This window comes from Candidatus Berkiella aquae, from assembly GCF_001431295.2.
Taxonomy (GTDB): domain Bacteria; phylum Pseudomonadota; class Gammaproteobacteria; order Berkiellales; family Berkiellaceae; genus Berkiella; species Berkiella aquae.
In genome coordinates this window covers 1,960,136-2,017,806 of the sequence record NZ_LKAJ02000001.1, presented here as the reverse complement: position 1 = coordinate 2,017,806, position 57,671 = coordinate 1,960,136, and the positions used below count along the sequence as shown (strand labels likewise).

Below are 57,671 nucleotides of genomic sequence, written 5' to 3'. Positions count from 1 at the left end.
TGAGTTTCGATTTGCTCACCGCTTTGCAGTGCTGTCAGAAGTGACAAAATACTCTGTTGGGTGGTCGGTTTAAACGTGCTCAATGAGGATAATGGTAGAGGCTCTAATGTTAAAGCTTTTATTTTATTTTCGAGTAATTCAGAAGTAATTGTAAAATCTGTAGGCCCTTGCTTCATTGATAACCTCAACGCAATATATTAGAACATACCATGTAGGATATTTCCCTACATGGTATGTTACATAACAAATTACGTCAACTAATTATTAACAAATTCGAACTTTGCAATTAAATTATTAATGTATTGAATAGGATGATTATTCAAAGCCTTGAAATCCTAAACTGAATCAATGCAAATACCTGCATTGAATTGAAATAAGTTCAAAAGGACACCCAAATTTACAAAATGACTGTCCTTTATTTTGCTTTATTGTAAAAATCATTATTTGCAGATTTCACCGAAGTATTTTAACCATTCAAAATGATTGTGATTCAAATTACCGGTTAAAGGACTGCCTTGTTTCATACCAATTTTAAACTGAACTGAGTTGGCAGTTTGTAATTTAAGAACAACATTTGTTGGAATAAAAGCCCCTCTGGTGACTTTGAGAGTGCTCGTTCCTTTTTCTACTTTTAATACTTCTGGTTTGCGATTATCGATATACAGTAATAAATAATTACCGATTTGATTTTTTGTATTGATATTCACAAAGAACTCACCGCGATGATCAGTGTTTCGAATCACATCTAAGTTAATCTTTTCACCATTTGCACAAATAACAGGAATATCTTTCATTGTACAAGGATGGGCTTTTTCAATGACAGGATTTGCATGCGAAATTGAAGTGGTTATCAGCATTAAAAAGAAAATGACGTTTTTAAAATAATCAAACACTTGTACCTCCATGGAATTTTTCAACACCATATATTTGATTTTAGTTTTCTAAAACAATCAATGCAACTAAAACACTGTTATTAAATTTTTAACTCAACATAATCTAATCATTAAAGAAGTGGCTGTCCTGAAGTAAACAAAACGGGGGTAATTACTGACATTGCATTGATATTTAACAAACTGCATTAAGGAAAATTTTAGCGACAAGTCATTCTATCTGCTCAATAACATTGAAATCCAAAGCAGCATCAGTGAAAATGCCCCTTTTCGAATTCAGTGGTTTTGCTTAATCAACGACATGGCTATTCTCGAATTTACAGTTAAAGGATATCGATCGCTGCAAGATTTTCATTTGCCCTTAAATCATATCAATGTGATAACAGGGCCTAATGGCTGTGGCAAAAGTAACCTATACAACTCAATATGTTTACTGGGAAAGTCTTCTGAAGGTCATTTAGCAAAAACATTAGCCCTGGAAGGAGGAATGCCTTCCATTTTGTGGGCAGGGGAAAGAAAAAATGTGACCAGAACGAAGAAGCCAGTCAGGATGATTTTATCCGTAAGAACTGATGTTTTTTCTTATGAGTTATCCTTAGGATTGCCTTCATCTTCGCTCTCCTTATTCAGTTTAGATCCAGAAATAAAAGAAGAATACGTTTGGCATGGTGAAGAACGACGTCGTGCCAACACCTTTTTTGAGCGTCAAACCAATGCAACGTGGGTGATGAATCAAGCAGGAGAGCGAGAAGCTTATCCTGTTATGTTAACACGTACTGAATCCATTTTGTCTCAACTTCATGAGCCCCATTTATATCCAGAATTATCGATGATGAGAGAGTCCATGCGAAATTGGCGCTTTTATCATCATTTTCGTACGGATAGCTATTCGCCGCTAAGATTTCCGCAAGTTGGCGTTCATACGCCAGTCATGAGCAACGATGGAATAGATTATGCGGCAGCACTACAAACCATCATTGAAATCGGTGATGAAAAATCGTTACATGCAGCGATTAATGATGCTTTTCCAGGCAGTAGGCTTATCATCAAAAATGATCGCTCAAGATTTGAAGTGTTATTACAACAGCCTGGTATTAAGCGACCATTAGAAGCACGCGAATTGTCTGATGGGACACTACGCTATTTGTGTTTAATTGCTGCCTTGTTAAGCCCAAGACCGCCTGAATTTTTAGCAATTAATGAGCCTGAAATGAGTTTGCATCCTGATTTGATTGAACCCTTAGCCAATTTGATTTATATGGCAAGTAAGAATTCACAAATTTGGGTTACAACACATTCACAGCCATTGGCAGAATATTTAGCGTTGCTTTCAAAAGAAAGGCCTATTGTTTTAAATAAAATAGAGGGATATACCCAGCGACTTCAAGGGGAAGCGCAAAATAACACTTTTTGACTGCAGGCACACTGTTTACTGCGTGCTGCATATACGCAAGTTGTTTTTTTGCTCTTAAGAACAAATGGGATGTGCACCTAATAAAAATAAGGAATTTTCCGATGTGTGGTACCACGGAATCTTGACGTTCTAATGAGAATCAAGTAAATTTCTGTGTCAGTTGTATGAAAAACATAAGTTAGGTTATGTCCATATTTTCATTTAAAAATCATCGAAATGAAAAGAGCGCTACTTTTACGCGCGACATCTCCTATTTCCATTCGACTTTACATTTTGCCGTTCAAAAATTCGCTGGCTATAGCTGAATCTCTATCATTTATAAGTTTTGAATTTAAATTGCTTTCAAGGGGGCAATTTATCGTTTCATCGTAAATGATAGGAAGACGTTTCAATGCCACGCAAAAATCATAATATTGCAAATCTTTCATTAGAAGAGATTATAAAAACAGCAGGTAGCCGAGCTAGAATTGCAGCATCATCAGGTTACCCATTGAATGAAGAAAAACTACTTGCTTCTGCAAGTGTTTTTGCAGAACACGCTCAGGCTTATATTGATGCCTATAAAAGAAGCCATACACTTAATTTTGGTAAGAAAAATATAGAAGACATCATCAAAAAGAGAGCTTATACCTGTGCGAGAGCGCAGTCTAATAGAGCGATGGTTACCAATGATAAAACATTAATGGAAAAAGCTAAAAAACTATTTCCAAATCATGCTGAGTTGTATGTGAAATACTATAAAGAAGCGCAAATTAATATGATCAATAAGAAAACTGCGCAAGTATTAAAAATTGATGGGAAAGCTGAAAAAATGTTAGAGCTATTCTCAAGCAAATCTCAGATCATGGTTAAAAGGTTTGACAAGGTAATCAGAAATTAGGATGTGGGTATTATATTCTTTTCCTCTTGTGCTCTAATCGACAAGGGGAAAGAACTTATTGTTGTTTACCATTAGGACACAAACCAATGCTATCTGAGAATCAAAATGAGCAAAAAAATTTTCCAAGTCGTCTTGATCTTGGGATACTCGTTCTCATCGCATTAGTTTATATATTAGGTACTTTTATGGAATTCTAAGCCTTCATGTTGGCTATTGCTAACAAGAGGCAGGGTTCCGTCGTGTAAGTGCTTTCGGAACCCCTATCTGACTACTCAGAATATGGTTTTGTGCCATCTGACATCATTGTCATTTTTCTTCTTGATGGAATGATATCATCGTTGATTTTTGATGGTGTTCGTTGGAAGAGGGTGGTGCTTACCAAATAGCGCGCAGCATCCTGCATATCCTAATATCATACGGTTTCTAGGACCTCTCGCACTGCGACTTCTCCAATTCCCTGGGTATTTAAATGAGGCGCTATATTGCCAAACTAATCAAAGTGATGCAAGCATGCAGTTACACTAATTTGAGTTATTGTAAAAAAAAAGCGAAATTTCTCGATAAATTCTTTCAAGTGAGATGTTGCATTGCTACAGAGATGATTCAAACAAGGGTCTAATGCACTATTTTTAGCAAAAGTTAAAAATGGCAAGTAGGGCCTATTTATTCTTATCAATACAGCGGTGAATGTTCGTATCTTGGGATGGGAAAGATCCATTTGGTTAGTGATGGCGATTCTGTCAGCAGCCTATTTTTGTTTAAAATCATAAAGTTAGCAGGCTGTCGTGTTTCTTTGCAAAAAAGTTCGAACTTAGTTAATATGCTTACTTTTGCATGACAGGAAATATTCGGTGTTTATATGAAATTTGGCCCTCCTTCTCTTTCTGTAGAACAAGTATTAGACAATGTAACACCCTTTGAGATGAATGCTGACGTTTCATTACTGTACTTGCTGATAAATGTTTTGAAGGGAAAAGTTCCTGCATCGGTACTTTTGCAGATAAATGCCGATGCCTTAAATTGGAATATCAGTGCAAAAAAAGGGGAATATAAAAACCAAACGGCACTTTATTTGTTGTTAAGCGCAGCTAGTCGAGGCAAAGAAGAAGCATTTACGGTACTCGCTAAGGTAGCGGAAAATAAAGCCGTCAATTGGGACGTGCCACTAGAACATGTGAAAAATGCAGGGTTAACGCCGCTTCATTTGCTGATGAAGCTAGTTCAACAGAGGAAACCTCAAGCATTAATCGTACTTAACAAGCTAGTTGCAAGGCATGGATTAAATTGGAATGCACTAGCTGGAAATGGTAGTCATGGCCAAACCCCATTTTATATGTTCATGAAGGCGGTTTATGCTGGTATCCCACAAATCATAGCAGTATTTGAGCATGTCGTTGCGAATAATTTCATCAATTGGAATGCAAAAATAATAGAAGAGGGTGAAAAGGGTATAACACCGCTTCTGTTGTTGTTACGCACCGCTATTAAGGGTGATCAAAAAGCATTAGCGGTACTCGCTAAGTTAGGTGAAAATAAAGACATCAATTGGAGTGCGCAAGCAGAGAATGCGCAAGGTGAACGAATAACACCGCTTCATTTGCTGCTATTGTTAGTTCTACAGGAAAAACCTCAAGCATTAGCCGTACTTGACAAGATAGTGACACGCCATGGATTAGATTGGAATGCACCGGTAAAAACAGTCGGAGAGAGTAACGGCATCACAGCATTTTATATGTTCATGAAAGCGGTTCATGCTGAAATCCCAGAAGTCACAGTACTCTTAGATCATGTTGTTGCAAATAATGAACTCAATTGGGATGCACAAGTACTATCTGGTAAAGAAGAAGGTCTAACACCGCTTCATTTACTGATGTTGTTAGTTCAAAAGCAGAAACCTCTGGCATTAGCCGTACTTGACAAGGTCGTTGCAAGGCATAGATTAAATTGGAATGCATCAATAAAAGTAGCTGGAAATGATAGTAATGGTAAAACGCCATTTTATCTGTTCATGAAAGCGGTTCATGCTGGTATCCCACAAGCCACCGCCGTGTTTGATCGTGTCGTCGCGAATAATGAACTCAATTGGGATACACCAGTACTCGAGGGCGAAGAAAAAGATCTAACACCGCTTCATTGGCTTCTACTACCAACAGGTTATCAGAACATTCCGGTGAATAAGCAACCTATTATTTTGGAAGGGGGCATTGCTCCTAAATATCAACCCGCAGGTGTATTGCCGCATCTGCCGCAATATGAACGTCAACACGCGTTTGAACAATATCAATACAATAGTCAGCAAGTATTTACCCCATTGCCTTTCTCGTTAATGCCTGAAAATTTATTCCGAGACGCATTCCAGATTAATGAACAAGAAATTCAAGCAACATTATATTCTGTAGATGGAAAATTAGATAATAGCCGGCCTGTGTTTTTTATTTTTGCGGGTAGAAAAGAAGCGGCTTTGTTACCTAAGGCTAATGATTGTCGCTGCATTTTAGTGTTAACCCAAACAGAATATGAAGAGATTACGAGAAATCAAATACCCCTAGAAATAGATATGTTAGTGGTGCATCGGCTTTCTTCACCAACGCATGGCGAATTTAATCAGCTTCATTTGTTGACGGCAAGGAGATTGGCCGCTTTTCTGGTTGCCCATCATTTTCAGCTAAATCACTTTGCTGCATTGGATGATAATATTGAATCAATCTCTTTTCAGGCGGTTTCACCATCGGCAAACATGAAAGCATTTTACGATTTGCTTGTGAGTCAATTAGAAAGTAAGGGTTGCATTAGTGTTTCGACAGCATCGAAAACACGAAAACTACGAGAGCATGAATTAGGTTCAAAATTCTTTGTGTTTAACATGGCATTAATTCGCGAATATTTGCTGGAGTTAAAAGATGTGTTTTTATTGCAGCCTCCTGCATCTGAAGCGAATAAACCGCTTGAGGATGCTTATTTTCAAACATTTTTAAGTGTTATGCTCAATGGGCGGTCACGAGGTTATGAGATGCAACCCAAAAATTTATGTGTGTTACAGCGATCGCTGCAGCATCGTAATGCTTGTGCTAAAACAGGAATGAAAGCCAGCATTTTTGTTGGGCCAGAATCATTGACTGAGCTTGCGCCACATCAGCAAGAATGGTTACAAGAAGCACTGCTAGTCATCAATGACTATATAACAAAAAAAATCAAACGCTATGAAGAAAAAGCGAAGCAACTCGAGGTTGTTGATTTAGGCGTGCAGCATGGTTTGGTGCATCACGTAGAACCTCTGCAAAACGATTCAAGCCCCTCACAATGTCGTCAAGGCCAATTTGTTAGCGCCTATCAAACAAGATTAAAAAATTGGCAAGACAAAAAAAGCATTTTACGCCACTATCAAGTGTCAGCTATTCAAGCGATTGCCAATCAAACGGAACCCGCTTGCTCGATTTTAAATGCTACAGGTTGCGGAAAATCAATGATTCTTTATACGCTTTCCCAAGAAGCCTTTGCTGTCCTCAATCAGGGAGAGCTGATAGCCGTTGTTACACCTCATATTGATCTTAGTAATCAGATGTATGATGATTTCAAAGAATATCATGGTAAATTTGAATCGGATTATCCATTAGAAAGGATTATCTCTGTTTCCAGTGATAGTCAAAGCTGTTCGATAAGATTATTAAATTATAATCATTCATTAGAAGAAAATAAGCATATATTAATTTTTTGCTTAGATAGTTTTCAAAAATTTTGTGAAATTCCAGAAAACAGAGCAAAAGTACGATTGGCACTCTATGATGAGTTTCATAGCTATGCAAAATCATTAAGTGTCCTTCTGCAAGATCAACCTACCGATAGTCTCGTGGTGGGATGTACTGCAACATTGCCGGCGTATAAAGTGCTACATAATCCGGTTTATTCATATCCCTTTACGCAAGCCATTACAGATGGCTATCTGGCGCCTATTATTGCTGATGGTTTAGGAATGGATTTTTCTAAAGAGAATGTAGCAAAACTGATACAATTTTTGCCAACCCTATTACAACATCAGCAGCATCCAGGATTTGGCAAGAAAACAGCATTGGCCACAACCAAAGGTATTATTTATCTTCCATCTATTGCTGATTGTGATGCTGCAGAAAAGATGATGGCTGCTGCTAATATTCCATGTATGGTTGTGCATTGCAAAAGTGAAAACCGCAAACAAAATATTAAGCAATTTTTGCAACAAGAATCGGGTTTTATTTTGGCAGTAGAGATGCTGCGTTTTGGCTTTAATGATGTCAATTTAGGCGTGGTCATTATTGCCCAAAATCTAAACAATCCAAACAATCGTAACCATGTTAATTTATTGCAACAAATGATGGGGCGTCCTTTGCGTAAACTCGGTGATAAAATTGCTTATGTTTTAACGTTTGACGATAACAAAGTTGTGATTGATCATTTATTAAAAGAAACACCTCATGTGAATATCCCAACCAATGATTATCTATCACAATCCAATACCTATTATCTTGACGTTAAGGGGGAATGTAAAGTCGTTGATAGTGATGATGACCTTGTCACCAATATTAACCCCTTGTTTACGATTGAAGTCTCAAGTGACTATTTTTATAGAAGAAAATTGTTACCTACAGATTCGATTCTTCAAGAAAATGACGACAAAGAGCAGATGAGGGATGATGATGGTTTATGCGATGAAGATGAAGAACAATTATTTAAACGATACTGTAAGCCTTGGAGTATCGGTATGAAAAGAAAGAGAGAGAGTATTAGTGTTGATACAGCAAAACAAGAGACACCCATGCAACAAGGCAAACTAGCTCGTTATCGATGTAGCTAAAGGGATAAACAATGATCTAAGGGCGTCATCAAGGTCTTCCCAAGTGCCACTGGGCTTATTTTTCTATGGCTTCAAGAGACTGCCAAAGCAGATTGACATATTGCTGAGGATGAATAAAAGAGCCATCTGCTTGGTGATAGCGCTATAGTCAGTGGAATTTCTTGTTTCAAATCATAAAGTTAGCAAATTACCATATTTTTTTGCAAAAATATTCGAACTTAGTTATTATTGCTACTTTTGCATGACAGGAAAATATCGGGTGCTGCTATGAAATTTGGCCCTCCTTCTATCTCTTCAGAACAAAAATTCGACAATGTCACTTCGCCTCAGAATCCCCCCATGACGGATCGTGACTATTTACAACTTCACCTGTTGATGAGTGTTTTGAAGGGAAAAACTGAGGCATCGACACTTTTGCTTATAGACATTGATGGCACTAATTGGAATGTCAGTTTAAATAACGATGAATATAAAAGTCATACGGCACTTTATTTGCTGTTAAGCGCAGCTTGGAGGGGCAAAGAAGAGGCATTAACGCTACTCGCTAAGATAGTGGAAAATAAGCAAGTAAATTGGAATGCGCAAGTCGATCTTGAGGAACAGGCAGGAACAACGCCGCTTCATGCGTTGATGCAGCTAGTACTCGCGAGAAAACAGCAAGCATTAGCCATACTTGACAAGATAGTTGAAATGGAGGGATTAAACTGGAATGCAGTTATCACAGCAGCTGGAAGCGATAAGGGCATAACACCCTTATGGATGTTAATGGTGGCAGTTTACTATGGAATACCACAAGCCATAGCGGTGCTTGATCGTGTAATAGCTACGAAAGGTCTAAATTGGAACGCACAAGCTTTTGAAGGGAAGTATAAAGGCTTCTCGCCTTTTCATTGGTTGATGCTAGCAGCTGCTGAGAATAGAGTAGAAGTATTCGTACTTGATAAGCTAGCAGCCAATATAAACATTAATTGGAATGCGCAAATAGATAGTGGGAACCTTGCAGGAGTAACGCCGCTTCATGTGCTGATACAGTTATTACTACAGAGAAAACAGCAAGCATTAGCAATACTTGAGAGGATAGTTGCAATAGGAGGATTAAACTGGAATACAGCTAGAGCGACTGTAAGCGAGGCCGGCAAAACACCTTTATATGGGTTGATGCTGGCACTTCGGGATGATAGTCCACAAATCACAGCGGTGTTTAATCATATCATAGCGAGTAATAACCTTAATTGGAATGCACAAGTACAGGATGGCGAAGAAAAAGGTTTAACACCGCTTCATTGGCTGGTACGAGCGGCCGGTGTTGTGGATAATCCAGGAGTACTAGCCGTACTTGATAAGCTAGCTGCTAATAAAGACATCAATTGGAACGTACAGCAAGAGAATGGCGTGTTGGCCGGGTCAACGCCGCTTTATATGCTAATGCACCTCATTTTGAAAAAACCACAAGCATTAGCAATACTTGCTAAGGTAATTGAAAATAATGACATCAATTGGAGTGTGCAATCAAAGGAGGGGCAAGGTAATCAAATAACACCGCTTCATTTGCTGATGATGTTAGTTCTGCAGAGGAAAGGTCAAATATTAGCGGTAGACAAGGTAGTTACAAGGCATGGATTAGATTGGAATGCACCCGCAAAAACAGTCGGAGCGAGTAACGGCATCACACCATTTTATGTGTTCATGAAAGCAGTTCATGCTGGTATCCCACAAGTTTTAGCGGTGTTTGATCATGTCGTCGCAAATAATGAACTCAATTGGGATGCACCAGTGCAGGAGGGTGAAGAAAAAGGTCTAACACCTCGTCATTGGCTTCCCCCTGAACTGCGCGATCGGATCATTCCGGCCAATGATCAACCGCTTACTTTAGAAGGGGGTATTGCTCCTAAATACCAACCGATTGGTATAGTGCCGTATCTGCCACAATATGAACGTCATGAATTTGAACATTACCAATACAATAGTCAGCAAGTATTTACCTCATTGCCTTTCTCGTTAATGCCTGAAAATCAAATGCGAACCCCATTGGAGATTAATGAGCAAGCAATTCAAGCAACGATATATTCTGCTAATGGACAATTAGATAATAGCCGTCCGGTGTTTTTTATTTTTGCGGGCAGAAAAGAGGCTGCTTTGCTACCTAAAGCTAATGATTGTCGCTGCGTTTTAGTGTTGACACAAGCAGAATATGAAGAAATCACGAAGAATCAAATATCCTCAAAAATAGATATGTTAGTGGTGCATCGGCTTTCTTCACCAACGCATGGCGAATTTAATCAGCTTCATTTGTTAACGGCAAGAAGATTGGCCGCTTTTCTGGTTGCCCACCATTTTCAGCTAAATCACTTTGCAGGATTGGATGATAATATTAAAGCAATCTCTTTTCAGGCTGCTTCACCATCAGCAAATATGAAAGCATTTTACGATTTGCTTGTGAGTCAATTAGCAGGCAAGGGTTGCATTAGTGTTTCGACAATATCGAGGACAAGAAAACTGCGAGAGCATGAATTAGGTTCAAAATTCTTTGTGTTTAACATGTCATTAATTCGTGAATATTTGCCAGAGCTCAAAGATATATTTTTACTACAACCTTGCGCATCACAAGCGAACAAACCGCTTGAGGATGCTTATTTTCAAGCATTTTTAAGCGTTATGCTCAATGGGCGGGCACGAGGTTATGAGGTGCAACCCAAAAATCTATGTGTATTACATCGCTCGCTGCAGCATCGTAATGCTTGTGCTAATACCGGAATGAAAGCCAGTACTTTTATTGGGCCAGAATCATTGGCTCTGCTTGCGCCACATCAACAAAAATGGTTACAAGAATCACTGATAGTAACAAATACCTACATAGCACAAAAAATCAAAGACTATGAAGAAAAAGCGAAGCAAATTAAAGAGGCTGATTTAGGTGTGGTGCATGGTTTAGTGCATCAGGTTGAATCGTCACAAAACACATCAAGCTCATCATCCTGTCGTCAGGGTGAATTTGTTAGTACCTATCAAACAAGATTAAAAAATTGGCAAGACGATAAAAAGATTTTACGTCACTATCAAGTGTCAGCTATTCAAGCGATTGCCAATCAGACGGAACCCGCTTGCTCGATTTTAAATGCCACAGGTTGCGGAAAATCAATGATTCTTTATACGCTTTCCCAAGAAGCCTTTGCTGTTCTCAATCAGGGGGAGCTGATAGCGGTTGTCACACCTCATATTGATCTCAGTAATCAAATGTATGATGATTTCAAAGAATATCATGGTAAATTTGAATCGGATTATCCATTAGAAAGGATTATCTCTGTTTCCAGTGATAGTCAAAGCTGTTCAATAAAATTATTAAATTACAATCATTCATTAGAAGAAGACAGGCATATCTTAATTTTTTGTTTAGAAAGTTTTCAAAAATTTTGTGAAACGCCAGAAAACAGAGAAAAAGTGCGATTAGCACTCTATGATGAATTTCATAGCTATGCAAAACCATTGCGTGTCCTTCTGCAAGATCAACCTGCCGATAGCCTCGTGGTGGGATGTACGGCAACTTTACCAAAGCATAGAGTGCTACATAATCCGGTTTATTCATATTCCTTTACGCAGGCAATTACAGATGGCTATCTAGCGCCTATTATGGTTGATGGTTTAGGAATGGATTTTTCTGAAAATAATGTGGCAAAATTCATACAATTTTTGCCGACTATATTACAACATCAGCAGCACCCAGGATTTGCAAAGAAAACAACATTGGCAACAACCAAGGGTATTATTTATTTTCCTTCTATTGCTGATTGTAATGCTGCAGCAAGGTTAATGGCTGCTGCTAATATTTCTTGTATTGTCGTTCATAGTAAAAGTGAAAACCGCAAACAAAATATTAAGCAATTTTTGCAACAAGAATCAGGTTTTATATTGGCAGTAGAAATGCTACGTTTTGGCTTTAACGATGTCAATTTAGGCGTGGTCATTATTGCGCAAAATCTAAACAATCCAAACAATCGTAACCATGTTAATTTATTGCAACAAATGATGGGACGGCCTTTACGCAAGGTTGGTGACAAAATTGCTTATGTTTTAACGTTTGACGATAACAAAGTTGTGGTTGATCATTTATTAAAAGAAACACCTCATGTGAACATCCCAACCAATGATTATCTATCACAATCTAATACCTATTATCTTGGCGTTAATGGAGAATGTAAAGTCGTTGATAGTGATGATGATCTTGTCGAGAATATTAACTCCTTGTTTACGATTGAAGTCTCAAGTGACTATATCAATAGAAGAAACTTATTACCTATTGATTCAACTTTTCAAGAAGATGACGATAAAGAGCCGATGAACGACTCTGATTTGAGCGATTACGAGGATTTAAGCGACGATGAGGATTTAAGCGATGATGATGAAAAACAATTATTTAAACGATATTGTAAGCCATACATCATCGGTATAAAAAGAAAGAGAGCTGATACGAGTGTTGATACCATAGCAAATCAAGATACATCAGCTAAACGAGCAAAAATGGCTCGCTAAAGGAATAACAAGGATGTAAAAGACGACACCTGGCTACGCTAAAAGCTTCGCCAAGGCAAGCGGAGGTCGTCCCAAGTAAAAGGAATGATGAATCACAAGAAATATTTAATTAAATGGTATAGCTGGAGAGTAAGTACAAATGAAAAGTGGTCCTCAACATGTCTATTGGAACAACCTCATTACCAAAAAGAAGATGAATGGACTATTTTTTACAACTCCTTTGCATTTAGAGACACGTCAATTAGCTCTTGGCAATGTCGACGCTTTTAATGTTCTTAACTCGCTTGTAGCCGATGATAATGTTAATTGGCATATGGCGATTGAACAGGAGTGCCCTGATAAGGGAGTCACTCCCTTTCATGTGCTGTTCTCTTGTGCGCTTACCGGAAATGCAAATGCCTTATTAATTCTCAATAAACTGCTAGCGATGGATAGGCTATATGATAGGTTAGGATGGAATATACCACTCCCTGGAGGGTCGTTTAAGGGTAAAACACCAGTTTATATCGTCGTCGAGCTAGCTATTCGAGGACAAACTATAGCAAAACAACTACTCGAAAAAATATTAGAAATTGATAATTTAGAATGGAATACAACAACAATAGCTTTGGGAGTAGATGGAGTTAAAACACCGCTTCATTTGTTATTAATGGCAGCTCACTCTGATAACAACAATTCCCTTATTCTACAAGCTCTCGGTAAACTTGCTAGAAATAAAAGTTTAAAATGGAATGGATTAACATTGTTTAGCCAGTTGTTGTGGACTGCGGCTAAGGATAACCCTTATGCATTAGATTTGTTCGAAAAACTATTGGAAAAAATAAAAATAAATTGGAATGAACAACTAAATGATGATGGCTTTACATTGGTTTACTTATTATTGGTAATGGTGGGCCAGAAAAAACCACAAGCATTAAAAATATTGAATAAGTTGGTAACAACAGATGAGGTGAACTGGAATGTGCCAATTACGAAATCTGGAATAAATAAAGGTAAAACGCCATTTTATATGTTGGTTATTAAAATGGTCGCAGGACATGTTGATGCAGAAATAATTAAAAAACTAATAACAAATACAGAAATTTATTGGAATGAATATGCTAATCCCTTTAGTTTGTTAATGAAAGCTGTCTCTGAAGAAAATACTGCTGCTCTTGAAGTTCTTGATTTCTTAATGTCTTCTCACGATATAGATTGGAATCAACAACTGCATGGAGATCAAAATCAAGTTACCACGCCTCTTTATTTATTGATGAAAGCCATTCGCAGAGGCAAAGCTGAGGCATTATTGATCCTTGATAAAGTAATAAAGATTGATGGTATACAGTGGGATAATCTTGTCTCTTTTGAAGGAGTAACCCCTTTTCAATTACTAGAGGAGGCAGTTAGAAATGGCGTGGTTCCAAATCATGTACTTAATGAATTGAAGATGAGAAATAGTGCTGGGATCCGAATTGTGATTCAAGGGGGCATCGCACCTAAATATCAACCAGCGGGTAATGTGCCAAGACTCCCTCAATATGAACGGCATCAAGCATTTGAAACTTATCAATATAATCATCAGCAGGAATTTATACCATTATCATATTTGGCAACTGTCGAAAGTCATTATCGAATACCATTGAATATCGATCAAAAGGAAATTCGAGCAACGTTATATACTACACGGGGAAAATTAGATAATAGTTGTCCTATATTTTTTATTTTTGCTGGTAGAAAAGAAGCTGCTTTAGTACCCAAAGTAGATAATTGTCGTTGTGTGTTAGTATTGACACAAACTGAATATGATGAAATCACGAAAAATAAAATACCTTTTGAATTAGACATGCTAGTTTTGCATCGACTCTCTTCACAAACGCATGGTGAATTTGACCAATTACAATTACTCACCGCAAGAAGGATAGGGGTCTTTTTAGTAGCTCACTATTATCAACTAGATCGATTTGTTGCCCTTGATGATAATATTGAAAAAATCTCTTTTCAAAAGGACGGGCAACTTACAGGCATGAAAACATTTTATGATTTGCTCGTGAATAATTTGCTTAATAAAGCCTGTATAAGTGTTTCAACGCAGTCAAAGACACGAAAATTACGTGAGCATGAATTAGGATCAAAACTATTTTTATTTAATATGGCACTCATTCGCCAATATTTGCCAGAGTTAAAAGACATATTTTTGCTTCAACCAACTGCAATAGAAGCGAATAAACCGCTTGAAGATGCTTATTTCCAGACATTTCTTAGCGTTATGCTAAAAGGTAAAGCGCTTGGTTATAATGTACTTCCGAAAAATATTTGTGTGTTACATCGTTCTCTTAAAAATCGTAATGCATGTGCCAGTATTGGGATGAAGGCAACAGAATTTGATGGACCTGACATGACTGATTTATTATCGTTAGTACAAAAAGGATGGTTAACTGAAACACTCAGTGTAATCAATAGTTATGTTCAAGAAAAAATTCAAGCTCATGAAGAAAAAGCAATACTAACCGCAACCTGTGATTTGGGAGATGCTCATGGATTGGTTCATAAAATACAACTCGGGCAAAGTGTATCCACTTCAATGTCGTCAAGAGAAGGTGAATTTGTCAGCACCTATCAAAAAACACTCAAAAAATGGCAAGATCAAAAAAAGATTTTGCGTCATTATCAAGTATCTGCGATTAATGCGATAGCCAATCACAAGAAAGCAACTTGCTCGATTGTCAATGCCACAGGTTGTGGAAAATCGATGATTCTTTATATCCTTGCACAAGAAGCTTTTCCTGTGCTAAATCAAGGGGAAATAATTGCTGTTATTACGCCACAAATTGATTTGAGTAATCAGATGTATGAGGATTTTAAAAATTACCATACAAAATTTGAATCTAGTTTTCCATTAGAAAGGGTTATCTCTGTTTCAAGTGATGATCAAAGCTGTTCAATTAAATTACTCAATTATAATGACACATTAGAAAAAAGTAAGCATATTTTAGTTTTCTGTTTAGAAAGTTATCAGAAATTTTGTGAAACACCTGAAAACAACGACAGAATTCGTTTGGCACTGTATGATGAGTTTCATGATTATGCAAAATCACTTAGTGCTCTTTTGAAAGAACAACCTAAAGATAGTTTGGCTGTGGGTTGTACAGCAACATTGCCGAATCGTAAGGTGTTAAACAAGCCTATTTTTTCTTATACATTTACACAGGCGATTAAAGATGGTTATTTGGCACCCATTATTGCAGATGGTTTAGGAATGAATTATTCTGCAGAAAATGTGGAAAAATTTATTCAATTTTTACCTACGATATTGCAACATCAGCAACATCCAGGTTTTGGTAAAAAAACAGCGCTTACGACAACCAAAGGCATTATTTATTTACCTTCTATTTCTGATTGTGAGCGTGCCGCTAAAGAAATGGAAAATGCTAATATTCCTTTTGTAATAGTGCATAGTAAAATTGAAAACCGCAAGCAAAAGATTAAGCAATTTTTGCAACAAGAATTTGGGTTTATTTTAGCCGTTGAGATGTTACGGTTTGGTTTTAATGATGTGAATCTAGGTTGCGTTATTATTGCCCAAAAATTGAACAATCCTAAAAAGGTTAATCATCTAAATCTATTGCAGCAAATGATGGGGCGTCCTTTGCGTAATCTTGAAGGTAAAATTGCCTATGTTTTAACTTTTGATGATAATAAAATACTAATTGATAATTTATTAAAAGAAACACCTCACGTCAGACTCCCGACAAATGATTACCTATCCCAATCTAACGCTTATTACATAGAGGGTGACAAATGCAGAGTTATTGATAGTGATGAAATTTCTAAGGAAAATAAGCCCTTATTTACCATAGAGTCGTCTGATGACTACTGCTCTAGGTTGAATTTATTGTTTAATAATTCAGTTATAGTAAAAAACAATAACGAAGATCCTTTCACTGATAACGAATCAGATGAAAGTGAATTAACTGATGATGAACTTGAAAATGAAGAAATGCTTTTTAATCAATATAGTAATTCTTTTACTATAGGTATAAAAAGAATTAGAAAAGATATTAGTCGCAGCAACGTAGTAGAAGTAACTGCCGTCAAAAAGCCCAAAATGGGTAAATATGAATAATATTTGTGAAAGCGTATTAGTATAGCTACGTTGGGATCGATAAGGGCAAAACACCATCCCACGTAACTGACTTTATTTTTCTATGGCTTCAATAATTCTTGAAACATGCCCATCGAGATCACCATCGTCAGTTAAGATCTCTAAACTAGCCACTTCTTCATACAGGCTATCGCGCTCTTTATGTAGCTTTTCAAGAAAGGCTTGGTAATCATCAACAGGTAACAACGGACGATTTTGTGAAATACGATTAAATTGTACGGAAACACTCACGTCGGCATAAACCGTGAATTGTTCTGAAAGCTTCTGGCGATTTTCTGCATTGAGGATTATGCTGTCATCGGTGGTGATGACAACATTTTCTTTGCTAATCTGATGAATCAAAATAGCAGATAAACAATGTTGAAAAGATTTTTCACCATCCACGCTTAATACTTCACTGAGTGAACGTCCGATAGTAGGTGTTAAGCTAAAATCAGCATCAATAAATTGCCAATTTAATTTTTTAGCTAATGTATGAGCAAGAATGGCTTTACCCGCACCTGAATGCCCAACGATAAAAATGCGCTTAACGGGGTCCGTCATGTGTATTACCTCTAAAGCATTTATTGTGTATTATTTTTATGTGGCAGTATGTCATTTTATCTGGATTATATAAATAGTCTTTAGAATGAAACCGTTTATTTATTCAGGGCTCATTCAAAATTTGATGTAGGATTAATCATGGATACTATCTTAATTACCGGTGCCAATAGAGGGCTAGGGTTAGAGTTTGTTCGTCAGTATGCAGAGAATGGCGCTAATGTACTGGCATGTTGTCGAGATCTTGCAGAAGCTAGCGAATTACAAGCGCTAAAAGAACAATATAACAATATTAAGTTGTTCGCCTTGGATGTTTCTAATACAGAACAGATTCAATCATTAGCAAATGAACTAAAAGAACCGATTGATATATTGATTAATAATGCAGGAATGCTACAAAAGGAAAACTTACAGGATTTATCGGTAGATACTTTACTGCAAACCTTTATGGTCAATTCAATTGCACCTATCAAAATGGCTGCCGCCTTTACGCCCCATTTAGCTAACAGTAAGCGAAAATGTTTAGTTTGTATTTCTAGTAGCATGGGTAGCATTAGTGAAAATCTAAGTGGGGGTTATTATAGCTATCGTTCCTCCAAAGCGGCACTGAATATGTTGATGAAAAGTGCGGCTATTGATTTAGCTTCGCAAGGGATTAAAGTTTTATTGCTACATCCTGGTTGGGTGAGAACCAGAATGGGTGGGAGTGAGGCAACCACAGAAGCCGTTGAGAGCATTCAAGGGATGCGTAAAGTGATTGAAAATTATCAACCTGCAGCGGGTGAGGTGATTTTCTATCGCTATGACGGCGGTACCGTCAAATGGTAATCATGGGGTTACTATTGTGAAATTATTTTGGATTCTTTTTGCCGTTGTTGCCTGTTGGTTAATGGTTCCAACTATTTTCTACCTTTCAAGTGATAATCTAGAAATGGCAGGGCAGTTGGGCGATCTTTTTGGCATCGTTAATGCCTTATTTTCAGGTTTAGCATTTGCTATTTTAATTGTTGAATTACATTTTCAACGACAAGAACTGAAATTAACACGTCAAGCGATGATGGATCAAAAAGATCAGCTCAAAGAACAAAGTGAAGAATTAAAGAAACAAAATTACGAAAGATTGTTTTTTAACCTTTTGTACATTATCAATCAAGAAATTGATTCAGTGACAGGGCAGCGTGAATTTGAAAATGAAGAAGGTTTTACTTTGCTGAGAACCGTCTCTATGCAAATTGATAGTCATATTACCCCACAGCCCTCTGTCGCTGAGTTAACCATAGAGCTTGAAAAATTATTCAAAAAAATCATTAAACAAGAATTTGATATTATTGCAGAAAAAGTTTGGTTTTTGTTTAAATACATTGAAAAAATAGGCGATAATTATGGGGCTGAAACCCAAATATATGAAGATATTCTTTCAAATGCATTAACTATTCATGTTCATCGTATTTTGATTTTATATTTTTTAACCAGCATGGGTAAAAACATTAAAGATGTGAAAGATTATGCTCAAAAAATGCAAATGAATATCGATGAGATGCTGCGCGATCATAAAAAATCCTTTCATTTATAAATGATTAAATATCCAGCCACTGGTTGGTTTTTAATCTCAACATTACCTAGACTCCATCCCATATTATCAAAATAAGGGGTGTCGTTATGATGGACATCAACGGTTTATTAAATCAGTTTTTGGGAGGGAATGCTAAAGATTCTCTCAATACCCTCACCGAAAAAGCCAAAGCATTAACAGAACAAGCAAAGCAGAATGGATTAGGTGGTTTTGCTGGTGGGGCAGCAGCTGGCGGACTTCTAACCTTACTCCTAAGTAGTGACAAAGTACGCAGTCTTGCAAGTGGTGTGCTGGGTTATGGTGGGGCTGCTGTTTTAGGTGCAATGGCACATAAAGCCTATCAAAATTACCAAGCAGGGCAATCAAGTCAGTCTTTAACACCGGTCACTGAACAAGAGCTGACTAATCTTGCGCCTCAATATCAACCAGAGAGGATGACAACGGCAGCAGGAGAGCCATTTTCACTGCTTTTGATTAAAGGCATGATAGCGGCGGCGAAAGCGGATGGCCATATTGATGATAATGAACAAAAACGGATCTTTAATGAAGTTGAAAAATTGAATTTATCAGCTGAACATAAAGCACTCATTTTTGATGCTTTAAATCAACCCTTAAATGTGGATGATCTGACAAAAGATATCCATTCCGTTGAATTAGCATCGGAATTTTATCTTCTCTCTTTACTTGCGATCGATCCTGATAACCCAGCAGAGCAAACATATTTAACCACCTTGGCTAACAAGCTTAAATTGCCACCTGATTTAGTGACGCATTTGCAAGAGCAAGCGAAGCAGGGTGTGGAATCATTGTAATACAAGTATTTTCGAATATTTGTCGCAACAATATAATAGGCATGTTAATGGTGAATTTAAGTTGATTGCATAAATATCCAATGTTATAAGTTGGTATTAAGTTAATTGAAGGTTAACAACATGCCTCATACCATTATTGCCGGAATGGGTCTCGCAGGTTTATCAGCTTGTTTAGCGTAATTGCTAAAAGGGCATAAAGGTGTTCAAGATTTTATTAGTCATTTGAGAGGTAAGAAGAATATTATTTCCATCAAAAAGTTTGAAGAATTTCAACTCAAAATGTTAGAAGAAAAATTCCTGCAGAATTACTTGGCGTAACTGATAAAAAGAAATTAATTGAATTTATAGAGCCTATTTTGCAAAATGAATTCCAAATGTCAGTTAATCCATCAAAAATTCTTGTTCAAGATACAACGACTATATCTATCTTTTCTGTTACACATGAAATAGCAGAAACGCCGTATACTAGATTGGGGAAAAGTGGTTTTGCGATAGTCTTGGGTGATGCGCTTGAGCTAGCTAATCTGCATTTTGCTCATGGTATTCCTAAAGCCATCCAGGATGGTTTTACGCTCATGAATGCCTTTGATGAAAAGGACACCTTTATATCACAGATGCTGCATAAAAGAGTTGAGGATATAAGATATGAAATAGAGGGATTCTGTGGTTTTCAATATGAATTGATAACAAGCAGGGAATTTCAAAGGAAAAGGAAAGCGAGTCCATTATTATCCGCATACAATAATATAAGAACAAGAGAGATACAAAATCCACCCGATGTAAAAAGTCGCAATGTGAAGCAAAAAACTTGCACCCCGCCATAAATAGCAATACAAGGATGTCACGGTTTTTTTTGTTCTATATCATGCTGTTGCTGACGTTGTAATTCTCGTGGACTGATATTGCGTTTCTCGGGACTTAACTCGTCCGTTTTTTCTTGTTGATCTCGTAGAACATCGCGCGGGCTACTGGTAGTATCATGTCCTTGGATTTCCTGAATTTTTATTTGAGTACGCTGTACGTCTCTTGGGCTGCGATTGGTTTCCATTCCCTTGGAATCTTCTGTTTCAACATGTTGGCGTTGTAATTCACGTTGGCTTTGATGGGTTTTTGCTCTTTCTTCATTTTGCACATCTTGAATATCTCGTTGTTGATCTCGTGCTTTTCTACTTTCTTCCATCGGATTTTGCTGTATTTTTTCTTGATGTTGTTGTTCGACTTGGAGTTCGCGTTGTTGTTTGATACTTTTAAGCTTTTCTAAGGCTTGCTGTTGTTGGTGTTGTTGTAGATCATAAGCCAATGACAAAGAAGGAGGCAAAATTGAACCGCAGCAAACGCTAAGAAAAATAATTTTTTTGAGAATCGAGTATCTCATAAAATTTACCTATTTTGGTTGCGATATTCTTCCATTTTGCTATTTTGCATCTCTTGCTGCATACGTTTGATTTCACGTGATTGGCTTTGTAGTTCAATTTTATTTTCCATCTGTTGTAATCGCATTTGTTCACGTTGCTGATCGAGTTGCTGCTGTTGTAATAACTGTTGTTGTTGCACCTGCTGTTGTTGCCCATCATAAGCATAGAGTTGAGGTACGAATAAAGCTATCCCAATATATCCGCTAATAAATGAAATCTTCATCGATTTGATTTTATGGTAGTTCATAAAACCTCCTCAGTTTTATCCTTGTCAACTTATTTACAGTGTATTTTTCCCTATACAACCTTGCATTGATCCTAATTCAACAATATCACGCTAAAATTTGCTATAAAACGTTGTTCTGCACATATCATAAGGAAATGAAGGCATTAAGCCGAATAAATGGAAATGGATACGAAAAAATCAGTCTCAACCGATTCAATCTGGTCTTCATTCCAGTATCCCGTTTTTAGAACATTGTGGATAACTTCACTGATTTCTAATATTGGTACTTGGATGCATGAGGTAAGTGCAGCATGGTTAATGACAATGCTGACAACACAGCCTATTCTGGTGGCAATGGTTCAAGCAACATCTGCCTTTTCTGTTTGTTTATTAGCGATCCCAGCAGGAGCTCTTGCTGATATTTTAGATAGACGTCGCTATTTAATGGTTTTACAGAGCTGGATGATGGTTATTGCGGCAAGCTTAGCCATTATCAGTTTTATGGGCAAAATAACCCCAACCATCTTACTAGCGTTAACATTCTGCTTGAGTGCAGGAACTGCTTTAAATGCGCCTACATGGCAGGCTATTGTTTCTGAATTGGTGCCTCCCCATCAATTGGTAGGGGCGATTACGTTAAATAGTATGGGCGTTAATTTTTCGCGCACCATTGGCCCTGCTATTGCCGGTGTGATTATTGCGACATTAGGCCCTGCTGCTGTTTTTGCCATTAATGCGGCCTCGTTTTTAGGTATTATCATCACGCTCAAGCAGTGGAAGCGTGAACAACCTATCACAACCTTGCCTGCTGAAAGATTTTTTGGGGCTATGCGCGCAGGGATCCGTTATGTAAAAGGTTCGCCTGTTTTAATTAAAGTATTAGTAAAAGCAGGTGCAATTTTTCTTTTTACCAGTTCCATATGGTCATTACTACCCTTAATTGTCCGTAATCTTCTACATAAAGGGCCCACAGGTTATGGGATCTTACTCGCCATGATAGGCCTGGGTGCTGTTTTTGGCGCTTTTACAATGCAAAAAATGAGGCACAAATTAGGGTTGGATAAATTAATATTGGCGGGTACTGCGGTATTTGCGGTGACGATGTTGACGATACCCTTGGTTAAAGATTTTTATTACACCTGTTTTGCCATGTTTTTTATTGGCATTGCCTGGATATCGGTGTTATCCACTTTAAATGCCGTTGTGCAACAAAGTGCGCCTCCTTGGGTGAGAGCACGTGCTATATCCGTTTATCTGATGATTTTTTTTGGTGGTATGGCCTTAGGAGGATTATTATGGGGTATTGTAACTGCCCATTTTAATATTACGGTGGCTTTTGTTACTGCTAGTCTTGGTTTAGTTGTGGCTAATCTAATGACCTTGCGATGGACTTTAGAAGACAATATTGTTTATGATCATACCCCCTCGATGGATTTACCTGCACCGTCTGTTGAAAAAGAGCTAAGTCATGATGAAGGGCCAGTGATGGTGACGGTTGAATATCAAGTTGCTCCAGAAAATGTAAGCAAATTTTTAGAAGAAATTCAAAAATTGCGGTTAACTCGCTTACGTGAAGGCTCATTTTTTTGGAGCATTTTTAATGATATTGAAAATCCCAAAAAATATGTCGAATGCTTTATGGTAGAATCATGGCTTGAGCACTTACGATTTCATGAGCGGGTTTCTATTGCTGATCGTAAAATCCAAATGGCAGTGAATGCCTATCATGAAGGCACTCCCAAACCTAAAGCGACGCATTATGTGGCTCGTGAATATACCGCTCGTACTTGAAAATTAATTAGCTTCTTTGACCATTTTCCAAGTCTTATCTGGATTAAAGGTGGTTATCTTTTCTACATCGACTTGAGTGTTAGCACCCAGATCTTTTTCGTAGATTTTACCTTCTTGATTGACAATAAAGGTCATCATACCCGTATTGCCATAGGTTGCAGGCCAGGCAATTAAAGCATGCCCACCAATCATCTTACCTTGAACCAGGTAATCATAGGCGCCGCCTTTGGCATCAGGTCCCTGACTTTTTAAGATCCGATAAAAATAACCATAATAAGGCTGTTTTGATTCTGAATTAGCGTCATGTCCTTCGCTATGCGCTTTCGCATAAAACTCACCTAAGGGGCTAGGCGTTTCACCACTTTTAACAGGGTAATAAAGCCCATCATGGGTATTAAGCGTGCTTTGAAACTTTTGCGCATAACTCAGCTGTTTATCTTGTTGAGGATTACTCAGATAATAGTCATGTTGTGCATCGACATAGGCAAGCAATGCTTTCATCACTGAAATCTCATTGCGTCCAATTCGACGGTTAAGAATTTCTTCCTTGCCTGAATCGGTATCAAAATGCCAACTATTGGCTTCTTGCACGAGCGGGATCGGAAACTGCCAATTATCTTTGCCGATAGTTAAAATAAACTTGGTATCACTTACTTTTTCAAGTTTATTCGCATTGTTATAGGCTTTTAGAAATAACTCACGATTCGCTTTGTCTTCAATGGCATCGCCAGATTCTACGAGGGGTTTTGCTTCTGTGCCAAAAATTTGGATTAATTTATCTTTATCATCCGCTTTAATGCTAGAGACAAAGGTTGTGACGGCTTCTTCTGGTGAGGAAAAGCTCATTTGTTTGGTATTTTGAGTTGCAGCATTAACTGATGTGCAAAGTGCCAAAGTCGCTGTTGTAACACCTAAAATGCGTATTGTTGGATGCATGAGCATTATTCTCCTTTATTGCTTTAGCGACGTCTGCCACCACCACCATGAAAACCACCACCGCCGCCACCATGGAATCCGCCACCACCGTGAAATTCTCCACCGCCGTGGAAACCGCCACCACCTTGAAATCCACCACGACTTGCGGCTCCGCGATCACTAAAGTGACGCATTTCTTCGCCACGATTAATACCGTCGAAAGCGCCAGAACGAGATTCTGCGCCTCTTTGAGGATGAAATTGTTGCTCGGGATGAAATTGCTGAGGATTGATTCTTTGCGCATTATCAGGACGGTTAAGTGGTGCAATTCTTTGTTCTTGTCCTGCTAGATTAGGATGTCTATCTGCATCTTGAGCAAAATTATTTCGATTTAAATTATCTCGATTAAAGTTATCTTCACGCTGTTGTCCTTGATGCTCCATTCGCTGCATGGCATTGGGGCCATCTTGAGCAATTTCGCGACGTCCTTCTTCAGCGCGCCCACGAAAGGCATCTCGGGCCTTTGCATCCTTCAATTGTGAATTTGCAAATTGTTGTTGAGCAGTACGATCGCGATAAGGAACGCCGCCACGGTGTGCTACATCATGATGCCAATTGCCATCATTGATATTGGTGCGATTGAATTGATTAAATTGATTAACATTAATATTGACATTATGACCTCGCCAGTCACAATGTCCCCATAATGCATTACCAACCCATAATCCTGCGCCAAATGATAATGCCATACCTGCTGTATAATAGCCTGCAGGATAGTAAGAATAGGGAGGATAAGCAGGATAAGCCCATGAACCATATACGGTGCTTGGATCATAAGATGGCACGTAGATCACTTCAGGATTAGTAGGTTCAATCGTAATGATGGGGCTACTATCTGCTTGTGTTGCAACATTTTGTGATGATGCCGCTTCTGGCACTGTTTCAGGTGCGGCATTAACCACTTGTTCTTTGCTTGATTTTAAATTTCCAGCCGATTGTGCTTTTGCACGTAATGTTTGCACGGCATTCATCACATCGGCTTGTTGGCCAAGGAATGCATCGCCCAATTTAATCGTCATATCTAATTTGTCATTCATTTGGTTTAATACATCTGGCACAGCAGTGAGCGATTTTACGCTGGGATCCCAGGTTTGTTGTTGCAGTGCATCTTCAAGTGCTTTTCCTTTTAAATTAGGATTAGTCTTTATCCAGCGATCGGCTGTTACGATTTCAAGCGGGTAGGTAGAGGCCATTAAGATCTGCGCTAATAAGGGATCGGGATAAAGTGCAATAGGAGCAACTAATTGCTCGAGTTCCTCTTTAGATAGCGCTTGTTGTGCTGCTTGTTCAGCATAACTTTGCCAAGGGATCAAAAAAGCTAATATTACGGAAATAATTGTTTTATATGCACGATCCATCATGGTGCTCCTGTAAGAATCAAGCAATGACAGTTATCGGTAAATGGGGGAGGGAATGTTACTGTGTTTATGAATAGTCTGACTTATCATGGATTTATTAACGATTATCTTAAAAAAGTAGAATGTTTCGTTTAGGTCTTCATATGATGCTTCTACTATAAATTTAGGATTTAAGCATGCAAACTATTATTGTCGATCTATTTCATGTTTACCCAGATGAACTTAACATGATCAATGTAAAACATGACATCATAGGCACGTCAGAAGCGGGCATAAATTTATGTTTGCATTTTGGCAGCAAATATCGATTTTATGTTTGTGAAGACTACGTTCATGAAAAAAACGTAACAAAATGGCATGTGCAAAATCTGTTGGCACAGCGAAATGGTATTAAATTGTTGACTGATTATGATGATGTTCCTTCAGAAATTATTGAGCCTGAAGGTGAAGTAAGACTTATCGTGAATGGCCAAGCGTTTCGTGGCGATGCTGATAATAACGATAAAATTGCAGGTTATGATACAGATGAATATATAGATGTCTTAAATGAATTACTAAAAAGATTTCACATCAACAATACTAGTCGAAAACTGAAAGAACTCGTCATTTTTTCTTGTGGTATGGCAAAATCTACACAATTTACCAACGCATTAACAGAAAGATTTATTAAACACCCCAACGACATGAAAATTATTCAATTTAAAGAAATGATTACTTTTTCAGGAGGAGAAATTATCTCATTCTTTGAAAACGGTGATGTGAAAAGTTGTTCTCTTGATAATTTGTCGGATGATGCATCAGCAATTTTACATTTTGGTGAAGTGCCTACCAAACGTAAAGCTTTGGTACCCGCTTTTAATAGAGTGGGTGAATCATCAAAGAACGCATCACCGTTTGCAATTAAATTCCAAAGATTGGATAGTGCCAATAACATGAATCTGGGTTGTAGTACGTTGAATACAGCGACTGCTGCCGGTACGCCTCAATGCAAAAAAACACCTGGATAGCACAATCTAAGCGATTTAGTTATACTTAAACAATCCTTATTTGATGAGCGGCATCATGGCAGAAAAAAAGGCAAATAATGATCCAGCTGCATTGGTTCTTACGCGACTGGTGTTTAAAGTATTAACGCCCGTTTTCCCTGGATTGATGAATCGTTTAGCTTATAAACTTTGGATTACCCCCCCTCGTTTTACCCCCCCTGAACGTGAACAAGTTTTCCTTCAACGCGCTAAAGCGGGGTTTGTTTTGGTAAACGACTTAAAAATCAGAACTTGGGCCTGGGGAGAAGGGCCAACCATACTATTTGCCCATGGGTGGGGTGGTCGCGGAACGCAAGCTTGTGGGTTCATTGATGAGCTTAATCAAGCAGGCTTTCAAGTCGTCAGCCTTGATATGCCTGCGCACGGTCAATCTGATGGCAAACGAACCAATGCAATTGAAATGGGATATGCTGTGGATGAAGTCATTAAACAAATTGATCATTTACATGCAGTCATCACTCATTCCTTTGGAGGGATGATATTTGCGCACTATTACAACGATAACGTTGCATTGAAAAAGATTGTGATGATTTGCCCGCCATCTACCCTCAATACTGCATTTAATCAATTCTCAGAGACCTTACAGCTTTCAGATTCTGTCAAAGCTTACATTATCAAAACGCTGAAAAAGAACTTTGGTGATGATGTGGTAGAGCAATTTTCGCTTATTAAGAACGGTGCTAGAATAACGCAACCCGTACTCATTGTGCATGATGAGCAAGATGATGTGGTTCCTTATCAAGACGGTAAAGATATTGCGAATATCCTTCAACATGGCTCTTTTTATGGTACTAAGGAATTAGGCCATCGCAAAGTGTTATACGAAAAATCAGTCATTAATGCTATCTTAGAATTCGTCAAATCGTAACAGAAGCTATCCCCAAACCATTCATCTTCGAACAATGACAGCCTATCCTTCTTTGACTTCACAATATAGTAAGTTGTGTTACTTTGCCAATAGTTATTCCTGACCTGAGATGTGATATGAAGCCCGAAAAAATGAATATACACCAGCAAGCCACTTTTCATTACTTGCAGGAAATTAAACGTTATTGCTTACAAAATATTGATATTAAGCAATTTCCCAATAAAAAAGAATATAAGCAATTAGCGAAGATCCTCAATAAAGTATCAAAAATTTCATCTGACTTTAATAAAGAGTTTAATTACGCCGATCTTTATTTTAAATATCATAATGCTATCGAAAAAGTAGCTGATTTAGAACTCAATTCTCGTGAGAGAAAAACTGCAACCTATTTAGATGGTTTATTTATAAGAACCTTTGAAAATCAAAATAAAATACATGATTTTCTCTTTGATAATGTTATCAATGAAGGTGAAATTGAAAGCAAAAATAATTTGCAAAAAAACCTCATTAAAAAAACTGATGGTTTAAGTAAAAAAGATATTAGGCACCCAGATAATCCTTTAAATGCATTCTTTGCTAGCATGTTAGGCGGGTTTGGTTACAATCCATTAAAACGAAATAATGTTCCTTATTTACCATTTTCTGAAAATCGTTTACCAACCCATCGCACCTGTTTACGAATTGGCGCACAAACTCGAGACAGTGGGTATGTCAATAGTACCTTTCAGCGATATTTATTAGCTAATGCACGTAATCGAGTGGACGTAGCTCCCCAAAATCCACAGGGTCAATATGACTATGTTTATATCAGTTTAATGAAAACTGAAGAAAGTCGACAAGATGTTAAAAAAGAAGGCATAGCAAAGAAGCTAGATCAATTTGTGAGAAATTCAGAAGGAACACGGGCTGCAGCACTAGAGTGCATTAATTTAGCTAAAGATTATCGCGCAGCCGTGATTACCTTACCTGCCGATGGTGGTTTTTTTCTAGATGGATTTAGTATGAAAAAGGGAGCTGCTATCAGTAATCATAAAATCAATATGAAAGATCTTGCAAACCAACTGATTGAAAGCATCAAACTGGATCGCAATGATTTTTCCATGTCGAAAGATGTTAAGAAAGCGCTCTTTGGTGAACCATTTAATGAACGTCTTATTGAAACGTTACTCAAGTCGGCTATTAATGAAGTCATTCCTGATGTTAAAGGTAAAGACTTAAGCGATATCAATTTAACACCTGAAAAGAGAAATGCGGTATTGTTTCAGTTTGTAAAGTGGAATTTATCTAATTATATATTAGAGGTTTTAAATCCACGTGCTTACAATATGTCATGCAAAGATGCGATTGATAGAGGTGGTATTCATACCCTTTGGTATCATATGAACTTATTAGCAAAGCACGGAACGCCGCTGACTAAAGAAGAGTTCTTTAAATTCTTAGATAGCCCAGCGATGGTTGTGAAATATCGTGCATTGAATGACAATCGTAATTTACTGGTGAATGTGATGAAACATCGACTTGATGCCGATGCAACATTTGAAGCGCAGCATCCATGGGCAAGAAAATGGGTAGAAATGAACTCCCCTAAACAAGAGGTTAAGCCATCTGTTGAATTAAGCAAGCTGAAAAAAATGCTGAATGTTGAAAAAGCAGCACCTAAAGAGATTATTTCTGAACAGCAATTAAAGCAAGCGCTGACCAATATATTTAATCAGCAAGTGCAAAGTTGTGCTAAACAGCAACAAAAATCCTTTAGTTATGCCGATTCTGCTAACTTGCGGGTGCCTGTGATGGTTCGTTGCTAGTTTACAGTTTTGTTTCTATCAGAAAAGCCTGAATAATGTTTCATAACATTATTCAGGCTTTTCTGATTAGCTACCTACAGTAATACCAGGTTTATTTCTCGAGATACCATTATCCGTGTTAGGTGTACTCAAGTATTGAGGTCTCGATCCTGTTTCCAAAGTTTTTGAACGATAAGGTGTATAAGTTGGTGATGTAAATCCCAGAATTTCCTCACGCATATCATTCATAGAACTTTGATTATAAATCCCGTTGCCGTTGTGATAATTACGAATGATAGGGCTACTCCGTTTAATAGGGGGATGACAAGCGACTGTGTCATCATTACGTACATAAAATGTATAACCATTATCTTTTAACCAGAGCAATTCATCGATAGTGCCTGTAATGAAGGAACTATCATAATGACTTTTAGGTGTGACAAGGATAAATGTTTTCCCCGCTTCAATTGCCCCTAGCATAAAAGCCTGATTTTTTTTGTATGACCATTTCTCTCCTCTTCCTTCTGGATTTAATACTTTCCCTATATTACTCTTTCTATCAGCCCGGTAAGGTGCGACTGTTTGATCATATTTTAAGTCTCCTTTAACCTTGAGGGAACCGATGTATGCGGTCATATCATCCGTTTCCATTAACCCTTCTTGATAATCTGTTTTTTCTTCTTCACGTAAGCGTGATAAGTCTACCAGATCTTCCCGTGAAGTAATGCTCTTTTTCCGAGAGAAATCTTCTTGTGCATATTGCGGACTTGAATATGACGTAGCGGTATTTTCTTTTGGCGCAAAATCTTTCCGCAAATATTGTGGGCCAAGAAATAAACCACCTAGATCATCAGCGAGATCTTCTGTAGTTGTGTCTGATTTAAATGATAACATGATGTTCTAATTCCCCATAATAATTGATATTTTTATATGGAAATATTAAGACATATCATTTATTAGAGAAATGAATACTAGATGAATGGTTTTTTAAGCAGTATGAAATTGCATGTAAAGTAATAGTTTGAATGTTGATCGATAGAAAATGATAATGGCTAGAGTTATAAAGATTCAATGAATTCAAGTTTACCTATAAAAGGATGTGTCTCATAAGTAATCTTGGAGGCTTATATAGTAGCGTTAACGATGTCTTAAACTATTCGAATATTCTTCATATCCTCTTAACGTTGAGCTATTAATCGTAACGGGGGTGTGATTGATTTGCGCCAGTGCTTGAATAGATTGGTATAAAAATTCAATTTGATCATCATGCTTATTTTCAAGATGTTTTAATCGACCTAGTGTTAAGGTTTTAAAGTGACCTTGTTTTGCACAAGTGAAAGCAGTAGCTATTATAGTTAATAACTCTAAACAGGAAAATTCATTACCGGAAAGATCAAGTTCTTCTAATTGTGTTTTGGGTAAAATCTCACTTATGATAGCAGCGGTTAAATCAGAATTAAGCGCAGAGTTATAAGAAATATCGAACACTTTTAGTCCTGGGATAAGAAGTAACGTTCGAAGACACTCACCCGTTATTTCAGTATCTGCAATACTTAAATTTTCAAGGTAGGTTAATTGTTGTAGGTACATTAAATCATTATCTCTTAATGTATTGGCATTAAGATTTATACCACAATATTCTGAATAGATGAGATTTTCTTTAAGTTCTGCAAGACTGTTGCATCGTTCGCTTAGTAAGCAAAAACGTTTTACGGTTGATTTTTTAGACTCAGGTGTAAACGTTAACATTTGATAGCCTTTAGATTACGGTTGAATCACTGGCATAGTAGTTAATTTATTAGGCAAAGTCTATCTTTAGGATGTTGTAAAAGAGATGTACTACTCTCTTTGTTGTAACGGGATAACGTGCTAAAGTTATCCGTGCAACCCAGATTGAAAATCTTCTTCGAACGCTATTAGGTTAATACTTCGCCTTCTAGGTAGATTTTGGATTTTTATTGAAGTAGATAGTCTTGCCATTCGTTGGCGTGAGAAAGTGATTTTTGTTTATTTGAAGTTGCTGTAAAGCGAGTTGTAAATGATTAATCGGGTCATCATATGACTCGTCAGATAATTGAAAAGTACCATAATGCATGCCTATGCTTAAGGTGCTGCCTAAATCAATATGCGCTTTAACTGCTTCTTCTGGGTTAAGATGATTGGCTTTCATAAACCAGCGAGGCTCATACGAACCGATGGGAAGTAAGCAAATATCCATCTTTCCCATACGCTGTTTAATCAGTTTAAAATGTTCGCTAAAACCCGTATCACCTGCAAAAAAGATTTGGGTTTCATCTATATTAATAATAAAGCTACACCATAATGATTTATTGGTATCGAATAAGGTTCTTTTTGACCAATGTTGCGCCGGAACTGCTGTAATCGAGCGGTTTTCGTTGATGTAATGCGTTTGCCACCAATCAAGTTCAATGATATTCGTTATTCCTTTTTTATTTAAGATGTAAGCATTTTGTAAAGGGACAATAAAAAGGGGATTATCTTTCTCCGTAAGTGCTTTTAAGGAGACTAAATCCATATGATCATAATGGTTATGGCTGATAATAACGATATCAATTTTAGGTAGATCTTTTAAAGCCAAACCAGGTGCTCTGACTCTTTTGGGACCTAACCACGAAACGGGGCTCGTTCGCAAAGAAAAGAGCGGATCAGTTAAGATGTTTAAACCGTATGTTTGGATGAGTTCAGTAGAATGATTGATAAAAGTGATATAAAACTCATCGGGTAAAATGGATAGGGGCAAGGCTGGTGTTTCAGTGTTTTCAACCTGTGTAGGCCATTTTGATTGTTGTTGAAAAAACTTCCATTTCCAAAAATCTAACCAACCTTTGCTGGTAATTTTGTTTTGCCAAAAATTATAAAAGTGTTTTCCATCAAAATGATCATTACTTGGTTTCATGTCGCAAAAACTTAAGATTACTAATTGTATATCATAGTGAATCTTAAGGCAGACTGCAATTCAATAGAAGTAGCTTCACGAAATAGTCATGAGGGTTTTTGCGGGTTTTTTAACTGCTTCATATTTTGAGGATTAAATAAATATTCTTCGTATGCTCTTAAAGTAGGGGAATCAATAATGACTGGATTTGATGCTGTTTGGCTTTGAATAGCTTGATGTAATAAATCTATTTGCGTATGTTCAAGATGTTCTAGATTACCTAGCGCTAATCTTTTAAAACCTTTGTGCGCGCAGGAAAATGCGGTTGAAATCAGCAAGACTAAAGAAATACAATCAAATGGATTGCCAGATAAATCAAGTTCTGCGAGATGAGTTTGAGGGAGATGTTCAGTGAGTACTTCCAAAGTTACTTGAAGATTAAGTGACTCATTGCAGGAAATATCAAGTTTTCTAAGGCCGGGAATGTGAAGCAAATCCTTAAGACAACTCCCTGTAATATCGGTTGCTGCAATGCTTAAATCTTCAAGATACATTAAAGATTGTAAGTACAATAAATCTTTATCATTTAAGGTATTGTCATTGAGAGTAATGGCTTTATAATTTTTGTCGGTAATTCTTTTTTTCAGTTCTTCAAGGCTATTGCATCTTTCGGACAAAAGACAAATCTTAAGAGAGTTAGTAAAAGTTAACATAACTAAAACAGCCCTTTATGAAAAAACCTGAGAAGACTGGCATAGTAGTTAATTTATTAAGTAAAGTCCATCTTTAGAATAGCATGTTTGTTTCAAGCAGTTGCAGGATAACTTGTAAAAGTTATCCATGCGACCAAGTGATATACAACACTCGACGATTAAAAGGTCTGTGTTGGTTTTTTGCTGCCTCTTTTTGGTACCACTTTCCAACCATCTTCAACGTCCATTGCTTGTTGTCCGCAATTATTGCTAGCAACCGTATCTGTTTTGCTAGGCTGCGACCGCCAGTTCACCGAAGTGTCGGCTGCCGATGTTGAGCGCCAGTTATTGCTGCTATCAGCAATAGAAGTTCTCTGAGTAGGCGTTGATGAAAATCTTGGGGTATACACTTGAGGTTTAAACCCTAGAATTGCATCTTTCTTATCATTCATCGAAAGTTCGCTATATATTCCTTTCCCATTTAAATAGTTTCGCATTATTGGATCTTGAGTTTGTGCTGGTGGCTTGCAGATCATGCTACCATCATCTCGCTCAGTAAAAGTATAGCCATTATCTTTTAACCAGAGTAATTCATCGACAGTTTGTGTAATGTACGATTTATCATAAATGCCTTTAGGTGTAACGAGAATAAAGGTTTTACCAGCTTCAATGGCGCCCAACATGAAAGCTTTGTTTTTTTCATAGGACCAAGTATCACCTCTTCTTTCTGGATCTAATACTCTTCCGACACTAGCGGGTTTTCGTACATAAAAAGCGATTGTTTGCTCTTCTGTTAAATGTTTTTTGCTGCCTGCATTTTTCTTGAGGGTACCGATATAAGCAGTCATATCCTCGGTTTTCATTAAACCTTCTTGATAATCTGCGCTTTCTGTTCTTCTCAAAACAGATAAATCAGTTAAATCTTCTCTTAATCTTGATGCACCTGAATACAACATGGTGTTTAATCCCCTCGTTAATTAATAATAAATTTTTGTGTAATAATTTTTATGTAACGATAGTTAAACAAGTTGATATCTGGGTAAAGGAATACCGGATGAATGGTTGCTTTGACGGTATGAATAAGTCATTGAACAACGAATTTCATTTTTGATTTAACAATGCGAATGAAATTGATATGGTATTTAATAAAAGCAGACTGATTTTAAGAGAATATAGCGCATGACTCATATTAAGAGTTGCTCAAATAACACATTATGATGATGTTGTTTTGTATTTATGTGTTGAAAAACTAACATACATGATAGTGGAACATAAATAATCTTGAGAGATTTTATACAATAATGTTAATAGAGCTTTAACTTATTATTATTTAAATACATTTCATAGCCAGCAAAAGTTGAGCATTCAATCGTAACAGCAGGATTGATTTGCGCCAATGTCTGCATACCTCTATACAATAAATCAATTTGATCATCATGATGATTTTCGAGATGCTCGAGTTTTCCCAGTATTAGGGTTTTAAAGTTGCCTTGGGTCGCACTGGTATAAGCAGCAGCTATCAATGCCAATAATTCTAAGCAGCCAAATTGATTGCCTGAAAGATCAAGTTCTTCTAATTGTGTTTTTTGTAAAAATTCACAAAGAATATTAGCCGTTAAATAGGGCTCAAGTGTACGATTATGAGAAATATCTAGCACTTTCAGCCCCGGAATAAAAAGTAACGTTCGAAGGCATTCCCCTGTTATTTTAGTATTTGCAATGCTTAAATCTTCAACATAGGTTAATCGTTGAAGCTGCATTAAATCATTATCGTTTAATGTATTGGAATTAAGATTGATACCACGATATTCACTATAGATGAGGTTTTCTTTAAGTTCTCTAGCGCTATTGCATCGTTCACTTAATAGGCAAAAATTTTGTATGGTTGATTTTTTCGACTCATCTGTGAATGTCAACATAAATGCTAGCCTTTGTATTACTGAAACTGACTGGCATGGTAGTTAATTTATGAGACAAAGTCTATCTTTGTATTGTCAGGAAAAAATGTTTAAGTTATTTGTGATAACCTAGATTAAAAATCCCTTCGAACTCTTTGGTTAAGCTTTACATATCAGTGATTTTCCTGCGGACGAGCCGCAGGAAGTAGATCCATGAGATCTTAGTTACCCACTGCCAGGGCTGTTCTTCTTCTCCAGCTGCCATTATCATCGGCGGATGTTGTCGTTGAGTATCGTGGATTCTGGGAATAATTACTCGAAGATTGTTGCCCTGTGCGATATGATGTATTTCGATAAGGTGTGTAGACAGGTTCTGGTTCGAATCCTAGAATTTCATCACGCATTTTGTGAAGTAATGGTTTCTTATAGACACCCTTTCCATTGTTGTAATTGCGAATGGAAAATTCACTTCTGGGTGAAGTAGGTGGAACACAGCGTGTTGTGCCATCATCCTGCTCTGTAAACGTATAACCGTTATCCTTCAACCAAAGCAATTCATCGATAGTACCTGTAACTCCTGGATTATTTTTATAGTGATTTTTAGGCGTAACAAGAATAAAGGTTTTTCTCGCTTCAATGGCTCCTAGCATAAATGCTTGATTTTTTTGATATGTCCATATTTCATTTTTTCCAGTGCTACTATCATATCTTGCTTCAGGATTTAGTACTTTGCCGATATTATTGGCTCTAGCGTTAGCTGCGCGATAAGGTTCGACAGTTTGTTCAGGTTTTAATATATCGCTTCCTAGTGAACCAATATAAGCTATGGAATCATCGGTTTTCATTAAACCTTCTTGGTAATCCGTCTGCTGATTTTCACGCAAACTTGATAAATTTGCAAAAGATTCATTTGTTACTCGAAGTGATGGTGGTGTATATAACATTTTGTAATCCCCTAAATAATATTTTTTCTTAGGGTTACATTAATAATCAATTTTTTTTTTTGATAAAGTAATACTAGATGAATGGTCATGTTAACAGTCTGAGCATGTATTTTTCATCGCATTGATTTAAAAATGGCAATAAAAATAATGAATAAAATTAAAAAATATTGTTCTAACTGAATGGTTTTGTAGACGATGAATAGACATTCAAGCATTCGAACTCTGTTTTAAAATATAATCCGGTAAGAACCTCGTTTGACAAGCTGTAATAATTGCTCATGAGTTGTTTTCTGATGAATAAATTCACTAATGCGAGTCCCCAGCATCGATAGGATGCGATGGAAGTTATCGTCGATAGGGGCAATTTGCTGTGAAAAAAAGTGCATGATGCCTAACACTTTATCTTGATATAACAGTGGGACGCCAAGTGCATCATGAAGTTGCAGTTTATGCATGATGTTAGCCCGTTTAAACAAGGGGTGACTTGAATACTGGCCAAATCGCATGGCTTGGCGATGCTGCCAAATAAGACCTGGGAAATCTTCCTCCATTGTGAGAGTAGTACCTACTGTGGCTGCATCAAAGAATGCATAGGCTTTTTTCTTTTTATGCCATATTCCAATATTTTGTAACACCTTGTTTTGTTCATCTATTAACCATAGTTCACCGATTTTCCATTCGAAAATTTTGCAAATGGTTTGCAATATCCGTGGAATAATTTGTGTTAGAGAGTCGTTTTTTTCTAACAATTCAACCAGTTCATTTTCAAGAATATTTTCTTTTTGGTTTTGTAAATATTCGGTAATATCTGATGCAATACCGATGATATGAAGTAATTCACCTGAGTTGTCTTTGATGAAAATAGTTTTATTCAATATAGAGCGAATGGAGCCTGTGGGATGATTAATGCGATATTCTAAAGAAGCATTTTCTTTGGTGCTTATAAGCTCTTTTATATGGGTAACTACTTTGGTTTTGTCTTCTTCAATAACCGTCTCTTGCCATGAAGCAGGATTGTGATAAATCGAATCAGTCGATTTACCCCAAATAGTTTCATAGCCTGGGCTGATGTAAATGAGCTTATCTAAAGAGGCAGTGGTGCGCCAAAACACTTCATTAGTATTTTCGGCAAACTGCCGAAACATGATTTCACTCTCTTGTAATTCATCTTTCACTGCTTTTAATTTGGAACCTTCAATTTTTAATTTAACGGTTTGTTGTTGAATGGTTTCATAAAGGGCTATGTTTTCGTATAAGATAGCTAATTCGCTCACAAGAGTGTCTAACATTCTAAATTCTTCTTCACCAAAATAGCGATGGTGTTTTTTATTGATAAAATAAGCAAAACCGTAGACTTGGTTGCTCGTCATAATCGGTGAGCAAAGTGCATTTATAAGGTTGGCATTGTGCCATGATATCGTATGTTGTTGGATATTTTCTTTAGTGAATGCTGAGCGGGCCTGTAAGATATCTTTAATAAACGGGTTGTCCAATACAAGCAGATTTTTATTAAATCCTAAATCATCATTTCCAGAAGTGGCAATATATTGGAGATGGTTTTTATCATCGATAATGCAAGCAATCCCAAATGTTGCATCAACCGATTTTCGTGTTCCATGACAGAATAATTGTAATAATTTTAGTGCATCCTTTTGTGAAATCATTTCTATTGTCAGTTCTATTAATGAAAATAAATCCCTATGGAGGGTGCGATAGGTATTCATGTCATTTGCTAAATCATGGGTTAAAGCAAGTAAAGCATTCTTTTCTTGTGCGCTGAATGCCGTTTGTTCGAACATTTTTTTCAATTGATTTATTTGATTTAAGGAGTGATGGATTTGGGTACTAATTTCTATTAGCTTTTGTGGCGCATGATAAAGATTGGTTCTTAAGTCACTTTGCGTTTCAATTAAGGGCGATGCGATAAATTTGGTTTCTTTTTTTACGCCTAATGCTTGTTGTATGGTATCTATCATGACTTGGGGATCAGACGGTTTAGAGAGTATAAATTCTACACCTAAATCCTTGGCTAAGAGACTTGCTTCTTCTTTACGATAGGTTGCGGTATAAAAAATAACAGGAATATTTTGTAGCGACTCTATTTTTTTAAGTTCACGGACAAATTCATAACCATCCATTTCGGGCATTAAAATATCTGAAATAATTAAATGAGGACGTTCTTTCTTAACAATAGCGAACGCTTCTATTCCATTTTTTGCTTCTAAGGTTGTGTAGCTTAAATATTGCAATATTGACTGCACGTATTCTCGATTGATTGCTCTATCATCAACAATGAGTACTAGAGGCATAGTCTTTCCTTAACTTGATAGAATGTTAGCGAAATGTCCAATTGACATGTTCTGTTTGTTTTGCCAGAATTGAGCATCCAAATCTTGGTTGAAGTAACATGCCACGTATTAAAAAACTGGAAACCCGTAAGCAAGATATTCTCCAAGCAGCATTTGAATGTTTTGCTCAGTTTGGTTACTCAAAAACAAGCTTAGATCTCATCGCACAAAGAACCGGTATCTCCAGACCATTGATTTATCAACACTTCAAAGATAAAGAAGATCTTTTTTCTTGTATGATGGAAGATAGGTTTAGCGAGCGATATAACCTTGCAGAGCAGGGGCTTTTATCGGATCTTCCAAAAAAAGATAAACTCCTTAATATGGTTGAGATTATCGTCTTAAAAGATTGGCAGCTTATTTCCAATTCTTTTAGTGGGCCAGAATTCTTTAGCGAATTATTCAGTACATTGCCTAAGCTTGAAGAAAAATATCGAAAAAAATTCATTCAGATGGCCAGCGCGGTATTGCAGAACCAAGAACTTGCAGAAGTTTTTAGGCTCGCGCTTAGCGGCTTAACGACAGATAATCCAACGACCACCACCCTCCGCAAACGTATTCATATTTTAATTGATTGTGTTTGTCACCCATAACCACAACCCCAATATAGTTACTCCCTTTATCTAATCCTTGTTTGACCTATCTCGTAACACGTGATTGAATTTGTGTATATACACTATTTGAGGTTTTGATTCAACCGATAGGGAATTGCTAGAAAGATAGGCTGTGTAAAAATGCAGCCAGTCATAGGGGAGAAAATGATGAGCAAGGCAACAATACTGATTGTTGAAGACAATGAGATGAATATGGATATCGCTTCACGATTATTAGAAAGGGAAGGTTATTGCATTTTAAAAGCCGTTAATGGTGGTATGGCGATTGAGCTGGTACAAAAGAAAAAACCGCATTTAGTGTTAATGGATATGCAAATGCCAGAAATAGATGGATTTGCAGTAACCAAAATACTAAAAGAGAATCAAGATACCAGAACGATACCTATTGTGGCATTTACCGCATTTGCTATGGATGATGATAGGAAGAATGCATTAGGTTGTGGGTGTATAGGTGTGATTACCAAGCCGATTGATGTGTCTTCATTCGCGCAAACAGTAAAATCCTTTCTTCCACCATTTTAAGATAATGATGGAAGAAAGGAATGTAACCCTAAGCTGCTCGTTTGGTAAGTACCGTATTATTTGGCGTTGAGTCAATATCTAGTCTTTTAGAATGATGGGGGTTTTTATTATACTTTCTAAAGATAATGGGCTCCTGTTTAATCACAGTGAAATCAAGCACGTCAGTTAAAGAAGATGCAGCAAATTTATTTTCCCTGACAACACGATTGTTAATAGCCAGTGCTTTGTCTTTATTACTGAAATGATCCATGATATATCGATAGAGTTTAGGGGTTTTGCTAAAAGCTTGGATTAAATCTCGATAATCTGCATTATTAGCCATGGTAGGGTCCTTCCAATCAAAGATTTGATCAAAAGAGTAATCACCGTTTTTAAAGATGCCACGTTTTTTTCCTTTACCTTGGTTAATCAGTGCATGCAAAATATCGCCGCGATTGTGCTTAATAATATAGCTCAACGGTGAATTGCCTCTGACATCGAGTGCTGTTAGTAGGCCTTTAGGTAATTCAGGTGAAGTTAATATTTCATAAGCAACGGCACAAAAGCCCGTGGCATTGCCTCGTTGTGCTAGATAATGGAGAACATTTTTTCCTGATGAATCATTTTTAGTATTAATTATTTCTAGTAATAATTCACGGTCATCACAGAATGAATGAACGAATTCATTAGGTGCATTTTTAAAAATAGTTTGCCATAAATCAATTTTATTGATAACCAGTGATGAAAGTGAAACATCATTATTAACGACCGCTGTGAGCATTAATTTAAAGGCATCATAATCACCTATTGCAATTGCTTCATCTAAAGCAATAGGTACACCATGCTTCAATAAAATTTGAATAATATCATGATTATGATTCAACAGGGCGTTTCTATAAAGGCTTGGTGCTGTTTGACTTAAAATTTCCTTTAATTTTTGTTGAACATCGGTCACTTTACCATGGTAATAGGCTTGGTTAATTGTTTTAGTGATCATACGAAGTGCTTTATCAACAAAACGAGCATCATTGGTGTTAATAATGGCATGCAACAATTGACCATTATTTTGTGATGATAACCAAATAAGATTGCTTAATTGACTTTTTAGCATTTTTAATGCAATCAAAGGTTCTTTGTTTAACTTGTCGCAAATATTATCAATTAATGTATCAGGCAATATCATATTCCAGCGTTTTGCGCGATTATTTTCAACAATATCGATATGCTGCTGATGCGCTTCACAAGCATTGACAAAAGCACTATGAGTAACATCAATACCATCATCGTTGGCAGCAGCAATACATTCTAAAATTTGATTCGATAAATAGCCTAAGTGAGTATTACCTAATATTGCTTCATCTGACGTATTCTGTTGTGATTGTTGTTTCTTTAATTCTTTGCTGAAAGCCCAAAAAAGGTCTTGAAGTTTGCAAAAATAAAAGCTTTGCGGATTGGTTCTTTTTAACCTTTCTTCTTTTTGGGTCAATCTGTCATCATAGGTATGAGGATAATGATCTCTGGCATCTTTAAATTTATGTAACCAAAGTTTTGTGGCATCATTACCATTTTGAATAAGACGACCTAGTTTTTCCGCAGAGATATCAAATTCCAAGGTAGTGACAGCGTCAGGCCAGATTTGCACCGTTTGGTCAAAATACAAGGATTGTTTTTGTGCGACATCTTCAACTTCGGGTTTACCAATAGTATTCCAAAAGACAGCCTTAGCAAGATCTCTAAAATGCCAATGTGAATCGACAGTAGAAGAGGAGGCTGACAATCCTGTCGTGGTTGGTAATATTGCTTTAATACGCGAAGGCAAAGGGGTGATTGCCTCGTTTAATTCTTCTATCGGAGTGATGCTGAATCCAACAACACAAGGGTTTACTTGAACGGGCAAATGATGTTCATCTTTACGTTCAAGCATCTGATAGTGTGAATCACTATAATACTGGGAATTAAAGGCATTGACAGGGAAATTATTTAAAATGCCACCATCCGCAAAGTATCCCAATGATTTAAATACGAACTGTGGGTTACCATGGATGTCTAGAGATTGAATTTGCTTACCATCAGCTCCCGTTTCATAAATAAATTCTTTTTGTCTTACTTGCCAAGGTTCAAAAGCACCTGGAAAGCTAATTGTGGCGCGAAATGCATCAGCAATCACAACATCGGGTGTGTTTTCAAAAGAGAAGACTTGTTGTGCTTGTAGACTATGTGGGGTTCCATAGTGAGTTGAGATAAATAACATTTCTTTTAATGTAGGGTCGCTTGCCATTTTTTCATGTAAATCGCGAAAGGTTGCATCTTTATCTCCTAATACTTGTTCAACGAAAAAGCTTGCCCACTGATGGAAAGATTTACCAGGGGAGGCTGCACCATAACGCAACACATCGAGCGCGGTACCAATTTTGGCGCCACTAAAGAATTCACCCCAACCATTCTTTTTAACATCGAGAAAATCGGTAAAGTTCATATGTTCAGATAAATATTTGAATTGTTCACTATCAAATCCTAAGCCCATGAAAAAGGCGGGGATCCCACCTGCAGAGGTACCTGCAGGACAAACAATTTCATCTAAATAACCATTTTTATCTAATACTTCATAAGCGCCAATGTAAACACCTCCTTTAGCACCACCACCTTGGAATACGGGATATTTTATGGGAGGTTTGGGTATGTTTATGGTGGAATGATGTTCTCGTATTAATTCAATAAGACGGACAGCTTCATCAACATTGGGCACGGTTGGGTTAATTGCATTTTGGTAATGTTTCGCAATTTCATGGGGAGGGGTATCCACTAATTTCCATGATTCAATTTTTTGTAGCAAGTTATCAAGAGTTGATTGGCTTAGTAAAGATTGGGTGCCGCTTTTCATAAAATGTATCCTTAGGGTTATTTGCCAGGTTGTCCTTGTGATACAGCACATTCACAAATCTTATATTTACAAATTTACATTATTTGTAAAATTTGTCAAATTATAATTTTTAACCCTATATAAATGATCAGAAGCCCAAAGAAGCCTAAAGAACCTAACAAAGATAAAGGACAGCCAAAGATTAAAAAGACATTTACTAATTAGTAATTGATGGTTTAAGTTATTTACCCGATAAACGGTATACTTTACGTGATAGTAGTGTGATGGAATTTCGAAATGATTTGCTATGATATCCCCCTTTCTAACTCACAGGGGAATAAAAATGCTAAATAGTTTATTAACAACGTTACAAAACTTAACAATCGGTAATAGTGAAGACGAAGAGGCTAAAAAGAAGAAATTAGATTTGGGTTCAGATTCTGATTCCGATTTAGAATCTGACTCCGATTTGGAATCTGATTCAGATTCAGATTTAGAACTAAAACAAACAAATGTAAAAGAAAAGCCGAAACCATTCGGGATAGAACAGGCTAAAAAACTCTTTGATAGTGAAGTTAGCCAAGCTGAGTTGCTTCAGATGATAGACAATTTAGAACGTAAAAATAAAGCTCTGCAACATGAAAACAGCTCCCTTAAACAAGGCACTACCTTATTAAGAGCCAATCTTCAGGAAGCACGTGAAAGCAATTATGCACTAAAATTGGAAAACCAATCTCTTCAGGAAAGGAATCAACGATTAGTAGAAGGTAAAGAAGCACTCACCGCGGAATTTCAAGACGCGAAAAAACGATTTGGACAATGAGTTTTATTTAAGCATTAGATCCCAGATTTCCATACAAATCTGGGAATTTCTTAATAAGAATATCCCTTCATTGCTTCCATGCTACAGCTTGAAGCAAGTCTTTTACCAATTTGATGCTCATTTAAAGTAGTGGATTCAATTTTAATGTCTGGACTGTTAACGCTTAATTTATTTATCAGGACTGATAATAAACGGATTTCTTCTTTTGAAAGATAATCGAGCTTGCCGAGTGTTAATTGTTTAAATCCATTTTTAGCACAATAAAATGCCAAAATAATTAATTGGTGTAGTGTAAGGTAATCAAAGAAGTTGTCACTGGCATCTAATCGCTCTAAAGAATTTCTTGGCATATGTTCGATTAAATTTTGTAACATTAAATGGTGTTCAAGAGAAGAATTATGCGAAATATCAAGTGATTTTAGACCTGGAATATTGAGTAATACTGCTAAACATGAACCCTTGATTTCGACATCGGCAATAGATAAATTCTCAAGATAGTTTAGATAACATAGGTATTGTAAATCCATATCACTTAATGAATTACTATTAAGCACAATGCAGCGATATTCATTTTTAGTGACTTGCTGTTGAAGTTCTTGAGAGGTGTTGCAATGCTCTGCAAGAAAGCAATTGTTTCCTTTAGCTCTAGACGCTGTCCATTGATTAAGCATAGCAACACCTCTATTAAATAGATTATTTCACGGTAAAACTAGATGATTTTTGTTTATTTCCAACTTGTGTCCAACCATCATTGTTTGTGCTGTATTTCTTGGGATTACTATATTGTTTACTACCCGAAGAGGAAAAGGACGGCGTATATGTTTTAGATTTGAAGCCAAAAACTTCATTTCTATCATTGTTCATTTGTTCTTTAGAATACTTGCTCGTACCATTATAATAATTTCTGATAATAGGATTAGTTGCTTCAGCGCTCGACGGTGTGCATATCAAAGTATCTTCTTTACCTTTGCTGAAGGTGTAGCCATTGTCTTTTAACCAGAGTAATTCATCAATGGTTGTGGTGACATATGAGTGATCGTATTCACTTCTGGGTGTAATAAGAATAAACGTTTTTTTAGCCTCAATCGCGCCTAGCATGAATGCTTGATTTTTTTCATAAGTCCAATTGTCATTTCTTCCTTCAGGATTTAAGACTTTGCCATAAAATTCAGGACGTTCTCTATAGTATTGAATCACTTGCTCATCTCTTAAGTGCGTTTTGGTTTTACGCTTATTACTCGTTGAACCAAGATAGGCAATGCTGTCGTCAGTTACATGGGCTCCTTCTTTGTAATCTTCAAATTGACGTAATTTATCGAGTTCAGCGAGATCTTCAGTAGAAAAACTAAGTGACATGATTGGTATATCCATGATTAAAAATAATATAGTTGGCAATCATCTATAAATCCAAAGTTCTAATAAAGCCTTTACTGACAATCAGTCATTTTAAATGAATGAGAGGTGGTGAGATATTGATTTTTCGACAAGAATTTATTTTTTATTCGAACTTCGTTGGTTTTAGAGCAAATAAAAGTTCCAATAATAAGAATGGTTTCTCTAAAATGAAGGGAAAATGCTGTCAGCGTTTTGAGTGCATGTTATTAAGACGGTGTTTTAATGCCGACTTTTTCACAGCAAGCTTTAAAAGCATCGTGATTAAGCGTTTGACTTCGATAAGCAACGTAAGTATCAGGTCTTGCCAGGTAAAACCCAGATTGCTTGATGCCCATTAACGTCTTTAATTGTTCACCTTGATCATGAGCTTCTTCTGTTGCTTGAACTTGCAGATTTTCACTACTGATCACAACTATTTTCAATAAATCTGGATGGTTATTCGATATTTCCTTGATAAATTGCGCTGCTGTTTCTTTGGCTGTTACATCCACAAAAACCAAGAGCGTAAACTGATTAGGATCTAAATAGGCTTGAAAAATGCTAGGTACCCTGTCACCGGGCTTGATTCCAGCAGACCATGAGTCTGATTCGCCAACATAGGATGAGCCCATGTAATTTATTTTTAATTCTGAAACTGTTTGGGTGATTTTATTGAGTATAGATTTCTTATGAAGTAAAAATTTCATGATATGATTGCGAATAGTGATTAACCACCTTGATTTTAAGGTAATAACGTGGGTTGCAATCGTGGTTTTACTGACCACATTCTTTGCGACTGGCAATCTTTCTTCTTGATAACTGGGTAACACTTCGCGTTTTAAGAGATTTTTTTCAACTAAGGCTAATTTCCAGGTCAAATTAATTGCATCTTGGATCCCCGTATTCATTCCTTGACCACCCATGGGAGAGTGTTCATGGGCAGCATCACCCAGTAAAAAGATATTGGTTCGATGATAAGCTGTCACCACATGTTCATGGATCCAAAAGCCAGAACCCCATAACATATTGTCAAGGCCCAATGGATAAGGACATATTTTTTGACTTAACTGCTGAAACACTTCAAGTGAAGGATTTTTTTCGTTATTTAGATCAGGAATTTCCGATACATCGATAATAATACGATAAAAGGATTTAAGTGGTATGATAACCATGGTTCCTTGAGGGCTTAAGAAACCATTTGCATAATCATAAGCCAATGTATAATGATCATTTCTTGGGATATCCGCCATGATAAAATGTTTGGATAAATCTTGCCCAAGAAAGGGGATCTGTAATTTTTCTCTAATGCGACTATGTGAGCCATCACAGCCTAATAGCCATTTGGCACTTATTTGTATGGTTTGTTGTTCGGTATTTTTGCAAGTGATTTCAATTTTGTCATCAACTTGTTTAAAGTCAATTAACTCTGTCCCTCTTAAAACTTGAACTTGATGTGTGTTTAATTTATCGAGCAAGACTTTTTCAGTATCAGATTGGGGAAGTCCAATAATGAAAGGGTATTTGGTCGGCAGGTTGTTGAGTTCAATTTGCCCGATTTGAGCGTTTTCATTATGGATTTTTAAACCATTAATTTGATGGCCTTGCGATAATAGGGTTTCTACAATCCCCAGTTTTTCTAAATTTTCAAGCGTTCGAGATTGTAAAGCAAGTGCATTCGATGTTTTAGTCGGTTCACTTTTTTTATCAATAATAAGGCAATCAATGCCTTGTTGACGCAAGTTAAGTGCAGCAGTTAATCCCGTAGGGCCTGCGCCGACAATAAGAACAGGTGTTTGCATTTGCATGAGGTTACCCATAAGCCCGCAGCTATCAATTTACTTAACATAGCACCTTGGTTTAGTTCCTTATCATAATAACGACGATGCTTTATTTTTGCTGTTTAAAATTGAAGTGTTTTTTACGATGAGGTAGGCTTAGCATCTTTATTAAAATACATCATTAGGTAAAAAATGAAACATTATCGAGAAGAGCTCTCCTTTAATACCAGTACGCGGGTTGCTTTTATCAACATCACCGATAAAGTTCAGTCTGCTGTAGAAAAAAGTGGGATCCGCAATGGTTTTTGTTTAGTCAATGCAATGCACATTAGTGCGAGTGTTTATATCAATGATGATGAACCTGGATTGTTGCATGATTATAGCGTCTGGTTGGAAAAGCTAGCGCCTCATGAACCGATTAGTCAATATCGTCATAATGATACCGGTGAAGATAATGCGGATGCCCATATCAAGCGGCAAATCATGGGACGTGAAGTTGTGGTTGCAATCACCGAAGGGGAGCTTGATTTTGGTCCTTGGGAGCAAATTTTCTATGGTGAATTTGATGGTAAAAGGAAAAAACGCGTTTTAATTAAAATCATTGGCGAATAATAAATACAAAAGGGTTTATTCGAACCGTTGTGAAATACGCAAAATAAAACTCCCCTTTAGGAATGATTGGGCTTTATATCATTGATATGTTCGACACATAACGTTGTTATCTAGTTTGCTTGATAATAATAAGTGTCAAATGTCGGGCACCGATTGAGCAAGGTAATCTTGAGGTGCGAGGAAGTCACATTGAGCGTGCTATCGTAACTCTTCAGAGCTACATTCGAATATTTTTAGCAAAAAACCCCGATTTTGATGAGAAGCAAACACGCGCATTGCTTTTAATTCAATCATCTTTACCGAAAACATTTAATAAGGCACAATTTTTTAATCGTAAACAGCGGTGCTTAAAATACCTGCGTCCCTAGTGCTATACCTATCCTAGGCATATACAACTAATTGTCTCCATTCATCATCTGAACTAATTATATTGTTGCCATCTCTATACTATTAATATGCTTAATTGTTGAGATGTCGATGATACACTCATTTGTTACTCAATCACATTATCATTACATTCCTTCGAAAATAGAAGAAAAATGTAGGGCCATTGAAAGAAAATTAGAGCCCATGCTTCAAAAAACAATAGAAGAACTTAATAAAATGTCTTCGCAGGCAATTTATCAAGACTTGCTTGCAAAAATAACCGCCATGCTAGCGGATTACAACGCTAAAATGCAGAATATCCAATATGGTAAATCCAATCAATCTCATTATGATGTTTTATTATATGATGCACTAGAGCGAGAGGCTTATGGATTGCTTAAAAATATTTTTAAAGAGGTTCAAGATGTTGCTAAATATTTGAATATTTCAATTGAACAACCTACTGCGGGTGAACAAATAGCACAGCAGATTAAAGATATCAAAAATAAAATTACACAGCTAAAATTGCGCCAGCAAGAGCGAATAGATGAATCTTTAGCTAAAACGCTTGAGAAAAAAATACAGAAATTGAATGGAAAAATAAGTAAATTACAAAGAAAGCACGAAAAATTCACTGTTCAAGGAAGATTGAAAAGTAGTGTAAACCCAACATCTTATATGAGTTCGCTTTCTGAAAATTTTCAATATTTTTTTACTGACAAACTTGATGCGGCTGCATTAGATAAAATTGAGCAAAAAATAAGCGAGATCAACAATAATATCGATTCACTGCAGCAAAAAATTGATACAGCAAAAAGTACGTCTACTACTTTAAGTGACTATCATCTTCTTCAGAAGTGGCATGATAAGCAAGAAGCATTGTCTGCAAAATTAAATCACTTGATTGAAATGAGAAATAGTGCTGAAAAACTAAAGCAAAGAAGCACGTTACAAAAAGTGGGCGAAACGATTGTGGAGAAAGTAGCTTCAAAAACACATCAAGTTGTAACTGATATCGTATCTGCAATAGGTTCAACCTATACAATGTATGAAAAAATTGCCACCTACATGAGGGATCTACCCTTGGCATTTAGTGAGTTGGATTCAGTCATAAAACAATGTGCTCAAGCAATCAAAGAACTCAACGAGGAAATATTAGCATCGCAAGGCGATAACACAGAGATTAATTCGTTATATATTATTAGAAATCATGAGTCATTGCAGCTGCTTAAAACAATCCATAAAGAATTGGTTGTCATAAAAGATATTTTGCAGCAGCAATTTGCAAACAAAGAAAATCCTGTATTAAATCTAAATTCACTTGCTGCTGAAATCGAAACTCAGATCAATGATCTTAAACAGGCCGTAGCACTTAAAACGCAGTTCAAATTAGATCTCGGTTTTGAAAAATTGCACTTATCTTATTTAGAGAGGGCTTTAGATATTATACAGCGTTCAATCGATAGCATTGTGTCGCCACTGCCAAGTGATGAAGTAAAGAACTTATTCAATGAAATGTTGGATTCTTATTCAAATAATTTTTCTAGAGTATTAAAGTTGGCATCTGCTTTAGCAGATGAAGATGAACAGGCAATACCTGATAAACTAGAAGAAGAAGTTAAGTCTGAACCTGCCTCTAAATTTGATCTTGCCGTTTCATTTTATAAAGATGAAATGATTAAAGAATATGGCTTAAATGTGCAAAAACATGTTGAAGTGTCTAAACATGCTAAAAAATTCGCTAAAGACATTGGCAAAGCAGTTGCAGGATCTTCGTCGTTTGTGTTATTTGGTGAAGAAGGAGATATTAAATTACAAAAAATCTTAGATAGCAGTCAGACCTATCATCCACTCAATAGTCGAGCTAAGGCCAAAGCAGACGGTATTTATGAAGCAATGGATATCAGCGAGAAATTGTTGGTTGAGACTGCCTCTGTTGCAGGAGCGCATCTTAGCAATAGTGCTATTGATTATGCGGCTTTAACATTCGCTAGCGCAGCTGTTGTTGCAACAGGTACCTCATTATTACCTGCTGTGATTGGTTTGGGAGTCAGTTTTGTTGCCAAAGGTGCTGTGGGCTATTTGAAATCAAATGTTGAAGATGTTATTAAAGATTCAATAAAATCAGTCTATATTTCTTTGCGCTATTGTGGGATTAATGAACACAATTTTGCTATCCAAAAAATAAATCAGCAATTAGATAAAGTTAGAATGGCTATGTTGAATTTAAATAACACCTCTTTTTCAGCTGTTGAAAAAGAAATTAGATTAACATATTTAATTGAGCAAGTATTAATGTTAGAGCAAAAAGTACTTGATGTCTCCATGAGTGAAAGCTATAAGAACATCAAAGAAATAAGGGGTGGCATGAAAAAAATAGATAATCAAATTGTCGCAATAAATCAGATGCATATTTCTGAAAGTGAAAGAACGAAACAATTACAGATGCATCATTTGCAAAAGGACAAATTGCTAGAACAGCAGAATGAAAAGCTTAATTTTATTCGCCTAATGAAGTCGCAGAAAAAAATCAAAGAGATTGAAATGATAATAACTAATTGCCAGCGACGTATCATGGTTACAGATTATACGACTGCTTCAACTGAACAAAAACAGATGACAGTGAACTTTAATAGAGCTATGATTAATCAACTGAGTCAACACAAGCAAAATGAATTTAATGATTATCAACAAATACTTTATCTGTGCATGCAAAATCAAGTTGTGCCAAATTTGAGTAAAGAAGCTTCAGCCTCTCATTCGACGCTTGAGCAAGATTCCTCAACCAGAAAACGAAAAGCAGCGTTAACATCAGCCTATCAACGTTCAAATGATGAACCTATTGCTAAAAAACATCAGACAAATCGTGAGGTGCAAGAGGAACTCAAAAATGAAAGAACACTTAAAAAATAGTATTATCGACTTTTTAGTACACCATTGCGTTTTTCCTTTTTCTTTTCCTCGATTTCATTGATAACGTATAGTTTTCTGATACGGTTATTCTGCGTTCTAATCTCTTGCTGTACCTGTCCAATCGCTCGAAGCTTACCTTTGCCATCGGCTCCTAATACTTTCATTCTGGCAATATCTATTTTAGTGGGTTGCTGATTATTTCCGGTTACCCATTTTGAACTTAATTTTACACCTTGTTGATTTAATCCTTTTTCTGCTATCCCTCTAACTTCATGGTAGTTGTTAGTTTGTTTATTATAACAAAGGCCAAAAAAGGGTAAGAATGTCGGGTTATTACAAGGGAGTGTAATAAATAAAGTTTCATCGGGTATATAATTATTCACAATGGGAATAGGAGGTGTATAACCTTCTAATGGTTTAAAGCCATAGTGATTGACTTTAGAGGGAGTGACGATGTTCTTTATAAGATAAAGTCTACGATATTGATTTTGTGCGGTTACCGTCTCTTGTTGAACGCTACCCGTTGCTTTTAGTATTTTAGTTGTTGTTGGTAATCGGATGCTGACCTCCATGACATTACTTTTATCATCTATTCTTACACATTGTTTAGAAAGTTTGTTAAAACTCAATAAGGGTGCAAAATTCGCATTGCGAGGAACCGAAATAAAAGTAGATGTGTGTGCTAGATCCTTATCACCAACAGGAATAGCAGGAGATTGTTCGGCGAATAATTCAAAGCCATAATTATTTAATTTATCGTGTTTTGCTGCTTTCTCATTAGAGCTGTCACACTTTACCAAATGAGATTCAGGTTGTGTTTTAATTTTTGTCTTGCTAGAAGGTAAAGAGAGCGTAGCAAATGATTCTGTTAAAACACTTGTGCTCACAGGCTCTTTTTCTGCAGGCTTATTATCTGGAATAGGATGAATCGATGATTGAATTGAGTCAATCGTTGTGATGGCATTGATAAACTCATCAAGCCACTGGTGGCTATTGTGTGAAAATAACAAATCTCTGGTAAAAATAATTGAATTTGAATCTGAGAAATATTGAACATCACACCTTGAGTTTAGTAGATTTAAAGTCGCTGGGTTGATGTCTTGCGTTCGCATTAAAACTAAAGAATCTGAAAAAATAATAAGTTTTCCAAACGATTGTAATTTTTCCGCAAAAAATGCTTGAGTCTGTGTGAGATACTGATAACACAGTTCCTCGTATTGATTATTAAAATGTATGGCCAGCTCTGCTAAAGGAGGAGATGAATTTTCTTCGAGAAGAAAATTAAAGCAATGTATATTGCATACTTCTATGAAAGTAATCAAATCAAGTGTTGTGATGTTGGTTTTACTGAGTGAGACTCTGATACATTCTGCTGTTTCAAGGAAAAGATCTTCAGTGATTTCTGATAGTTGAAAAAACTTGTTCGATTCTTGCAATGCCTTTGTGGCTTCTTTAAAGCATCCTTGAGCGGCATAAATGGCAGAAAGTAAGAGTAAACATTTATATTTACACTCATCAATTGAAATCTTGAGAGAGCTATCTAATAATATGGTGTTGATACATCGATTGGCTTCAATCGCTGAATGAAGTGCTAAAGTAGTATTTCTCATATTGAGGTATTGATTTGCTAAAAGTCGGGTTGTTTCAAACCTGAGCATATATAAAAGCTGTTTGACTAATAAAGGTGACAATAGAATTTCATGTTTTTTTAGCAATGACTTAAGATGATCATTGAACAAATTAAAAACCATTAACATTTTTTCAAAAGCATCATCTTGTTGTTCTAATGATGACATGACGACTTTCATTTTTGTCATCATATCATTGGGTTCTACCATGATCTGCGCGAGCGTCATGTTTTCACCCAGTGAAATAATAGTAGAATCTGGGTGCTGTAAGAATTCGACTAGACGTGAATAACTTCTAAAATATTGTTTAATGATTTGTTTTTGATTAAATGTATCTGTTTTTGATGAGATGTTATTTAACATTTCTCTAAATAAGGAATACGCAGCTCGATAAGATACGGCTGCTTCACATAAAACTAAATCAAGTTCCCGTAACGTTAATGTGCTAATTCCTTTTTTTAACTGCGCTTTGAGATGATTGCTTAAACCAGCAGGTTTAATGATAGAAATCTGGGGAAGTGATTGGTCGTCCCATTTTGCTTGAAATAAAGCTTGTAGCGCATTGATATGAGTTGGTTTTGGACTTTCGAATGATAAAACTGCTCGCATCAGCTGACGACCATTAAACCGCCAGTTTTGATTGGTAAAACAAGCGGTTAGAGTAGAGATATTTGAAATTGATTTCTTTTGCCAAACGCCATTATCTTGTTTTTGTTCACCAATAATGAGAATTTCACCAACGATCTTGCGATTTAAGCCATATAAAGTTAAAACTTCATCTGGGATAGTCTGAATGTCAAGCCCTGCACCCGCTGCGAATAAAATGTTGGCGCAAGTGCGTTTTTGATTATTGGTGCCGGTACTTGAGAGCAAAGGTTCCCAAACAGCAGTCGGGGTACTATTTTTATCGCAATGAAATGGACTCGCACCAAATTCTAACATGCAAGTTAGAATTTCATCGTTTAGTCGTCTTAGCGCATAGCTATAGGGAGATTCACTGCCTGGAATGTGAACTAAGATCATTCGATGAGCGCCTTGCTGTAATAAAAATATAGCAATATCATTGGAAGGCTGGTCTAGGGCTTCTTTCATCAACTCCGTTGTTCTGTAATTGATGAGATGCGGTTCTTGGTTCAAAATCGCTTTGACGATTGACAGCTGCTGCAAATGAACAGCAAGCAGTAGCATCGAATGAAATAGTTTGCTATCAAAGCCCTTCATTTTGCTGATTAAATAAAGGGCAGCATCGGTTTTACGATTAAAAATAGCATCTTCTAATGCGGTTTTATCATTACTGTGGATTGCCTTTGGATTAGCGTGTTGTGTTTCTATCAAATAGCCTAATATTTTGGTGTGGCCTCGGGTGGCTGCTACTTGTAAGGGGGTGATGCCCTTGAAAGACGTTTCCAGTGGCAACTTTATTTTAGCGAGTTTGGACTTCATCTTGGTAAGTATTTGATCTTCAGTTAACTCGGCCGTCATTAATTTGATTAATTCACGTGCTTTCATCTGTTATAGCTCACACAAGCAAAAACATAGTCGAATAACTTATTTATTCGGCAGATGTTCGAATAAAACCTGACGAATAATAGCGATTCAACTTACTATTTGCAATATGTAAAAACAGGGAGCTGCTTTCTCACCTTCGCTATTTGGCAAAGTGAGAAGATTTTTTGCATTAAGAATTATTCTTACATTTATAAAAAGAATAAGAATTTTTTTTATAAATGTATCGAGAAATGATGATAAATACTGGAAATAAGATGGATGTTTAACATTGTGTGTTAACATCTTTTAATTTTTTATCGAGGTGGCTTTATGACCATTAATATGTATGGACCCTTCACAGCAGAAGAAATTGAAATTTTCTATCCTCTTTTACAAGAAACTTATACACATGGATATCAATATAAAGCGCCTGCGAGAGAGAAGTTTAAACAAGACCATGGCATGACAGCATTAGGTCGATTTCAAAACTTTGTTAAGACTTTTTTACCGAAGATCCCTGATTCAGAAAATAAGCTGCCAACATTAGAGGAATTGTTAGCGTGCTTAGAATCGATGCCAAAAACACCTACTCTCATTTTCACAGCAGATAACATTATCGGTGGCAGTGACGAGATAGAAGCATCAATCAAGCCTAAGAAAAAGCGATTTTGTACGATATTGTAGATGGGGTAGTTATGGCTTTGGGTGGTTTTACCAAAGAAGAAATTGAACGCTTTTATCCACTTCTTGAAAAAGAATACAAGGATGGTTATCGTCATAATTGTCCGCTAAGAGCGGCTTTTAAACGTCAATATGGCCCAGAAGGATTAGAGCGTTATCGCAATTTTGTTGAGACTGTTTTTCAAATAGTGCCCAATATTGACAATGTTCTGCCAACCTTAGAACTGGTATTTAAAGAACTAGAAAATCTAGAACATAAACCATCGAAACGCCGCTGTTCAATCATGTAATATCATGCCGTATTAGACTTTGAGGAAGATAGTCTAGTACGGCGATTTTGTTGCTATCCTTGCTAATAGATATCCAGATTTTTAATAGGCAATATGTTGGCAACAAGGCAATCTGATTTTATACAGGGTGCAAAATATCTGCTGCAGGGCTTTAAAGTTTACACCCATCCTCATATCAAACCGTATATTTATGTACCGCTTTTGATCAATTTCATTATTTTTGGTGTGTTATTTTATCTAGGTATTCATTACCTTAACCATAAATTAAGTATATTGACTGTGAGCTCCTGGCCCTCTTGGCTGCAATGGATAGGGGGGATTCTCTCCTTTATTAAAGGATTTATTATCACCTCTTTATTGGTGCTTTTTCTGGGTATCAGCGCGGTGCTGGCAACGATTTGTGCTAATGTTGCTGCAGCGCCTTTTAATGGTTTGTTGAGTGAATCGTATGCCAAGGTATTAGGGGAAACCTTGCCATCTCGTCCATTGTTGCAAACAGTGGGTGCATCCTTACTGCGTGAAGGGCAAAAATTTTTGTATTATCTTCCTCGGGGACTTTTAGTTGGTGCAATTTCAGTCATTTTATATTTTATCCCACCGTTTAATCTGTTAACCCCCATTCTGCTTTATTGGTTTGCCGCTTGGATGATGGCGATTCAATATATCGATTATCCAGCTGATAATGAACACGTCAAATTTGCGTTATTAATAAAGGCTTTTAAAACAAACAAAGCACTGTGTTTAGGATTTGGTTTAGCTGTTTGTGCTATTAGCAGTATTCCCTTTATTAATTTTTTTGTATTGCCAGCAGCGGTGCTTGGAGCAACCAAGCTTTGGGTTGAAAAATTAAAACGTGAACATTAGTTCGAATGAGAAAGTAAATGAAAGAAAATAGATCGAACAAATAAGGAAAATGTTCGATCTTCTTCAGTTTTTTTAATAAAGTTCGTAGAATAAAAAATTATAATTAACATTGAGAGTGAAATGTGATGTAATTTCGTCCGTTGAAAATTCTACGGAAAAAAATATGAAAACCTTCCCTTTAGAACTTGCCTATGTTGGCTTTAACTCCCTGCAACCTTATCTTGATATGCCGATGGAATATGGAAGTACAAATAAGATCGGTACGCTTATTGAATATAAACCAGGAGAATTTGGACTGGTTGCTGGACTTAATGTTAATGAATTAGTTCTTAGAAAAATTGAAGATTTACAGTTAACAGCTGTAGATAAAGGGGAACGTATAGAATTAGAACCTGTAATGATTTGTGCAAAAACACGTTTGATTATTTTAAAGTCCAAAACCCCTGGTGTTTTTCATCGTTTCCATGAGCAAGCCGTGAAGTTGGCTAATGATTTTGAAGTCAAAGATTCAGAGGATGTCAATCTTTTTCAAAAAGATCTTAGAAGTCAAAAAGATGTGATCACAACTCTTAAAGCGAAGCGATTTCGTTTCGATGGTCAATTTTGTTTTTCATTATCTCAAAATGTCGAAGTCGAAAATGGCTTGTCAAAGCCTGGTCCAATTTTAAATAATGAAGGCAAATTAATTGCTTATATGATTAATGCTGCTGATAAATATGTGGTTTCAGTTTTTCATATTCAATATATGATGAGATTGTTATTAACGGATAGCCAAAGCCTTTATATTCATTATCCACATATCAAATTTGAATTAATGGATCTTACTTCAGACAATTATCATTTATATCTTCCTGAAGAAGCGGTCGCAAAAGAAAAACAATCTTATGGGTGTAGCATTCAAGATTGCCCATCTTATGCAGGGTATCCGTTTCGCAGAGGGGATATTTTAATTGAGATTAATGGAGCAACGATTGAGTGCCAACATATCAAACATCCTACTTTGGGTAACATTAGTATAGCGGCAATAGGGCTTCTGACAGAAGCAGATAAATTAAGTTTTACTTTATATCGTGATCGGCAAAGATGTGAAATTGAAGTAGATAAAAAATTATTTTCACAACCCATTAATCATATGAAAAGTGATGGTAAATTTGCCATAGTCAATAGTATTGTATTCCAAGTGGCCAATAGCCATTTATATTTACAATTAGTTACGCAAAGTAACATACTGCACATCCCCAATTTAAAACCAGAAAATAGTCATAGTTTAGGAAAGAGCTATAGATTTCCGAAGCATGAAGATAGTGAAACGATATTAATCACAGAAACACTAACGAATAATACACTATTTAGTGCGGATGGGCGCCCTTTTAATGTTGCACCTACTGTACCATTTGTTTTGAAAAAAGTGGATGGAATGCCTATTAGAAATTTAGGCATGTTGATTGATTTGATGACAAAAATACCTGTTGGTTCTCATTACGATCTTGAAGGAACGATGGGTGACGGAACCGTTAGGGCTCATGGGATTAAAATGTCAGATGAAGAGAATGATGAGGTTTTAGCAACAAAATCTATTACTAGACGTTTTAGTGACAGTGTTCAATGGTCTGCGATGAAAGAATCTTTATCCGCTCTTTCATTGTTAAATACCGATCCTGCAAAAAGATCTGCCACATGCTTGTATCGCTATGAAAGCAGAAGCATACCAGAATGCAAAAGAGAAGTAACAGAAGCTAGAACTAATCATTTTTCAATTGAAGAAGCAAGTAAGTATAGCGTATTATTTTTACATGCCACAATAAGAGCACGCTCTTACACTAACCCTTTGCAATATGGTATTGATTCAAACGGCACAGGTAGTGGCTTTATCATTCGCTATGAAAACAAGAATTATATTATCACTTGTGCGCATGTTTTAGGATACACCGTCGAAACGCAACTAAAAGCCAATTTTCCAATGCAATCGAAAGATTTCGAACTGCAAATATTAATGTTAAATAATGAGCATGATATAGCTGTTTTGCAGGTGCATCCTGATTTGCAAAAGGAATTTGACGAAATAGCTTATCCTTTAAGTTTGGATAGTGCATCGCTTTTCCCAAAACTGCAGAGTAAGATTGCGGTGATAGGATTTCCTGGCGCTGCGGCAGGAGATAAAACGAATTCTAAAATTCAAATTGGTCAAGTGACGACGATTGGTTATCTCGAACGTAATAAATTAGTCATTCAATATAATGCTGCTACCAGTGGCGGAAATAGTGGAGGGCCTGTTATTGATATGAATACGGGTGCTGTTATTGGTATCCATTCAATGGGTTCAAGGGCTGCCCAATTATCTAATTTCTCAAGACCTGTTATATTTCTCAATAAAATGCTAAAACAAATGCACCATGGCGATGCTGTTCATAGTCCTTATCCAGCTTTGCCTGGTGTTCCATTTGATCTCATGCTTATCACTGATCGAAAATTAAAACAAGCGCATGGATTAGAACCAGACTGCTTAATCGGAGCAAAAATTTGTGCGCTAAACGGTAATATTTCCGGGCTTGAAATCGGTGATATTTTGCTTGAATTAATTGATAAGGAACAACGCATTTACCCCGTGAGTGGGAAAGGAACAATTTCTATTGAAGGAAATGACATTTCATGTCGACTGTTCTTTGAATTACAAGAAATCGGCGATCCTATCTCCATTAATGTGATGCGTAATGGGAAAGAATGCATTATTCATACGCATGTTGACAGTACTTGGCCACTTCATACTAAAATTAGTAGTGTACGAAAAGATAACAATGACGCGCCAGTGATTATTTTTAGTGAAAAACTCATGCTGTGTAATTTTGATGAAGGGGTCATTCAAAGTATTCCTTCAACTTCATCAGGTTTATCACCTTCATTAGTTTATTACGCCAGTAAATTGCAAAAACAGCGAAGAGATGAAAGCACTAAAGTCGCTATTCTTGAAATATTGCCAGGAGCGCTGAAAGAATTATCTGGCATTAAAAAAAATAATAAGGAATTATTATT

At 36.7% G+C, this 57,671-nt stretch carries 42 protein-coding genes (2 of these 42 running past the window's edge); 22 read left to right on the top strand and 20 right to left on the bottom strand.

Features of this window, described 5'->3' with window-relative positions:
* Nucleotides 1-176 carry the beginning of a hypothetical protein gene (locus tag HT99x_RS08920; RefSeq protein ID WP_075066003.1) on the bottom strand. 1,681 nt of this gene lie to the left of the window's left edge, so the window shows 176 of its 1,857 coding nt (coding positions 1-176); its start codon is at nucleotides 174-176; the stop codon falls past the left edge of the window.
* Between the two features lie 264 nt (nucleotides 177-440).
* Complete coding sequence (locus HT99x_RS08915) at nucleotides 441-893, bottom strand: hypothetical protein (protein WP_139016588.1); 453 nt, start codon at nucleotides 891-893, stop codon at nucleotides 441-443.
* Nucleotides 894-1,191: 298 nt separating this feature from the next.
* Here HT99x_RS08915 and HT99x_RS08910 point away from each other — a divergent pair, with 298 nt between their 5' ends.
* From HT99x_RS08910 to HT99x_RS08890, 5 genes are all read left to right on the top strand, one after another.
* On the top strand, nucleotides 1,192-2,304 hold the full coding sequence (locus tag HT99x_RS08910) for an AAA family ATPase (protein ID WP_075066001.1): 1,113 nt from the start codon (nucleotides 1,192-1,194) through the stop codon (nucleotides 2,302-2,304).
* A gap of 391 nt (nucleotides 2,305-2,695) precedes the next feature.
* A complete protein-coding gene (locus HT99x_RS08905) occupies nucleotides 2,696-3,184 on the top strand; it encodes a hypothetical protein (RefSeq protein WP_075066000.1) in 489 nt (162 codons plus the stop codon).
* An 859-nt stretch (nucleotides 3,185-4,043) separates the two neighbouring features.
* Entirely contained in the window at nucleotides 4,044-8,012 is a 3,969-nt protein-coding gene (locus HT99x_RS08900; protein WP_075065999.1) for a DEAD/DEAH box helicase family protein, read from the top strand.
* A gap of 267 nt (nucleotides 8,013-8,279) precedes the next feature.
* Nucleotides 8,280-12,539 (top strand): DEAD/DEAH box helicase family protein, encoded by a 4,260-nt coding sequence (locus HT99x_RS08895; protein ID WP_075065998.1) that lies wholly within the window; start codon nucleotides 8,280-8,282, stop codon nucleotides 12,537-12,539.
* Nucleotides 12,540-12,678: 139 nt separating this feature from the next.
* Nucleotides 12,679-16,644 (top strand): DEAD/DEAH box helicase family protein, encoded by a 3,966-nt coding sequence (locus tag HT99x_RS08890; RefSeq protein ID WP_075065997.1) that lies wholly within the window; start codon nucleotides 12,679-12,681, stop codon nucleotides 16,642-16,644.
* A 72-nt stretch (nucleotides 16,645-16,716) separates the two neighbouring features.
* On the opposite strand, the gene HT99x_RS08885 is transcribed toward HT99x_RS08890, so the two are convergent.
* Nucleotides 16,717-17,226 (bottom strand): shikimate kinase, encoded by a 510-nt coding sequence (locus tag HT99x_RS08885; protein WP_075065996.1) that lies wholly within the window; start codon nucleotides 17,224-17,226, stop codon nucleotides 16,717-16,719.
* 138 nt (nucleotides 17,227-17,364) lie between these two features.
* Here HT99x_RS08885 and HT99x_RS08880 point away from each other — a divergent pair, with 138 nt between their 5' ends.
* The 4 genes from HT99x_RS08880 (at nucleotide 17,365) to HT99x_RS08865 (ending at nucleotide 20,432) form a co-directional block, all read left to right on the top strand.
* Entirely contained in the window at nucleotides 17,365-18,051 is a 687-nt protein-coding gene (locus HT99x_RS08880; RefSeq protein ID WP_075065995.1) for an SDR family NAD(P)-dependent oxidoreductase, read from the top strand.
* Nucleotides 18,052-18,067: 16 nt separating this feature from the next.
* Complete coding sequence (locus HT99x_RS08875; RefSeq protein WP_139016587.1) at nucleotides 18,068-18,796, top strand: hypothetical protein; 729 nt, start codon at nucleotides 18,068-18,070, stop codon at nucleotides 18,794-18,796.
* A gap of 86 nt (nucleotides 18,797-18,882) precedes the next feature.
* Entirely contained in the window at nucleotides 18,883-19,608 is a 726-nt protein-coding gene (locus HT99x_RS08870; RefSeq protein WP_083482838.1) for a DUF533 domain-containing protein, read from the top strand.
* 374 nt (nucleotides 19,609-19,982) lie between these two features.
* Entirely contained in the window at nucleotides 19,983-20,432 is a 450-nt protein-coding gene (locus HT99x_RS08865; RefSeq protein WP_075065993.1) for a hypothetical protein, read from the top strand.
* A 17-nt stretch (nucleotides 20,433-20,449) separates the two neighbouring features.
* Here the strand turns inward: HT99x_RS08865 and HT99x_RS08860 are convergent, their stop codons facing one another.
* Together HT99x_RS08860 and HT99x_RS08855 are read right to left on the bottom strand one after the other, a co-directional pair.
* Nucleotides 20,450-20,983, bottom strand: coding sequence for a hypothetical protein (locus tag HT99x_RS08860; RefSeq protein ID WP_075065992.1), 534 nt, complete (start codon nucleotides 20,981-20,983; stop codon nucleotides 20,450-20,452).
* Nucleotides 20,984-20,988: 5 nt separating this feature from the next.
* On the bottom strand, nucleotides 20,989-21,270 hold the full coding sequence (locus HT99x_RS08855; RefSeq protein WP_075065991.1) for a hypothetical protein: 282 nt from the start codon (nucleotides 21,268-21,270) through the stop codon (nucleotides 20,989-20,991).
* Nucleotides 21,271-21,426: 156 nt separating this feature from the next.
* Here HT99x_RS08855 and HT99x_RS08850 point away from each other — a divergent pair, with 156 nt between their 5' ends.
* The gene (locus tag HT99x_RS08850) at nucleotides 21,427-23,040 is read left to right on the top strand and encodes an MFS transporter (RefSeq protein WP_083482837.1); all 1,614 of its coding nucleotides are present in this window, start codon (nucleotides 21,427-21,429) and stop codon (nucleotides 23,038-23,040) included.
* Nucleotides 23,041-23,043: 3 nt separating this feature from the next.
* Here the strand turns inward: HT99x_RS08850 and HT99x_RS08845 are convergent, their stop codons facing one another.
* Nucleotides 23,044-23,976, bottom strand: coding sequence for a DUF2950 family protein (locus HT99x_RS08845; RefSeq protein WP_158003373.1), 933 nt, complete (start codon nucleotides 23,974-23,976; stop codon nucleotides 23,044-23,046).
* 23 nt (nucleotides 23,977-23,999) lie between these two features.
* Nucleotides 24,000-25,376 carry a DUF3300 domain-containing protein gene (locus HT99x_RS08840; RefSeq protein WP_083482836.1) on the bottom strand — a complete coding sequence of 459 codons (1,377 nt, stop codon included), beginning with the start codon at nucleotides 25,374-25,376 and terminating at the stop codon, nucleotides 24,000-24,002.
* 173 nt (nucleotides 25,377-25,549) lie between these two features.
* On the opposite strand from HT99x_RS08840, the gene HT99x_RS08835 reads away from it, so the two are divergent.
* The 3 genes from HT99x_RS08835 to HT99x_RS08825 all read left to right on the top strand — a co-directional run bounded on the left by HT99x_RS08835 (nucleotide 25,550) and on the right by HT99x_RS08825 (nucleotide 29,092).
* Nucleotides 25,550-26,380: a hypothetical protein gene (locus HT99x_RS08835; RefSeq protein ID WP_075065988.1), complete on the top strand. Its 831-nt coding sequence runs from the start codon at nucleotides 25,550-25,552 to the stop codon at nucleotides 26,378-26,380.
* Nucleotides 26,381-26,435: 55 nt separating this feature from the next.
* Nucleotides 26,436-27,287 (top strand): alpha/beta fold hydrolase, encoded by an 852-nt coding sequence (locus tag HT99x_RS08830; protein ID WP_075065987.1) that lies wholly within the window; start codon nucleotides 26,436-26,438, stop codon nucleotides 27,285-27,287.
* A gap of 116 nt (nucleotides 27,288-27,403) precedes the next feature.
* On the top strand, nucleotides 27,404-29,092 hold the full coding sequence (locus tag HT99x_RS08825; protein WP_075065986.1) for a hypothetical protein: 1,689 nt from the start codon (nucleotides 27,404-27,406) through the stop codon (nucleotides 29,090-29,092).
* 66 nt (nucleotides 29,093-29,158) lie between these two features.
* Here HT99x_RS08825 and HT99x_RS08820 read toward each other — a convergent pair whose 3' ends face one another.
* The 8 genes from HT99x_RS08820 to HT99x_RS08785 form a co-directional block, all read right to left on the bottom strand.
* Nucleotides 29,159-29,965, bottom strand: coding sequence for a hypothetical protein (locus HT99x_RS08820; RefSeq protein ID WP_075065985.1), 807 nt, complete (start codon nucleotides 29,963-29,965; stop codon nucleotides 29,159-29,161).
* 243 nt (nucleotides 29,966-30,208) lie between these two features.
* Nucleotides 30,209-30,820, bottom strand: coding sequence for a hypothetical protein (locus tag HT99x_RS08815; RefSeq protein ID WP_075065984.1), 612 nt, complete (start codon nucleotides 30,818-30,820; stop codon nucleotides 30,209-30,211).
* Nucleotides 30,821-31,007: 187 nt separating this feature from the next.
* Nucleotides 31,008-31,988 carry an MBL fold metallo-hydrolase gene (locus HT99x_RS08810; RefSeq protein ID WP_075065983.1) on the bottom strand — a complete coding sequence of 327 codons (981 nt, stop codon included), beginning with the start codon at nucleotides 31,986-31,988 and terminating at the stop codon, nucleotides 31,008-31,010.
* A gap of 86 nt (nucleotides 31,989-32,074) precedes the next feature.
* Nucleotides 32,075-32,644 carry a hypothetical protein gene (locus HT99x_RS08805; RefSeq protein ID WP_139016585.1) on the bottom strand — a complete coding sequence of 190 codons (570 nt, stop codon included), beginning with the start codon at nucleotides 32,642-32,644 and terminating at the stop codon, nucleotides 32,075-32,077.
* 194 nt (nucleotides 32,645-32,838) lie between these two features.
* Nucleotides 32,839-33,615: a hypothetical protein gene (locus HT99x_RS08800; RefSeq protein WP_075065981.1), complete on the bottom strand. Its 777-nt coding sequence runs from the start codon at nucleotides 33,613-33,615 to the stop codon at nucleotides 32,839-32,841.
* A 348-nt stretch (nucleotides 33,616-33,963) separates the two neighbouring features.
* Entirely contained in the window at nucleotides 33,964-34,578 is a 615-nt protein-coding gene (locus HT99x_RS08795) for a hypothetical protein (RefSeq protein WP_075065980.1), read from the bottom strand.
* Between the two features lie 200 nt (nucleotides 34,579-34,778).
* Entirely contained in the window at nucleotides 34,779-35,501 is a 723-nt protein-coding gene (locus HT99x_RS08790) for a PX domain-containing protein (RefSeq protein ID WP_075065979.1), read from the bottom strand.
* Between the two features lie 227 nt (nucleotides 35,502-35,728).
* Complete coding sequence (locus HT99x_RS08785) at nucleotides 35,729-37,810, bottom strand: response regulator (protein WP_075065978.1); 2,082 nt, start codon at nucleotides 37,808-37,810, stop codon at nucleotides 35,729-35,731.
* Nucleotides 37,811-37,908: 98 nt separating this feature from the next.
* Here HT99x_RS08785 and HT99x_RS08780 point away from each other — a divergent pair, with 98 nt between their 5' ends.
* Nucleotides 37,909-38,442, top strand: coding sequence for a TetR family transcriptional regulator (locus tag HT99x_RS08780; RefSeq protein ID WP_075065977.1), 534 nt, complete (start codon nucleotides 37,909-37,911; stop codon nucleotides 38,440-38,442).
* Nucleotides 38,443-38,607: 165 nt separating this feature from the next.
* A complete protein-coding gene (locus HT99x_RS08775; protein WP_200957112.1) occupies nucleotides 38,608-38,985 on the top strand; it encodes a response regulator in 378 nt (125 codons plus the stop codon).
* Between the two features lie 28 nt (nucleotides 38,986-39,013).
* On the opposite strand, the gene HT99x_RS08770 is transcribed toward HT99x_RS08775, so the two are convergent.
* Nucleotides 39,014-41,845, bottom strand: coding sequence for a patatin-like phospholipase family protein (locus HT99x_RS08770; RefSeq protein WP_075065976.1), 2,832 nt, complete (start codon nucleotides 41,843-41,845; stop codon nucleotides 39,014-39,016).
* Between the two features lie 322 nt (nucleotides 41,846-42,167).
* On the opposite strand from HT99x_RS08770, the gene HT99x_RS08765 reads away from it, so the two are divergent.
* The gene (locus HT99x_RS08765; protein ID WP_075065975.1) at nucleotides 42,168-42,647 is read left to right on the top strand and encodes a hypothetical protein; all 480 of its coding nucleotides are present in this window, start codon (nucleotides 42,168-42,170) and stop codon (nucleotides 42,645-42,647) included.
* A gap of 50 nt (nucleotides 42,648-42,697) precedes the next feature.
* Here HT99x_RS08765 and HT99x_RS08760 read toward each other — a convergent pair whose 3' ends face one another.
* The 3 genes from HT99x_RS08760 to HT99x_RS08750 all read right to left on the bottom strand — a co-directional run bounded on the left by HT99x_RS08760 (nucleotide 42,698) and on the right by HT99x_RS08750 (nucleotide 45,826).
* Complete coding sequence (locus HT99x_RS08760) at nucleotides 42,698-43,318, bottom strand: hypothetical protein (protein WP_075065974.1); 621 nt, start codon at nucleotides 43,316-43,318, stop codon at nucleotides 42,698-42,700.
* Nucleotides 43,319-43,340: 22 nt separating this feature from the next.
* Nucleotides 43,341-44,003 (bottom strand): hypothetical protein, encoded by a 663-nt coding sequence (locus HT99x_RS08755; RefSeq protein WP_075065973.1) that lies wholly within the window; start codon nucleotides 44,001-44,003, stop codon nucleotides 43,341-43,343.
* Nucleotides 44,004-44,248: 245 nt separating this feature from the next.
* Nucleotides 44,249-45,826 (bottom strand): FAD-dependent monooxygenase, encoded by a 1,578-nt coding sequence (locus HT99x_RS08750; protein ID WP_158003372.1) that lies wholly within the window; start codon nucleotides 45,824-45,826, stop codon nucleotides 44,249-44,251.
* A 165-nt stretch (nucleotides 45,827-45,991) separates the two neighbouring features.
* On the opposite strand from HT99x_RS08750, the gene HT99x_RS08745 reads away from it, so the two are divergent.
* Entirely contained in the window at nucleotides 45,992-46,411 is a 420-nt protein-coding gene (locus tag HT99x_RS08745) for a secondary thiamine-phosphate synthase enzyme YjbQ (protein ID WP_075065971.1), read from the top strand.
* Between the two features lie 477 nt (nucleotides 46,412-46,888).
* Nucleotides 46,889-49,690: a hypothetical protein gene (locus HT99x_RS08740; protein WP_075065969.1), complete on the top strand. Its 2,802-nt coding sequence runs from the start codon at nucleotides 46,889-46,891 to the stop codon at nucleotides 49,688-49,690.
* A gap of 2 nt (nucleotides 49,691-49,692) precedes the next feature.
* On the opposite strand, the gene HT99x_RS08735 is transcribed toward HT99x_RS08740, so the two are convergent.
* Nucleotides 49,693-52,827 (bottom strand): ankyrin repeat domain-containing protein, encoded by a 3,135-nt coding sequence (locus HT99x_RS08735; RefSeq protein ID WP_075065968.1) that lies wholly within the window; start codon nucleotides 52,825-52,827, stop codon nucleotides 49,693-49,695.
* A 309-nt stretch (nucleotides 52,828-53,136) separates the two neighbouring features.
* On the opposite strand from HT99x_RS08735, the gene HT99x_RS08730 reads away from it, so the two are divergent.
* The 4 genes from HT99x_RS08730 to HT99x_RS08715 form a co-directional block, all read left to right on the top strand.
* Nucleotides 53,137-53,490 (top strand): hypothetical protein, encoded by a 354-nt coding sequence (locus HT99x_RS08730; RefSeq protein ID WP_075065967.1) that lies wholly within the window; start codon nucleotides 53,137-53,139, stop codon nucleotides 53,488-53,490.
* A gap of 11 nt (nucleotides 53,491-53,501) precedes the next feature.
* On the top strand, nucleotides 53,502-53,777 hold the full coding sequence (locus HT99x_RS08725) for a hypothetical protein (protein WP_075065966.1): 276 nt from the start codon (nucleotides 53,502-53,504) through the stop codon (nucleotides 53,775-53,777).
* A gap of 93 nt (nucleotides 53,778-53,870) precedes the next feature.
* A complete protein-coding gene (gene cysZ / locus HT99x_RS08720) occupies nucleotides 53,871-54,641 on the top strand; it encodes a sulfate transporter CysZ (protein ID WP_075065965.1) in 771 nt (256 codons plus the stop codon).
* 163 nt (nucleotides 54,642-54,804) lie between these two features.
* Nucleotides 54,805-57,671: the 5' portion of a trypsin-like peptidase domain-containing protein gene (locus HT99x_RS08715; RefSeq protein ID WP_075065964.1), read on the top strand. It continues 223 nt past the right edge of the window; 2,867 of the gene's 3,090 nt are visible here — the first part of the coding sequence; the start codon lies at nucleotides 54,805-54,807; its stop codon lies off the right edge, out of view.

What these genes read in the sequence shown, in the direction of transcription:
- HT99x_RS08910 (WP_075066001.1), top strand. Translation starts at nt 1,192, where the DNA reads ATGGCTATTCTCGAATTTACAGTTAAAGGATATCGATCGCTGCAAGAT.
- HT99x_RS08905 (WP_075066000.1), top strand. Translation starts at nt 2,696, where the DNA reads ATGCCACGCAAAAATCATAATATTGCAAATCTTTCATTAGAAGAGATT.
- HT99x_RS08900 (WP_075065999.1), top strand. Translation starts at nt 4,044, where the DNA reads ATGAAATTTGGCCCTCCTTCTCTTTCTGTAGAACAAGTATTAGACAAT.
- HT99x_RS08895 (WP_075065998.1), top strand. Translation starts at nt 8,280, where the DNA reads ATGAAATTTGGCCCTCCTTCTATCTCTTCAGAACAAAAATTCGACAAT.
- HT99x_RS08890 (WP_075065997.1), top strand. Translation starts at nt 12,679, where the DNA reads ATGAAAAGTGGTCCTCAACATGTCTATTGGAACAACCTCATTACCAAA.
- HT99x_RS08885 (WP_075065996.1), bottom strand. Translation starts at nt 17,226, where the DNA reads ATGACGGACCCCGTTAAGCGCATTTTTATCGTTGGGCATTCAGGTGCG.
- HT99x_RS08880 (WP_075065995.1), top strand. Translation starts at nt 17,365, where the DNA reads ATGGATACTATCTTAATTACCGGTGCCAATAGAGGGCTAGGGTTAGAG.
- HT99x_RS08870 (WP_083482838.1), top strand. Translation starts at nt 18,883, where the DNA reads ATGATGGACATCAACGGTTTATTAAATCAGTTTTTGGGAGGGAATGCT.
- HT99x_RS08865 (WP_075065993.1), top strand. Translation starts at nt 19,983, where the DNA reads ATGTCAGTTAATCCATCAAAAATTCTTGTTCAAGATACAACGACTATA.
- HT99x_RS08860 (WP_075065992.1), bottom strand. Translation starts at nt 20,983, where the DNA reads ATGAGATACTCGATTCTCAAAAAAATTATTTTTCTTAGCGTTTGCTGC.
- HT99x_RS08855 (WP_075065991.1), bottom strand. Translation starts at nt 21,270, where the DNA reads ATGAACTACCATAAAATCAAATCGATGAAGATTTCATTTATTAGCGGA.
- HT99x_RS08850 (WP_083482837.1), top strand. Translation starts at nt 21,427, where the DNA reads ATGGAAATGGATACGAAAAAATCAGTCTCAACCGATTCAATCTGGTCT.
- HT99x_RS08845 (WP_158003373.1), bottom strand. Translation starts at nt 23,976, where the DNA reads ATGCATCCAACAATACGCATTTTAGGTGTTACAACAGCGACTTTGGCA.
- HT99x_RS08840 (WP_083482836.1), bottom strand. Translation starts at nt 25,376, where the DNA reads ATGATGGATCGTGCATATAAAACAATTATTTCCGTAATATTAGCTTTT.
- HT99x_RS08835 (WP_075065988.1), top strand. Translation starts at nt 25,550, where the DNA reads ATGCAAACTATTATTGTCGATCTATTTCATGTTTACCCAGATGAACTT.
- HT99x_RS08830 (WP_075065987.1), top strand. Translation starts at nt 26,436, where the DNA reads ATGGCAGAAAAAAAGGCAAATAATGATCCAGCTGCATTGGTTCTTACG.
- HT99x_RS08825 (WP_075065986.1), top strand. Translation starts at nt 27,404, where the DNA reads ATGAAGCCCGAAAAAATGAATATACACCAGCAAGCCACTTTTCATTAC.
- HT99x_RS08820 (WP_075065985.1), bottom strand. Translation starts at nt 29,965, where the DNA reads ATGTTATCATTTAAATCAGACACAACTACAGAAGATCTCGCTGATGAT.
- HT99x_RS08815 (WP_075065984.1), bottom strand. Translation starts at nt 30,820, where the DNA reads ATGTTAACGTTTACACCTGAGTCTAAAAAATCAACCGTAAAACGTTTT.
- HT99x_RS08810 (WP_075065983.1), bottom strand. Translation starts at nt 31,988, where the DNA reads ATGAAACCAAGTAATGATCATTTTGATGGAAAACACTTTTATAATTTT.
- HT99x_RS08800 (WP_075065981.1), bottom strand. Translation starts at nt 33,615, where the DNA reads ATGTTGTATTCAGGTGCATCAAGATTAAGAGAAGATTTAACTGATTTA.
- HT99x_RS08795 (WP_075065980.1), bottom strand. Translation starts at nt 34,578, where the DNA reads ATGTTGACATTCACAGATGAGTCGAAAAAATCAACCATACAAAATTTT.
- HT99x_RS08790 (WP_075065979.1), bottom strand. Translation starts at nt 35,501, where the DNA reads ATGTTATATACACCACCATCACTTCGAGTAACAAATGAATCTTTTGCA.
- HT99x_RS08785 (WP_075065978.1), bottom strand. Translation starts at nt 37,810, where the DNA reads ATGCCTCTAGTACTCATTGTTGATGATAGAGCAATCAATCGAGAATAC.
- HT99x_RS08780 (WP_075065977.1), top strand. Translation starts at nt 37,909, where the DNA reads ATGCCACGTATTAAAAAACTGGAAACCCGTAAGCAAGATATTCTCCAA.
- HT99x_RS08775 (WP_200957112.1), top strand. Translation starts at nt 38,608, where the DNA reads ATGATGAGCAAGGCAACAATACTGATTGTTGAAGACAATGAGATGAAT.
- HT99x_RS08770 (WP_075065976.1), bottom strand. Translation starts at nt 41,845, where the DNA reads ATGAAAAGCGGCACCCAATCTTTACTAAGCCAATCAACTCTTGATAAC.
- HT99x_RS08765 (WP_075065975.1), top strand. Translation starts at nt 42,168, where the DNA reads ATGCTAAATAGTTTATTAACAACGTTACAAAACTTAACAATCGGTAAT.
- HT99x_RS08760 (WP_075065974.1), bottom strand. Translation starts at nt 43,318, where the DNA reads ATGCTTAATCAATGGACAGCGTCTAGAGCTAAAGGAAACAATTGCTTT.
- HT99x_RS08755 (WP_075065973.1), bottom strand. Translation starts at nt 44,003, where the DNA reads ATGTCACTTAGTTTTTCTACTGAAGATCTCGCTGAACTCGATAAATTA.
- HT99x_RS08750 (WP_158003372.1), bottom strand. Translation starts at nt 45,826, where the DNA reads ATGCAAATGCAAACACCTGTTCTTATTGTCGGCGCAGGCCCTACGGGA.
- HT99x_RS08745 (WP_075065971.1), top strand. Translation starts at nt 45,992, where the DNA reads ATGAAACATTATCGAGAAGAGCTCTCCTTTAATACCAGTACGCGGGTT.
- HT99x_RS08740 (WP_075065969.1), top strand. Translation starts at nt 46,889, where the DNA reads ATGATACACTCATTTGTTACTCAATCACATTATCATTACATTCCTTCG.
- HT99x_RS08735 (WP_075065968.1), bottom strand. Translation starts at nt 52,827, where the DNA reads ATGAAAGCACGTGAATTAATCAAATTAATGACGGCCGAGTTAACTGAA.
- HT99x_RS08730 (WP_075065967.1), top strand. Translation starts at nt 53,137, where the DNA reads ATGACCATTAATATGTATGGACCCTTCACAGCAGAAGAAATTGAAATT.
- HT99x_RS08725 (WP_075065966.1), top strand. Translation starts at nt 53,502, where the DNA reads ATGGCTTTGGGTGGTTTTACCAAAGAAGAAATTGAACGCTTTTATCCA.
- cysZ (WP_075065965.1), top strand. Translation starts at nt 53,871, where the DNA reads ATGTTGGCAACAAGGCAATCTGATTTTATACAGGGTGCAAAATATCTG.